44 protein-coding genes are annotated in these 49388 nt (G+C 57.1%); 26 read left to right on the forward strand and 18 right to left on the reverse strand.

Annotated elements, in window-relative coordinates:
* Window positions 1-143: 143 nt before the first annotated feature.
* From GM298_RS20750 to GM298_RS20760, 3 genes are all read right to left on the reverse strand, one after another.
* Window positions 144-1466 (reverse strand): MFS transporter, encoded by a 1323-nt coding sequence (locus GM298_RS20750; RefSeq protein ID WP_088244409.1) that lies wholly within the window; start codon window positions 1464-1466, stop codon window positions 144-146.
* A gap of 260 nt (window positions 1467-1726) precedes the next feature.
* Window positions 1727-2752 carry an inner membrane protein YhjD gene (yhjD, locus tag GM298_RS20755; protein WP_025759440.1) on the reverse strand — a complete coding sequence of 342 codons (1026 nt, stop codon included), beginning with the start codon at window positions 2750-2752 and terminating at the stop codon, window positions 1727-1729.
* A 50-nt stretch (window positions 2753-2802) separates the two neighbouring features.
* Entirely contained in the window at window positions 2803-3702 is a 900-nt protein-coding gene (locus tag GM298_RS20760) for a LysR family transcriptional regulator (RefSeq protein WP_025759438.1), read from the reverse strand.
* A gap of 119 nt (window positions 3703-3821) precedes the next feature.
* Between GM298_RS20760 and GM298_RS20765 the strand changes: the two genes are divergently transcribed.
* Window positions 3822-4580 carry an SDR family NAD(P)-dependent oxidoreductase gene (locus GM298_RS20765; RefSeq protein ID WP_025759437.1) on the forward strand — a complete coding sequence of 253 codons (759 nt, stop codon included), beginning with the start codon at window positions 3822-3824 and terminating at the stop codon, window positions 4578-4580.
* Window positions 4581-4752: 172 nt separating this feature from the next.
* Window positions 4753-5355 (forward strand): helix-turn-helix transcriptional regulator, encoded by a 603-nt coding sequence (locus GM298_RS20770; protein WP_025759436.1) that lies wholly within the window; start codon window positions 4753-4755, stop codon window positions 5353-5355.
* Here GM298_RS20770 and GM298_RS20775 read toward each other — a convergent pair.
* Window positions 5334-5672, reverse strand: a complete 339-nt coding sequence (locus GM298_RS20775) for a lysozyme (RefSeq protein ID WP_045286581.1) — start codon at window positions 5670-5672, stop codon at window positions 5334-5336. The two genes, GM298_RS20770 and GM298_RS20775, sit on opposite strands and share 22 nt — an antisense overlap.
* Window positions 5673-5744: 72 nt before the next feature.
* The gene (locus GM298_RS20780; RefSeq protein WP_266155191.1) at window positions 5745-6284 is read right to left on the reverse strand and encodes a GNAT family N-acetyltransferase; all 540 of its coding nucleotides are present in this window, start codon (window positions 6282-6284) and stop codon (window positions 5745-5747) included.
* Between the two features lie 146 nt (window positions 6285-6430).
* Here GM298_RS20780 and GM298_RS20785 point away from each other — a divergent pair, with 146 nt between their 5' ends.
* Complete coding sequence (locus tag GM298_RS20785) at window positions 6431-8020, forward strand: STY4199 family HEPN domain-containing protein (protein ID WP_025759434.1); 1590 nt, start codon at window positions 6431-6433, stop codon at window positions 8018-8020.
* Between the two features lie 65 nt (window positions 8021-8085).
* Here the strand turns inward: GM298_RS20785 and GM298_RS20790 are convergent, their stop codons facing one another.
* The 3 genes from GM298_RS20790 to GM298_RS20800 all read right to left on the reverse strand — a co-directional run bounded on the left by GM298_RS20790 (window position 8086) and on the right by GM298_RS20800 (window position 12184).
* Complete coding sequence (locus GM298_RS20790; RefSeq protein WP_045286584.1) at window positions 8086-9735, reverse strand: alpha,alpha-trehalase; 1650 nt, start codon at window positions 9733-9735, stop codon at window positions 8086-8088.
* Between the two features lie 182 nt (window positions 9736-9917).
* Entirely contained in the window at window positions 9918-11270 is a 1353-nt protein-coding gene (gene gorA, locus GM298_RS20795; protein ID WP_095452496.1) for a glutathione-disulfide reductase, read from the reverse strand.
* Window positions 11271-11341: 71 nt separating this feature from the next.
* Window positions 11342-12184 (reverse strand): 23S rRNA (adenine(2030)-N(6))-methyltransferase RlmJ, encoded by an 843-nt coding sequence (locus GM298_RS20800; protein WP_008503119.1) that lies wholly within the window; start codon window positions 12182-12184, stop codon window positions 11342-11344.
* Between the two features lie 177 nt (window positions 12185-12361).
* Here GM298_RS20800 and prlC point away from each other — a divergent pair, with 177 nt between their 5' ends.
* Both prlC and rsmJ read left to right on the forward strand, forming a co-directional pair.
* A complete protein-coding gene (gene prlC / locus GM298_RS20805) occupies window positions 12362-14404 on the forward strand; it encodes an oligopeptidase A (protein ID WP_095450256.1) in 2043 nt (680 codons plus the stop codon).
* A gap of 7 nt (window positions 14405-14411) precedes the next feature.
* Window positions 14412-15176 carry a 16S rRNA (guanine(1516)-N(2))-methyltransferase RsmJ gene (gene rsmJ, locus GM298_RS20810; RefSeq protein WP_266155194.1) on the forward strand — a complete coding sequence of 255 codons (765 nt, stop codon included), beginning with the start codon at window positions 14412-14414 and terminating at the stop codon, window positions 15174-15176.
* A gap of 68 nt (window positions 15177-15244) precedes the next feature.
* On the opposite strand, the gene uspA is transcribed toward rsmJ, so the two are convergent.
* Complete coding sequence (gene uspA / locus GM298_RS20815; protein WP_003861223.1) at window positions 15245-15682, reverse strand: universal stress protein UspA; 438 nt, start codon at window positions 15680-15682, stop codon at window positions 15245-15247.
* Between the two features lie 283 nt (window positions 15683-15965).
* On the opposite strand from uspA, the gene uspB reads away from it, so the two are divergent.
* Entirely contained in the window at window positions 15966-16301 is a 336-nt protein-coding gene (gene uspB / locus GM298_RS20820; protein ID WP_003861224.1) for a universal stress protein UspB, read from the forward strand.
* Window positions 16302-16362: 61 nt separating this feature from the next.
* Here uspB and pitA read toward each other — a convergent pair whose 3' ends face one another.
* Window positions 16363-17862 (reverse strand): inorganic phosphate transporter PitA, encoded by a 1500-nt coding sequence (gene pitA, locus GM298_RS20825; RefSeq protein ID WP_025760141.1) that lies wholly within the window; start codon window positions 17860-17862, stop codon window positions 16363-16365.
* Window positions 17863-18090: 228 nt separating this feature from the next.
* Here pitA and GM298_RS20830 point away from each other — a divergent pair, with 228 nt between their 5' ends.
* From GM298_RS20830 to GM298_RS20840, 3 genes are all read left to right on the forward strand, one after another.
* Window positions 18091-19284, forward strand: coding sequence for an NAD(P)/FAD-dependent oxidoreductase (locus tag GM298_RS20830; protein WP_094919424.1), 1194 nt, complete (start codon window positions 18091-18093; stop codon window positions 19282-19284).
* A 109-nt stretch (window positions 19285-19393) separates the two neighbouring features.
* Window positions 19394-19792, forward strand: a complete 399-nt coding sequence (locus GM298_RS20835; protein WP_025759666.1) for a potassium channel family protein — start codon at window positions 19394-19396, stop codon at window positions 19790-19792.
* A gap of 168 nt (window positions 19793-19960) precedes the next feature.
* The gene (locus tag GM298_RS20840) at window positions 19961-20986 is read left to right on the forward strand and encodes a TerC/Alx family metal homeostasis membrane protein (RefSeq protein ID WP_025759668.1); all 1026 of its coding nucleotides are present in this window, start codon (window positions 19961-19963) and stop codon (window positions 20984-20986) included.
* 484 nt (window positions 20987-21470) lie between these two features.
* Here the strand turns inward: GM298_RS20840 and GM298_RS20845 are convergent, their stop codons facing one another.
* Window positions 21471-22133 carry an HAD family hydrolase gene (locus tag GM298_RS20845; protein WP_128338797.1) on the reverse strand — a complete coding sequence of 221 codons (663 nt, stop codon included), beginning with the start codon at window positions 22131-22133 and terminating at the stop codon, window positions 21471-21473.
* Between the two features lie 236 nt (window positions 22134-22369).
* On the opposite strand from GM298_RS20845, the gene GM298_RS20850 reads away from it, so the two are divergent.
* Complete coding sequence (locus tag GM298_RS20850; protein ID WP_032672654.1) at window positions 22370-22897, forward strand: NlpC/P60 family protein; 528 nt, start codon at window positions 22370-22372, stop codon at window positions 22895-22897.
* A gap of 5 nt (window positions 22898-22902) precedes the next feature.
* On the opposite strand, the gene GM298_RS20855 is transcribed toward GM298_RS20850, so the two are convergent.
* Together GM298_RS20855 and GM298_RS20860 are read right to left on the reverse strand one after the other, a co-directional pair.
* Window positions 22903-23697 carry an SDR family NAD(P)-dependent oxidoreductase gene (locus GM298_RS20855; protein ID WP_025759627.1) on the reverse strand — a complete coding sequence of 265 codons (795 nt, stop codon included), beginning with the start codon at window positions 23695-23697 and terminating at the stop codon, window positions 22903-22905.
* Window positions 23698-23730: 33 nt separating this feature from the next.
* Window positions 23731-24612, reverse strand: coding sequence for a LysR family transcriptional regulator (locus GM298_RS20860; protein WP_045286772.1), 882 nt, complete (start codon window positions 24610-24612; stop codon window positions 23731-23733).
* Between the two features lie 99 nt (window positions 24613-24711).
* Between GM298_RS20860 and GM298_RS20865 the strand changes: the two genes are divergently transcribed.
* The 8 genes from GM298_RS20865 (at window position 24712) to arnF (ending at window position 32924) form a co-directional block, all read left to right on the forward strand.
* Complete coding sequence (locus GM298_RS20865) at window positions 24712-25218, forward strand: phenolic acid decarboxylase (protein WP_047959649.1); 507 nt, start codon at window positions 24712-24714, stop codon at window positions 25216-25218.
* Between the two features lie 324 nt (window positions 25219-25542).
* Window positions 25543-26682, forward strand: coding sequence for a UDP-4-amino-4-deoxy-L-arabinose aminotransferase (gene arnB, locus GM298_RS20870; RefSeq protein ID WP_045286770.1), 1140 nt, complete (start codon window positions 25543-25545; stop codon window positions 26680-26682).
* 1 nt (window position 26683) lies between these two features.
* The gene (arnC, locus tag GM298_RS20875) at window positions 26684-27667 is read left to right on the forward strand and encodes an undecaprenyl-phosphate 4-deoxy-4-formamido-L-arabinose transferase (protein WP_025759633.1); all 984 of its coding nucleotides are present in this window, start codon (window positions 26684-26686) and stop codon (window positions 27665-27667) included.
* Complete coding sequence (gene arnA, locus GM298_RS20880) at window positions 27664-29646, forward strand: bifunctional UDP-4-amino-4-deoxy-L-arabinose formyltransferase/UDP-glucuronic acid oxidase ArnA (RefSeq protein WP_128338798.1); 1983 nt, start codon at window positions 27664-27666, stop codon at window positions 29644-29646. The genes arnC and arnA overlap by 4 nt, the downstream gene beginning before the upstream one ends.
* A complete protein-coding gene (arnD, locus tag GM298_RS20885) occupies window positions 29643-30545 on the forward strand; it encodes a 4-deoxy-4-formamido-L-arabinose-phosphoundecaprenol deformylase (RefSeq protein ID WP_266155197.1) in 903 nt (300 codons plus the stop codon). Before arnA ends, arnD begins: the two co-directional genes overlap by 4 nt.
* Complete coding sequence (arnT, locus tag GM298_RS20890) at window positions 30542-32197, forward strand: lipid IV(A) 4-amino-4-deoxy-L-arabinosyltransferase (RefSeq protein WP_088244406.1); 1656 nt, start codon at window positions 30542-30544, stop codon at window positions 32195-32197. Before arnD ends, arnT begins: the two co-directional genes overlap by 4 nt.
* Window positions 32194-32532 (forward strand): 4-amino-4-deoxy-L-arabinose-phosphoundecaprenol flippase subunit ArnE, encoded by a 339-nt coding sequence (gene arnE, locus GM298_RS20895; protein WP_025759637.1) that lies wholly within the window; start codon window positions 32194-32196, stop codon window positions 32530-32532. Before arnT ends, arnE begins: the two co-directional genes overlap by 4 nt.
* Window positions 32529-32924: a 4-amino-4-deoxy-L-arabinose-phosphoundecaprenol flippase subunit ArnF gene (arnF, locus tag GM298_RS20900; protein WP_266155198.1), complete on the forward strand. Its 396-nt coding sequence runs from the start codon at window positions 32529-32531 to the stop codon at window positions 32922-32924. The genes arnE and arnF overlap by 4 nt, the downstream gene beginning before the upstream one ends.
* Here the strand turns inward: arnF and acpT are convergent.
* Together acpT and GM298_RS20910 are read right to left on the reverse strand one after the other, a co-directional pair.
* Window positions 32866-33477, reverse strand: coding sequence for a 4'-phosphopantetheinyl transferase AcpT (gene acpT / locus GM298_RS20905; RefSeq protein ID WP_225287584.1), 612 nt, complete (start codon window positions 33475-33477; stop codon window positions 32866-32868). The genes arnF and acpT overlap by 59 nt on opposite strands.
* 104 nt (window positions 33478-33581) lie before the next feature.
* Complete coding sequence (locus GM298_RS20910; RefSeq protein WP_045286765.1) at window positions 33582-34631, reverse strand: AI-2E family transporter; 1050 nt, start codon at window positions 34629-34631, stop codon at window positions 33582-33584.
* 145 nt (window positions 34632-34776) lie between these two features.
* Here GM298_RS20910 and GM298_RS20915 point away from each other — a divergent pair, with 145 nt between their 5' ends.
* Window positions 34777-35994, forward strand: coding sequence for an MFS transporter (locus tag GM298_RS20915; RefSeq protein WP_266155200.1), 1218 nt, complete (start codon window positions 34777-34779; stop codon window positions 35992-35994).
* A gap of 4 nt (window positions 35995-35998) precedes the next feature.
* On the opposite strand, the gene GM298_RS20920 is transcribed toward GM298_RS20915, so the two are convergent.
* On the reverse strand, window positions 35999-36556 hold the full coding sequence (locus tag GM298_RS20920; protein WP_025759642.1) for a DcrB family lipoprotein: 558 nt from the start codon (window positions 36554-36556) through the stop codon (window positions 35999-36001).
* Between the two features lie 72 nt (window positions 36557-36628).
* Entirely contained in the window at window positions 36629-37294 is a 666-nt protein-coding gene (locus GM298_RS20925; RefSeq protein ID WP_045286763.1) for a 7-cyano-7-deazaguanine/7-aminomethyl-7-deazaguanine transporter, read from the reverse strand.
* A 167-nt stretch (window positions 37295-37461) separates the two neighbouring features.
* Between GM298_RS20925 and tusA the strand changes: the two genes are divergently transcribed.
* Window positions 37462-37704, forward strand: a complete 243-nt coding sequence (tusA, locus tag GM298_RS20930; RefSeq protein ID WP_045286762.1) for a sulfurtransferase TusA — start codon at window positions 37462-37464, stop codon at window positions 37702-37704.
* A gap of 104 nt (window positions 37705-37808) precedes the next feature.
* Here tusA and yhgN read toward each other — a convergent pair whose 3' ends face one another.
* Window positions 37809-38402: an NAAT family transporter YhgN gene (yhgN, locus tag GM298_RS20935; protein WP_025759646.1), complete on the reverse strand. Its 594-nt coding sequence runs from the start codon at window positions 38400-38402 to the stop codon at window positions 37809-37811.
* Between the two features lie 177 nt (window positions 38403-38579).
* Here yhgN and asd point away from each other — a divergent pair, with 177 nt between their 5' ends.
* The 6 genes from asd (at window position 38580) to glgP (ending at window position 49282) form a co-directional block, all read left to right on the forward strand.
* Window positions 38580-39683 (forward strand): aspartate-semialdehyde dehydrogenase, encoded by a 1104-nt coding sequence (gene asd, locus GM298_RS20940; protein WP_025759648.1) that lies wholly within the window; start codon window positions 38580-38582, stop codon window positions 39681-39683.
* 230 nt (window positions 39684-39913) lie between these two features.
* Entirely contained in the window at window positions 39914-42100 is a 2187-nt protein-coding gene (gene glgB / locus GM298_RS20945; protein ID WP_045286853.1) for a 1,4-alpha-glucan branching enzyme, read from the forward strand.
* Complete coding sequence (gene glgX / locus GM298_RS20950) at window positions 42097-44070, forward strand: glycogen debranching protein GlgX (protein WP_266155204.1); 1974 nt, start codon at window positions 42097-42099, stop codon at window positions 44068-44070. Before glgB ends, glgX begins: the two co-directional genes overlap by 4 nt.
* Window positions 44071-44087: 17 nt before the next feature.
* Window positions 44088-45383 carry a glucose-1-phosphate adenylyltransferase gene (glgC, locus tag GM298_RS20955; protein ID WP_008503066.1) on the forward strand — a complete coding sequence of 432 codons (1296 nt, stop codon included), beginning with the start codon at window positions 44088-44090 and terminating at the stop codon, window positions 45381-45383.
* A complete protein-coding gene (glgA, locus tag GM298_RS20960; protein WP_025759652.1) occupies window positions 45383-46816 on the forward strand; it encodes a glycogen synthase GlgA in 1434 nt (477 codons plus the stop codon). Before glgC ends, glgA begins: the two co-directional genes overlap by 1 nt.
* 18 nt (window positions 46817-46834) lie before the next feature.
* On the forward strand, window positions 46835-49282 hold the full coding sequence (gene glgP / locus GM298_RS20965) for a glycogen phosphorylase (RefSeq protein ID WP_025759653.1): 2448 nt from the start codon (window positions 46835-46837) through the stop codon (window positions 49280-49282).
* Window positions 49283-49388 lie beyond the last annotated feature (106 nt).

A 49388-nucleotide genomic window follows, 5' to 3' on the forward strand; every position in this document is an offset into this window, starting at 1 on the left:
GCATCCCAGGGCATAAGCGACTCCATAAACGGGTTCTTATGCCTTAGTTGTAAGTGTCTACCATGTCCCCGAACAAGTGTTCACTATGTCCCCGGACCGTACAGTGGGAGAGGGCCGGGGTGAGGGCATCAGGCCGCAATGAGTTACAGCGCCTGATGCTTAGTCTCGTGCGTCAGCAGCAGCGCAATCAGCGTCAGCGCCGCCATGGCCGCCAGATAGACGCCCACATAGAACAGGCCATAATTCGCCTGCAGCCAGGTGGCGATATATGGCGCAACGGACGCGCCCAGAATAGACGAGACGTTATAGGAGAACGACGCGCCGGTATAACGCACTTCCGTCGGGAACAACTCCGGCAGCAGCGCGCCCATCGGACCGAAGGTCAGCCCCATCAGGCTCAGGCCAATCAGCAGGTAGGTCATCACCAGCGCCGGACTACCTGAGCCCAGCAGCGGCGGGAAGACAAACAGGGCAAACAGAATAATGAGCGTGGTGATCGTAATCATGCTCGCACGGCGACCAAACTTATCCGCCAGCAGACCCGCAATCGGTACCATCACGCCAAACCCAATAACCGCCATCATCAGCATCCACAGCACTTCGTTACGCGGCAGCCCCAGCCCAACCGGCGCGGCGGCGGTACTGAAGGTCATGGAGTAAACCGTCATGATGTAGAACAGCGTGTAGGTGGCCAGCATGATAAACGTTCCCAGCACGGTCACGCGGACGTGTTTAGTCAGCAGTGTACCCAGCGGCACTTTCACCTGTTTTTTCGCCGCGGCGACTTTCGCGAACACCGGCGTTTCGTGCAGAGAGACGCGGACATACAGGCCAATCAGCACCAGTACGGCGGAGAACACAAACGGGATACGCCAGCCCCAGCTCATGAACTGTTCATCCGTCAGCAGCCAGGAGAGCAGCAGGAACGTCCCGTTCGCAAAGAAGAAGCCAATCGGTGCGCCAAGCTGCGGGAAGGAGCCATACAGCGCGCGTTTACGCGCCGGGGCGTTCTCGGTCGCCAGCAGCGCCGCGCCACCCCATTCACCGCCCAGGCCCAGACCCTGACCAAAACGCGCCAGCGCCAGCAGGACCGGCGCCAGAATGCCGATGGTCTCATAGGTCGGCAGCAGGCCGATGGCGACAGTGGAGATCCCCATCGTCAGCAGCGAGGCCACCAGCGTCACTTTACGTCCAATGCGATCGCCAAAGTGTCCAAACAGCGCCGAGCCAATCGGACGCGCCACAAACGCGATGGCAAAGGTCGCCAGAGACTGTAGCGTAGCCGCCGTCGGGTCTCCCTGCGGGAAGAAAATATGCGGAAAGACGATAACCGCGGCGGTGGCGTAAATATAGAAGTCGAAGAACTCAATGGCGGTGCCAATCAGCGAGGCGACGACGACTTTATTGCGCGAGTTTACCGGAACGTTTTCCGTTCCTGAGTCGAGTGTGGTGGCTGTTGCTTGCATAATATTTTCTTATTTTTGTCGAACGAAAGGCCATATTACGCACAGCAAAAGCGACATTTCAATCTGTAACAAAACCGCGGGCTGGTGATAAAAGCAACAAAAAGCGGATAATTTTCAGACCAGCCAAATCACGTCTATGAAATGCTTCACAGATTTTAAATATCAGTCAATAACACTGGTTTTTGGTTAAATAAAAGTTACGGTCTGGATTTATATGCTGAAATGATGAATCGGGCTGAAATTTCAGCCCGGAAGGAGGGTTAACGGTGCGTTTTGCCCGGCATCCGCGGGTCATCTTTATACTCGGCGGTGGCAATCCACGCTGCGCAGAACAAGGTCAGACGGGCGAAGAAATAGAAGAACGCCATCAGGCCCAGCACCGAGCCAAACGCCGCGCCAGACGGGGATTTCACCAGCGATGGAAGGGTGTAAGTCATCACAATTTTGATGACTTCAAAGCCGATCGCCGCAATCAACGTGCCGCGGATCAGCGCCTTCTTACGCGGGCGATGGCGCGGCAAACGCCAGAAGATCCAGAAGAACAGCAGGTAGTTGGCGAAGATGGAGATGGCCAGCCCAATGCCACGCCAGGCGGGTTTCAGCCATTCGATATAATCAAGATAGAGCGCGGAGATAATCATCTGCTGCGCCGAGCCCGCCACCGAGGTAATGGAGAGCGTCACGATGAGGGCGACCAGCAGGCCAATCAGCGAAACAAAGTCGCGGAGATACTTCACCCAAATCTTCTCCTGATCCTGCGGCTTACGCTCCCAGACATCGCGCGACTGGGCGCGAATGGCCTCGCGCAGGTTGCCCATCCAGTTTACGCCGGAGTAAAGGGCGATCAGCAAACCGACGATGCCGACCGTAGTACGCTGCTGAACAGCGGTATTGATGGTGCTTTTAAGCGTGCTGGCCAGGGTCGGGTCACTGACGTTATTCAGGATCTTCGTGAAGATATCCTGCAGCAGCGTCGGGTGTGAGGCGAGCACAAACCCGGCTGCGGCAAACGACACCATCAGGATCGGAATCATCGACAGGAAGGAAAAATAGGTGATGGCGGCACCAAACTGGTTCCCCATGCGGTCATTAAAGCGCTCGGTTGCGCGTATCAGATGCGCCACCATGGGAAACTGCTGGATTCTTGCGGCGATGCCGGTGACGGTTCCCAGCGCCTTGCTGACGGTGCCAGGTGCTTTGGCCTCTTCTGGCCCGGTTTCCATCTTCCTGATGGGATCATACTCTAATTGTTGGGTGGGTCGTTGCGGGTTGTTTTCCGGCGTCACGCGTCTTTTCCTTTTCGTTTGGCTGGATGTTATTGAATTATAGCTTGCGACTAATCCACGTAAGCTTTTGTGAGTTCAGTAAGCCACTCCATAAACAGATGTACACGGCGGGAGAGGTTGCGGCGGTGGGGATAAATCAGGGAGACCGGCATCGGCTCTGCCCGGTACTGCGGGAGGATCTCGATAAGCTTCTTTGCCCGCAGAGAATCACGCACCCCGACGCGCGGCACCTGAATAATCCCCAGCCCGGCCAGACAGGCCGCCTGGTAGGTTTCTGTACTGTTAACGGTTAATACCCCGCCCGTTTTAATCCACTGGGTGGTACTGCCGTTATAAAACTCAAAGCCCTGCGGGCGGGTTCCCAGCATCGCAGCGTAGTGAATCACCGCATGGGAGCCTAAATCATCCAGCGTTTCCGGATAGCCGAAACGCGCCAGATAATCCGGGCTGGCGCAGTTAATCACCGACAGCTTGCCCAGCGGACGGGCGATCAGCCCCGAATCCTTCAGCGTGCCGACGCGTACCACGCAGTCAAACCCTTCACGGATCACATCCACCAGCCGATCGCTGCTGCTGAGCTCCAGTTCGATACCCGGGTACTGCTGCAGAAATGTCGGCAGTTTAGGGATGACTAAATTTCGTGCAACGCCGACGGGCATATCCACGCGCAGCCGTCCGCTGATGGTGGAGGGATCGTGCTGAAACATACCGTCCAGTTCATCGAGGTTCGCCAGCAGATCTTTTGCCCGTTCGTAATAGACCATGCCGTCCTGCGTCAGGCTGACGCGGCGCGTGGTGCGGTGTAAAAGCTGGGTGCCAAGCCGATTTTCCAGGGCCTGAATTTGTCGTGAAACGCTGCCTTTCGGCAGCGTTAACGTTTCTGCCGCGCGGGAAAAACTCTCCAGCTCCGCGACGCGAACAAACAACTGCATTGCGTGAATTTTATCCATAAATGCCGCTCATTGTTGTTGCAGATGAAACAGTGAAGCGCTCTTTGCTGTCTTTATTGATCTTCTATCACCTAATAAGCTCTTCCTCAATCTCCCTAACAGCCAAAACGAGGTTTATGATGACTGAACGTATCGCATTAGTGACCGGTGGTAGCCGCGGTCTGGGTAAAAACGCCGCCCTGAAGCTGGCGGCAGACGGAACAGGAATTATCCTGACTTACCATCATAATCAGCAGGACGCACTGGATGTTGTGCGCGAAATTCAGGAAAAAGGGGTCAACGCGGCGGCATTACAGCTCAACGTCGGGGATATCGCCAGTTTCGATGCTTTTGCCCTGCAGTTACAGGAAATCCTTAAGTCCGTCTGGCAGCGTGAACGGTTTGATTATTTATTGAACAATGCCGGAACGGGTTTATTCACGCCGTATGCCGAGACGACGGAGGCCCAGTTCGATGAGGCGTTGAGTATTCACTTTAAAGGACCGTTTTTCCTGACCCAGCGTCTCCTGCCCTTGCTGAACGATGGCGGGCGGATCCTCAACGTCTCCAGCGGGCTGGCTCGTTTTACTCAGCCAGGGGCCGGAACCTATGCGGCGATGAAAGGGGCGATGGAAGTGCTCACCCGCTATCAGGCGAAAGAGTTGGGGGCGCGGGGGATCTCCGTCAATATCATTGCGCCAGGGGCGATCGAGACGGATTTTGGTGGCGGAAGTGTGCGCGACAACGCCCAGCTGAATCAGACGCTGGCTTCGCAAACGGCGCTGGGCCGGGTTGGCCTGCCCGATGATATTGGCGATGCCATTGCGGCGCTGCTGAGCGATAAACTGGGCTGGATGAATGCACAACGTATTGAAGTGTCTGGCGGGATGTTCCTGTAATACGCCGCCTTAAGGGGACGGACCCCCTTAAGGAAATCCTTAAGTAAAGTGTGTCAGGATACGGCAGATATAAATACCCCTGGCGATTTTGTAACCGCTCCGTTCATTGAGTTTTTTCTCAAATCCCCCCTCTGTAGAATCCCCCTTCGCTATTCTCAGAGGGAGAAAAACGATGCGAGTAATCATGTTTGACAGGCAGTCACTATTTATTCATGGAGCGATACACAGTCTGCGGACGTTAATTCCGGAAATAAATATCACTGGAACCTGTCAGGCAGAAGATTTATGGGCGCAGATGTCCGCGTCGCCGTCTGCTATTGTCCTGATTGACGGTAATTTAATTCAGGATGAGGGATGTGGTGTGCTGGATGACATCCTGCATCGCTTGCCGACGATACGCGTGATCATGGTTCTGGCGAAAAAAGAGGCCAGATGGGTTGAACAATTGCGCCAGCGAAACATCATGGCCATTATTCCCCGCACTGCCAGCCCCGAGCGCTTTTCCGCCGTCCTGGACTCGGTGTCCAGAGGGATGGTCTGCTTTCCCGGAGAGTGGGTCAGAAAGCCGTCGTCGCCACAGGCGTTACTGGCATTAAGTGAACGCCAGCGCGAAGTGCTGAAACTGCTGGCGGCGGGGGAGTCAAACAAAGAGATTGGGCGCAACCTCAACATCAGTGCGGCCACGGTAAAAGCGCATCTGGAGGCGCTTTTCCGGCGGCTGGACGTTAAAAACAGAACTCAGGCTGCGATGTACTACACCCGGGCGACGGCCTGAAAAATCGCTTCCGGCAGCGAAGGTATCTCTCCGAAGCTGAACATCATCATCACCAGCGTGTCATGCTGCTGTTGGGTTAATGGACGTGTCACATTTTCCCGCAGCAGCGCCTCGCACAAGCGAATGTCCTCGTGAAGCAGCGCGTCGGCCTCCAGCGGAGTGACAGGACCGTGAAACTGCTCCCGATCGCGGATAACGTGGCCGTAGCCGATAACCCATAATCCGTGTTCGTCACGATATTTCTCCAGAGAAAGCCCCTGATGCTTTTTTATTAATTCAATGGCGGCAGAAGATATTTCCAGCGTAAGACCGTTCATATTCGTTTCCTCTCAAGAGGCGACACTGTAGAGGAAACGATTTACGATAAATATCCGCCAAATGGCTGTTGATCAGGAATTGTTGTTCAGATATTCCTGCCGTAATAAACCAAATAACCAGTCATTCTGCCAGCGCCCCGCCAGGTAATAGCTCTCGCGTAATTCGCCTTCGAGGCGAAACCGGGCTTTTTCCAGCAGACGTCTTGAGGCGACATTCCCGGCGGTAACGGTGGCGGTGAGTCGGCGTATGCCGCCTTCTTCAAAGGCATAGTGGCAGAGCGCCTGCAGGGATTCGAAGCCGTAGCCTTTTCCCTGCGCCTCGGGTGCGAAAAGAAAACCGACTTCTGCGCAATCCTCCTCCCGATGAATATAGCCGGTGACGCCCAGCGGAACCCGGCTGAGGGCATCACGGACGACGAGACACAGCCAGTGCGCGCTGCCCGGCATCCAGGGCGTCAGGCGCGCTTCAAACGCGGCGCGGATGTCCGCGACGGGGCGGTCTTCCGCCACAAAGCGCATAACGTCGGGATGTTGCTGTAACGCCAGAAAAAAGGACCAGTCCTGTTCCTGCAATGGCGAACAGTGAAGGCGAGGGGTAATTAAAACCGGCATTCAGATTCTCCTGACATTTTTAAATGATTTTAGGGTTGTCACTTTATTTAAACAGAAAGTCAGGTATGGTTAACCTCGAATAAATAAAAAGAAAAACGGCCTTCACGTGCCCATTCGGATGTCTTCGTTGTCACTTAAGGAAAATAATGACTCTCAGCACATCACATCATATTCGCGAACAGTTCGAACACTGTCTGGCAGTCATTCGCCATGCGTCGGTGGAAATTTTACTTCTTCTGAATGTACATGCTTCGGAGGGTAAAGATCCACGCTGGTTTCTGGAGCAGCTCGACAGCGCGCGCTTAGCCCAGGGCGGCTGGGGTGCCGTGGCGAAGAAGCTCAACCTGAATGATGCCGAGATGTCGGAATTTACCCTCCAGCTGCGCCTGTTACAGCAGCGGGTGCCGCAGTATGAAAGCGGACAGGATGTGAGTGAAAACCAGCTGATTGCGGCGATGCGGTTTGTGACCGCGCTGGAACATCTCCGCCTGCAGCAGCCGCTGTTGACCTACAGCACGGAGCTGGCACCGGGCAGCGAACTTCAGCAGCAGCAGGCGCAAAAACAGGTGCGTGCGATAGAGCTGATGTTAAAAGGGCTTATTCAGCAGGCCTGGCCCGATCCGGTGCGCCTCAACAACCATCTCAAGACGCTGTTTAACGCTGACCGCGTCAGACGCTGGCTGAAACTGGGTGAGATCAATGATGTCCTGAGCGGCATGATGTTCAGTGAACTGGCGCAGATGCTGGTGGATAAAAAAGAGTTCAGCCGCTACTACGCCTCACTGTTTAACGACCCCGCCATGCTTACGCTTCTGGTGGAGCCGCGAAAAACCCTACAAACTTTCCTCGACGACATTCGGCAAATCCGCAACCATCTCACCGTACAGAAAGCGTTAAGTTCGGCGCAAATTCAGCTGCTGGATAGCTACTACACGCAGATCTCGCGGCCGGTTCAGCGGGCGTTTGAGGAGGGGAGAACCCGCGTCAATCCGGCCGGATTCATGGCGGTGGATGCCAGCGAATTACATACGTTCTGGGAAAAGGCGCAGAAAATGGATCGGGTCACGGGCGGGGATCTGTTTGAAGTCCGAGACACCATTGAAAAGCCGACGCAGCGCGCGCCGCGTACCCCGGAACAACGCGAACAGCTCATTTCCGGTGTGTTATGGGGGGCGGTTGGCGTCATGGTGATTGCCATTGTGGCGGGGGGCTTCTGGCTGGTGACCAGCAGTAAACCGCAGCCTGCTGTCGCCAAAGCCGCAGAAGCGGCACCGCCACAGGAAATGCGCGAGACTCCTTCCTCGCGTGAAACACTCACGCGGATGGGCGTCACCTGGGACGAGAATAATTTCCGTTCGGCCATCAACCGCAACGATACCCGCGTGGCGCAGCTCTTTTTGCAGGGTGGAATGGACTGGAAGCTCTCCTGGACCGAAGAGGCGATGTCGGCAGGTTATGACGACGTGCTGGAGGTGATGTTGCGCTACCGGCAGAACATGGTGGAAGAGAAGCCGTGTCGTCGCTTTATTAACACGCTCAGCCACGCCATGGCGAACGGCGAATCGCTGACTTCCGTAAGGAAAGAGTACCTGAAAGCGTTCTGCACCGTGCCTGCGGTGGTGAAACGCCAGCAGCACGATCTCGACATGGCGACGCGCCGGGCCCAGTCGCAGCCGGATGCCAGCAACAAAAAATGGCAGTCCATCCAGACGGCCATTTATGAGGTGATTCGCTGATTTCTACTCCCTCTCCCTGTGGGAGAGGGCCAGGGTGAGGGCATCAGACCGCACCCTCACCCTCCTCAAGGCTCCCCATACAACCCAATCAGCCGGCGCACCACGCCATTAGTCCAGCCGAAGCCATCCTGCAGCGGATACTCACCCCCGCCCCCTTCACGCGGTGTACTGCTGGCGATGTGGTACTTCTCAATAAGCTTATGATGGGTCTTATAAAAATGGTTCACCGTATGCAGCCAGCTCCAGGCGATTTCATCCCCCAGGGAGTCGTTGCCATACTGCTTGAACCCCTGAATGGCCATCCACTGCAGCGGCGCCCAGCCGTTGGGTTTATCCCACTGTTCGCCGGTTTCGTACTCGGTCGCCAGAATCCCCCCCGGCGTGAGCAGACGCGCTTTAACCGCATCAGACAGGCGTTCAGCCTGCTCATGGGTTGCCATACCGACATACAGCGGCACAATGCTTGCGGCGGAAAACAGCGCCATCACTTCGCGTCGCCAGTCATAATCCCGGTAGCAGCCGTTCTCTTCATCCCACAGATAGCGGTTCACTGCGGCCCGGCGATCGCTGGCTTTCTGGCGGAACAGGTCGGCCGTCTCTTTATCCCCTTTCGATGCCGAGATATTGGCGATCGCGCTCTCCAGCTTGAACAGGAAGGCGTTCAAATCGATGGGGATAAACTGCGTTGTGCGGATACTGGCAAGCCGACCCGGCTCGCGCAGCCAGCGGGACGAGTAGTCCCAGCCGGAGGCCGCACCCGCACGCAGGTCGCGATACACTTCATTCGGTGGACGTCCGGAGTGACGGGCGGTTTCCACGTCCTCAATCCAGGATTCGTCGCGCGGGGTGTCACGGTCATCCCAGTAGCGGTTCAGCAACGAGCCATCCGGCATGCGCACGGCGCTGCGGTAAGCCTGGTTAAGCAGCAGCGACTCCGCCCCGTCCATCCAGAAGGCGTGCTCCATTTTCAGGTGTTCAAGGTAACGTTTCGCACCGCGCACGCCATCCTCCTCAAACAGCTCCACCATCAGGGCAAAGACCGGCGGCTGAGAACGGCTGAGGTAATAGGTACGGTTGCCGTTAGGGATATGGCCGTAGCGCTCAATCAGCCACGCGAAGTTATCCGCCATACACTTCAGCAGATCGTTGCGCCCACTCTCCGCCAGACCCAGCATCGAGAAGTAGGAATCCCAGTAGTAAGTCTCGCTGAATCGTCCGCCGGGCACGATATAGGCCTGCGGCAGGGCCAGCAGGGAGGACCAGGGAATATGGTCCTGCGGCTCGCGCGTCAACACCGGCCACAGATTATCAATGTGCTCTTTCAGGGACAGACCCGGGTCGGAAACATATTCTGAGTCGAACGTTTCCGGCATCCAGAAGTGGTTCTCCACGAACTGGCGCAGGTCAAAATCCCGGTGGCGTCTGACCTTGCGATAGCGGATCAGGATATCCAGCGGGTCCATCTTCGGCGCGCAGTCGGGGAAGGTTTTGCTGTCCGCAAACAGCCGTGACGACTGCACGTGTTCAAACAGTTCAAGATAGCGGTCTGCGGGCGTCAGCGCATCCGACGCGGGCAGCCCTTCAATCATTTCCGGTTCCGGCTCCGCCTCGATCATCTCATCCAGTTTTAACTCGCAGGGATCGGTCTCGTAGCGCAGCTCTTCTGCAATCTCGAACGCGATGTTTTCGGTAGCCTGTAGTTTCTGGTTGAACATGGTGATAAGGACCTCCGGTTGTATGTTCTGAAAGACAGGTTTTTCCGGGCGTCCTATAAGCGTAGACATTCGCTTCGGTAGAGGGGGAGGAATATGTGCGGTAGATCACTATTTTCGGAGCATTCGTTTTGCAACGATTTATGAATGTTAAAAAAATGCCCCTCCGGGGAGGGGCATCAGGATTAGCGCATGGTCACAAACTCTTCCGCCGCCGTAGGGTGGATCGCCACGGTGTTGTCGAAGTCTTTTTTGGTCGCACCCATCTTCAGTGCCACCGCGAAGCCCTGCAGGATCTCATCCATGCCGAAGCCAATGCCGTGGATACCGACAATCTTCTCTTCCGGGCCGACGCAGACCAGCTTCATGCGGCACGGCTGACGGTGAGAGGTGACGGCGGTATACATCGCAGTAAACGCGGATTTATACACTTTCACCTGATCGTCGCCATACTGCTCGCGCGCCTGCGGCTCAGTTAAGCCGACGGTGCCGATTGGCGGGTGGCTAAAGACCACGGTCGGGATGTTGCTGTAGTCCAGATGCTCGTCCGGCTTGTTGTTGAACAGACGCTCGGAAAGGCGACGCCCTGCCGCAACGGCCACCGGGGTCAGCTCAACCGCGCCGGTGTTATCGCCCACGGCGTAAATGCCCGGCACGCTAGTATTCTGGAATTTATCAACGACGATGTAGCCTTTTTCGTCGGTTTTCACCCCCGTCACGCCGAGGTTGAAGTTGTCGTTGGCGGGTTCACGGCCAATCGCCCAGATCAGGCAATCCACGGTCTGGCTGCGGCCATCTTCCAGCTCAAGCGTCAGGCTGCCGTCTGCATTTTTCACCACCGCTTTTGGCACGGCATTGGTGTGCAGGGTTGGGCCTTCGGTATTCATCACTTCGACCAGCGTCTCCACGATCAGCGGGTCAAAGCTGCGCAGCGGCGCGTGTTTACGCACGAACAGGTGCGCCTCAGCACCCAGACCGTTAATCACGCCGGCCAGCTCCACTGCGATGTAGCCCGCGCCCACGATGGCAACGCGTTTTGGCAGGGCAGGCAGTTCGAAGAAACCGTCAGAGTCGATGCCATATTCCGCGCCCGGGATATTCGGGTGGCTCGGGCGACCGCCGGTGGCGATCAGGATATGATCGGCGGTGATCGTTTCACCGTTCACTTCGATCGTCTTCGCGTCCACAAAACGGGCGAAACCGTGAATAACGTCGACGTTATTTTTACCCAGCACGTTGTCGTACGAGGTGTGAATACGGTCGATGTAGGCGGTACGGCTGGCGATCAGCTTATCCCAGTCGAAATGGTTGATGGTGGTGTCAAAGCCGTAATCCGGGCCATACATATGGATAGCTTCACGGATTTGCGCTGCATGCCACATCACTTTCTTCGGTACACAACCCACGTTCACGCAGGTGCCGCCCAGCGCTTTGGCTTCAATCAGCGCACATTTCTGGCCGTACATGGCCGCACGGTTGATGGAGGCGATGCCGCCGCTGCCGCCGCCGATTGCGATGTAGTCATAATGCTTAGTCATAGCTTTTGTCCTTAATCGTGAATTGCCGCGATTGTATACCTGAAATCAATAGTTTCCACCGATGGCTGCGATTACTCCGGCACGATCCAGCTGACGCTGGTGTGGCCTGTTCCCGCTGGCACCAGCGTTTTGTGCAGCCACGGCAGGACGTTGTTCATCTGCGCTTCGAGCTTCCATGGCGGGTTAATGACGATCATGCCGGAGGCGGTCATGCCGCGCTGGTCGCTGTCCGGGCGTACCGCCAGCTCAATCTGCAAAATTTTGCGGATGCCGGTCGCTTCCAGGTCTTTGATCATGCGCTTGATTTGCGCACGCAGAACCACCGGGTACCACAGGGCATACGTCCCGGTGGCAAAGCGTTTGTAGCCTTCGTGGATGCCGGTCACCACCGCCTGATAGTCGGTTTTGATTTCGTACGGCGGGTCGATCAGCACCAGGCCGCGACGGGAAACCGGCGGCAGTTTGGCTTTCAGCTGCTGGTAGCCATCGGCTTTTTCCACGCGGGCGCGGCTGTCTTTCTGGAATTCAGAACGCAGCAGCGGGAAGTCGCTCGGGTGCAGCTCGGTCAACTGGATGCTGTCCTGCTCGCGCAGCAGCTGGCGGGCAATCAATGGCGAGCCTGGGTAGTAGCGCAGCTGGCCGTTGCGGTTGAAGTGATTCACCACGCCAATGTACGGCTCCAGTTCGGCAGGCAGGTCGTCCTGCTGCCAGATGCGGGCAATCCCTTCCAGATATTCACCGGTACGCTCGGCGTGCTCGCCGCTCAGCTGGTAACGGCCCGCGCCCGCGTGCGTGTCCAGATAGAGAAACGGCTTCTCTTTCTCTTTGAGTGATTCAATAATCAGACTCTGAACGGTGTGTTTGAGGACGTCGGCGTGGTTGCCTGCGTGAAAGCTGTGGCGATAACTGAGCATGGGTAATGAAATTCCGATGAAATGACGATTTGCCACAGTTTACAGCAGAACGGCACAGATTACCCGTCGGCCCGCGAAGCGCAGGCATTGAAATCCTCTACACTTAACCCCATTACCTGACAATATGCACAGCGCCGGATGCGCGCTTCATTCATCTTATTCAACAGGACAGCGTTTATGACCAATCCATTACTGACGCCTTTTTCGTTGCCACCGTTTTCTAAAATCCTCCCTGAGCATGTGGTTCCAGCCGTGACGCAAGCGCTGGACAACTGCCGCGCGGCGGTAGAAAGCGTGGTCGCGCAGGGCGCGCCGTACACCTGGGAAAATCTGTGTCAGCCGCTGGCCGAAGTGGATGACGTGCTGGGGCGTATCTTCTCCCCGGTGAGCCACCTGAATTCGGTAAAAAACAGCCCGGAACTGCGCGAAGCCTACGAACAGACCCTGCCGCTGCTCTCGGAGTACAGCACCTGGGTCGGCCAGCACGAAGGGCTCTACAAAGCGTATCGCGATCTGCGCGACGGCGACCACTATGCCGAACTGAACACGGCGCAGAAAAAATCGGTCGATAACGCCCTGCGTGATTTCGAGCTTTCCGGGATTGGTCTGCCAAAAGAGAAGCAGACCCGCTACGGTGAAATTGCCGCGCGTCTCTCCGAACTGGGCAACCAGTACAGCAACAACGTGCTCGACGCCACCATGGGCTGGACGAAGCTGATTACCGACGAAGCGGAACTCGCCGGGATGCCGGAAAGCGCGCTGGCGGCCGCTAAAGCGCAGGCCGAAGCGAAAGAACAGGAAGGCTACCTGTTGACCCTGGATATTCCCAGCTATCTGCCGGTGATGACCTACTGCGACAATCAGGTGTTGCGTGAAGAGATGTACCGCGCCTACAGCACCCGCGCCTCCGATCAGGGGCCGAACGCCGGTAAGTGGGACAACAGCCCGGTGATGGCGGAAATCCTCGCCCTGCGTCACGAGCTGGCCCAACTGCTGGGCTTTGACAGCTACGCGGATAAATCCCTCGCCACCAAAATGGCCGAAAACCCGCAGCAGGTGCTCGATTTCCTGACGGATCTGGCTAAACGTGCCCGTCCACAGGGTGAAAAAGAGCTGGCCCAGCTGCGCGCCTTCGCCAAAGCGGAGTTCGGCGTGGACGAGCTGCAGCCGTGGGACATCGCTTATTACAGCGAAAAACAGAAACAGCATCTCTACAGCATCAGCGACGAGCAGCTGCGCCCGTACTTCCCGGAAAACAAAGCCGTCAATGGGCTGTTCGAAGTGGTGAAACGGATTTACGGCATCACCGCCAAAGAGCGCACCGACATCGACGTCTGGCACCCGGACGTGCGTTTCTTCGAGCTGTATGACGAGAAAAACGAGCTGCGCGGCAGCTTCTACCTCGATCTCTACGCCCGTGAGAACAAGCGCGGTGGGGCGTGGATGGATGACTGCGTGGGCCAGATGCGTAAAGCCGATGGTTCTCTGCAAAAGCCGGTCGCGTACCTGACCTGTAACTTCAACCGCCCGGTAAACGGCAAGCCGGCGCTGTTCACCCACGACGAAGTGATCACCCTGTTCCACGAGTTCGGGCATGGCCTGCATCACATGCTGACCCGCATTGAAACCGCAGGCGTGGCCGGGATCAGCGGGGTGCCATGGGATGCAGTCGAGCTGCCAAGCCAGTTTATGGAAAACTGGTGCTGGGAGCCGGACGCGCTGGCGTTTATCTCCGGCCACTACGAGACTGGCGAACCGCTGCCGAAAGAGCTGCTGGATAAAATGCTGGCGGCGAAGAACTACCAGGCGGCGATGTTCATCCTGCGTCAGCTGGAGTTCGGCCTGTTCGACTTCCGTCTGCACGCCGAGTTCAGCCCGGAACAAGGGGCGAAAATCCTCGAAACCCTGGCCGAGATTAAAAAGCAGGTTGCCGTTATTCCAGGGCCAACATGGGGCCGCTTCCCGCATGCGTTCAGCCACATCTTCGCGGGCGGCTATGCGGCAGGCTATTACAGCTACCTGTGGGCCGACGTGCTGGCGGCGGATGCCTTCTCTCGCTTCGAAGAAGAGGGGATCTTCAACCGCGAAACCGGCCAGTCGTTCCTCGATAACATCCTGACGCGCGGCGGTTCTGAAGAGCCGATGGTGCTGTTCAAACGCTTCCGTGGCCGCGAGCCGCAGCTGGATGCGATGCTTGAGCATTACGGGATCAAAGGCTGATTGTTACGTGAAGATCTGCTTAGTGGATGAAACAGGCGCCGGAGACGGCGCCTTATCTGTTCTGGCCGCCCGCTGGGGGCTGGAGCACGATGAAGAGAACCTGATGGCGCTGGTGATGACGTCAGCGCATCTTGAACTCCGTAAACGCGACGAGCCGAAACTTGGCGGGATTTTTGTCGATTTTGTGGGGGGCGCGATGGCGCACCGGCGCAAGTTCGGCGGCGGCCGCGGTGAGGCGGTGGCCAAAGCGGTCGGCATCAAGGGAAGCTATCTTCCGGACGTGGTGGATGCCACGGCGGGGTTAGGGCGCGATGCGTTTGTGCTGGCGTCGGTCGGCTGTCGCGTGCGGATGCTGGAGCGCAATCCGGTGGTGGCAGCACTGCTCGATGACGGTCTGGCGCGGGGTTATGCTGATCCGGAAATCGGCCCGTGGTTGCAGGAACGACTGCAGCTGATCCACGCCTCCAGCCTGACGGCGCTGACGGATATCACCCCGCGCCCGCAGGTGGTCTATCTTGACCCGATGTTCCCGCATAAGCAGAAAAGCGCGCTGGTGAAGAAAGAGATGCGGGTGTTTCAGTCGCTGGTGGGGCCGGATCTGGACGCCGATGGGCTGCTGGAGCCCGCTCGCCAGTTAGCGACGAAGCGAGTGGTGGTGAAGCGTCCTGACTATGCGCCGCCGCTGGCGGACGTTGCCACGACCAACGCGGTGACCACCAAAGGGCACCGGTTTGATATTTATATCCCCTCACCCCAACCCCTCTCCCCATAGGGGCGAGGGGCTCGATCATTCCCTCTCCCCTATGGGGAGAGGGTTAGGGTGAGGGGAATATAGAGCACTTACTCGTCTTCTTCGTCACGCAGCGGAACAATCAGCATATCCACGTGAACGGTGTTAATCAGCTGGCGCGCGGAAGACATCAGCTTGCTCCAGAAGTCCTGATGGTGACCGCACACCACCAGGTCCATGTCATATTTCTTGATCGCATCCACCAGAACCTGGCCCAGATCGCCGCTGCCGCTTAAGGTTTCGGTAATCGGGTAGCCAGCGTTAGTGGAGAGCTCGCTCAGGGCGTGGTGCGTCTCTTCAGAGATGCGCTTTTGCATGTCGCCGAGATTGACGTCGATCAGACCGGTGTAAAGGTCGGAGTAATTCACATCAACGTGAATCAGGGAAACTTTCGCGTTGTAGGGACGTGCCATGGATACCGCTTTATCAACCAGCACTTTGCTCTCCGGAGAGAGGTCTACCGCGATGAGAATGTGTTTGTAAGCCATAGTGTTACTCCTTCCTTAAGTTATCGATGACTAAATGTGAAAGCCGTCGTCTGATACTTTCATTACGGCCCAGTAAAACATATTTTTCAAGCTTTGGTGTTGATAACGATTAACCTTGTGGCAAAAAAATTAACGGATCTCCTACACTATTTAATGAGCCGTTCGGATATGAAAACGCGAACCGGATCGACTTTTGGTCATTCTTTCACTGAACTGTCTGTCAGGGCATTGGGGTGCGGTAGCTCAGAAGCCTTGCTTCGTGGGCGGACGCCGGGGAGGATGTATGATTAGCACCGTCGCATTGTTTTGGGCGTTATGCGTAGTTTGCATAGTGAATATGGCGCGCTACTTCTCATCGTTACGTGCGCTGTTAGTGGTACTTCGTGGTTGCGATCCGTTGCTTTATCAGTATGTGGACGGTGGAGGTTTCTTCACCTCGCATGGACAGCCCAGCAAGCAGATGCGTCTGGTGGGATATATCTACTACCAGCGCTACCGCGATCATCACGATGAAGAGTTTATTCGTCGCTGCGAGCGTCTGCGTCGTCAGTTCATTTTAACCAGCGCCCTGTGCGGGCTGGTCGTGGTCAGTATGATTGCATTGATGATTTGGCACTGAGCAGAAAACATAAAAAAAGCGGGTCAGTTTCCTGACCCGCTTTTTTGTCGCCCTCAGCCGATTAAATCAGCTTCAGCGAAATCCAGTACAACCCGCCAGAGAGCAGGATAGATGCCGGAAGGGTGAACACCCAGGCCATCAGAATGTTGGTCACGGTTTTGCGCTGCAGACCGCCACCGTCAACAATCATGGTACCTGCCACGGACGAGGAGAGGACGTGGGTCGTGGAGACTGGCATACCGGTATAGCTTGCCAGACCGATAGACACCGCCGCCGTCATCTGCGCGGACATCCCCTGCGCATAGGTCATGCCTTTCTTACCGATCTTCTCGCCGATGGTGGTCGCCACACGACGCCAGCCAATCATTGTGCCGATACCCAGTGCCAGCGCGACGGCCATGATGATCCAGATTGGCGCGTACTCAATGGTGTTGAGCATGTCGCTTTTCAGTTTCTTCAGCAGACGTTTGTCGTCACCGTTCACCTCTGGCAGCTTCGCGACTTTATCGGTCACGTCAGAGATGCAGAGCATGATGCGACGCAGCTGACCACGCTGTTCAACGGCCAGTTTGTCGTAGCTTTCGATGTTGCCCAGCATGCCTTTCGCACGTTCCAGCGCGTTAATCGCGTTTGCCGGATGGCAGTGGAACTCGCCTGGTGCCGTGGTGGCGCCCGCTTCCGGAGAAGGGATTAACTGGTCAACGCCGGTCGCCTTTTTCAGCAGGTCAGGATGCTGCTGGAAATAGGTTTCAACGTTGTTGACCGCATCACGGGTACGCGTGATTTCGTAACCAGAGGCGTTCATGTTGACCACGAAGCCTGCCGGCGCAACACCAATCAGCACCAGCATCACCAGACCAATGCCTTTCTGCCCGTCGTTCGCGCCATGAGAGAAGGCCACGCCGATAGCGGAAATGATCAGGGCGATACGCGTCCAGAATGGCGGCTTTTTCTTGCCGTCTTTCTTCTCACGCTCTGCTGGCGTCAGGTGGATACGCGCACGTTTCTTCGTGTTGCTCCAGTAGCGACGCAGGATGAAGATCAATCCACCCGCAACCACCAGACCCACGATAGGGGAGATGATCAGAGAGCCGAAAATCCCGAGTACTTTTGGAAGGTTCAGCGCATCAACAACCGATGTACCGGTCATCAGGGCATTGGTTAACCCGATACCGATAATCGCGCCGATGAGAGTGTGAGAACTGGATGCAGGCAGGCCGAAATACCAGGTACCGAGGTTCCAGATAATTGCAGCAAGCAGCATTGAGAACACCATAGCGAGGCCATGGCCAGAACTAACGTTAAGCAGCAGATCCGTTGGCAGCATATGCACAATGGCATACGCAACGCTCAGTCCGCCCAGGAGGACACCAAAAAAGTTAAATACCGCCGCCATAACAACCGCAAGCTGCGATCGCATTGCGCGAGTGTAGATAACCGTTGCTACTGCGTTTGCAGTGTCGTGGAAGCCGTTGATCGCTTCGTAAAACAGTACAAAAACCAGAGCAAGCAAAAGTAAAAGCCCGGTATGTAAATCCAGGCCGGCAAACAAATGTAGCATAGGACGTTACGCCATTTTGAGGACATGAACGCGGCGCATTATCCAGGACAAATGCGCAACGGGCAAAGTGAAATATAGACTTTTTTTGACATACCACCTGAAATGGGAAAAGCGCCAGAAAGGATATTCTTTAAATTTCAATGGAATGGCTTTGTAATATCTTTTTACGCTGGTGTGACCACAGAGGAAACTTTACAATCCGCGGCAGTGAATAATGAGGATTTTGACGTGGAAAGGTTTGATGCCGTGGTAATTGGCGCCGGTGCGGCGGGTATGTTTTGTGCGGCGATGGCCGGACAGGCGGGTCGTCGCGTGCTGCTGCTGGATAACGGTAAAAAGCCAGGCCGTAAAATCCTGATGTCCGGCGGCGGGCGCTGCAACTTTACCAACCTCTATGTTGAACCTGCGGCGTATCTGAGCCAGAACCGGCATTTTTGTAAATCTGCGCTGGCGCGTTACACCCAGTGGGACTTTATCGATCTGGTGGGTAAGCACGGCATCGCCTGGCATGAGAAGACGCTGGGCCAGCTGTTCTGCGACGACTCCGCGCAACAGATTGTCGATATGCTGGTGGCCGAGTGCGAAAAGGGCGGCGTGGTCATGCGCCTGCGCACGGAGGTGCTGGCGGTCACGCGTGACGAACAGGGCTATACGCTTCAGCTCAACGGTGACACCGTCAGTGCCGATAACCTGGTGATTGCCAGCGGCGGTCTGTCGATGCCGGGGCTGGGTGCCTCGCCGTTCGGCTACAAAATTGCCGAGCAGTTTGGCCTGAAGGTGCTGCCGACCCGCGCCGGTCTGGTGCCGTTTACGCTGCATAAACCGCTGCTGGAACAGCTCCAGACGCTCTCCGGGGTCTCCGTTCCGTCCGTTATTACCGCTGAAGACGGGACGGTGTTCCGCGAAAATCTGCTCTTTACCCATCGCGGCCTCTCCGGCCCGGCGGTATTGCAAATCTCCAGCTACTGGCAGCCGGGGGAGTTTGTCACGGTTAACCTGCTTCCCGATTGCGATCTGGACGCGTTCCTCAACGCGCAGCGTGCCGCGCACCCGAATCAGAGCCTGAAAAATACCCTGGCCATGCAGCTGCCGAAACGTCTGGTGGAGTGTTTACAGGTTTTAGGCCAGATCCCGGATGTGTCGCTCCGCCAGCTTAACAGCCGCGAGCAGGAGACGCTGGTCGAGACCCTGACGAACTGGCGGGTGCAGCCAAACGGCACCGAAGGCTACCGCACGGCGGAAGTGACGCTGGGTGGCGTGGATACGCATGAACTCTCTTCCCGCACCATGGAAGCGCGCAACGTGCCGGGGCTCTATTTTATTGGTGAAGTGATGGATGTGACCGGCTGGCTCGGCGGATATAACTTCCAGTGGGCATGGGCCAGTGCCTGGGCCTGCGCGCAGGCGCTGGCAGAGAAATAATCACGCAACGCAATTATTGCACCAACTTTTCCCGCTCTTTCTACTAAGCTTCGACCAGGTGCCCCGCTGCGTTCGCGGGGCCATATTCCTTTTGGTCAGAGCATTCGTCATGCAGCTACTCAGTATTATCATTTTGCTTACCCTTACCGTGGTGATCCATTCGCTGTGGATGTTTGGCGTTTTAAAATTCATAAAACTTGAAGTGGATTCAGCGGTACGCATTGTCTTACGCAATGTTGGCATCGTTATCTCCATGATCTTCGCGCATCTCCTCGAAGCCGGGCTGTTTGCTGCGTTTTATTTTGTCATTGACGCATTTAAGGACTGGAATACCAGCTTCTATTTTTCGCTGGTCAGTTACGCCACCGTGGGGTACGGCGATGTCACGTTACCCCAGCACTGGCGGCTCATCGGCGGCGTAGAGGGGCTTATCGGCGCCCTGATGGTTGGCTGGTCTGTGGCGGTGCTGGTGGCGGTGCTGCAGCGTTTGCGTGGCATGACCGCCTAAACGACAGATGCGCACGCCCCGCCTGGTAAGGTAAAGTACCCCCTTCTTGCGTAGCCGACAGTGCTACGGCTTTGAGGGTGAAGAGGCTGAGTAACAGCCCACGCCTTTCTGTTCCTGGTTTACGCCAGTTTGCATGGTGTTGTGTTTTGTCTGCCAAAAGGGTTTTGTATGTCTGCTGCTCATCTCGGTTTCCCGACGGAAACCGTTGTTGTCTTTGTGGTGATGGCCGTTGGGGCGATGTTTATCGACCTCTTTATGCACCGTCACGATAAACCGATCTCGCTGAAAAGTGCCGCCATGTGGTCCCTCTTCTGGGTCATGATGGCGATGGCGTTCGCCGGGTTCCTGTATGTTCACCATGGTGCCGAAATGGCGAGCCTGTTCCTTACCGGTTACGCGCTGGAAGAGGTGCTCTCTGTCGATAACCTGTTTGTGATGATGGCGATCTTCGCCTGGTTCGGCGTGCCGGATAAGTATCGTCACCGCGTCCTTTACTGGGGCGTGCTGGGGGCGATTATCTTCCGCGGTATTTTCGTGGCGATCGGCACCAGCCTGCTGAGCCTGGGGCCGTACGTGGAGGTGATTTTCGCGCTGGTCGTCGGCTGGACGGCAGTGATGATGCTCAAGCGCAATGAAGAGAGCGACGAGGTGGAGGATTACTCCGGGCATCTCGCGTATCGCCTGGTGAAACGCTTCTATCCTGTCTGGCCGAAAATCAGCAGCAATGCCTTTATTCTGACCCAGAAAGAGGTGGATGCGGAGCTTGAAAAACCGGAAAACCAGGACGTAATGGTGGGCCGCGTTAAGAAGGCGAAGCGCTATGCGACGCCGCTGCTGCTTTGCGTGGCGGTTGTCGAACTCTCTGATGTGATGTTCGCCTTTGACTCCGTGCCGGCCATTATTGCCGTGAGCCGCGAACCGCTGATTATTTACAGCGCCATGATGTTCGCCATTCTCGGCCTGCGTACGCTCTACTTCGTGCTGGAAGCGCTGAAGCAGTATCTGGTGCACCTCGAAAAAGCCGTCGTGCTGCTGCTGTTCTTCGTGGCGTTCAAGCTGGGATTAAATGCCACCGATCACTTCTGGCATCACGGTTACAACATTGGCGCCACGGCAAGCCTGTTTGTCGTGCTCGGCGTGCTGGCGCTGGGGATTATTGCGAGCGTGATGTTCCCTGGAAAACGCGAGGCCTGATACCTCGCTTTTCTCCCTCTCCCTGTGGGGTGAGGAAAATAATGTCTGCTCCGACGACCCCCTCTCTCTTGAGGGAGAGGGCTGGGGTGAGGGGGAACATACGGCTGTAGAGGTTATTCCGTTCACTTTATGTTCCTTGCTACTCTGTAACGGCATGACCAGTGAACGTGCCAGGGCGGCTCAATCGCCACCGCCCTGGCGACCCGGGCTCCCGGCGGTAAATCGCCGCTTCGCGGTACCCTCAGCTTATTCCTCCAGGCTATCGGGTCGGGCATGAGCCTGCATCCCTGCAGGCCACGCCCTCTCGGCGCATCCCTGCGCCTCGCCCCGGCCTTACGGAAACGCTTCGGCGATTTACAGCCGGACCAGGGTATCGCTGTAAGTCATTAATTTTACTGAAGCAACGTCCATCGCTTCAGATAAAAAATTACTGAGGATTCCCCAGCCCTGTGGGAGAAGGCCGGGTGAGGGCACCAGAGCGCACCTAACCCTTGATCGGTGAATTCCGGCGCTTGCGTGGGGGATGGAAATGCCGCCAGTGCGGATCCTGCGCGGCTGCCAGCAGTTCGTGGTCGCCGCGGGTGTCTCCCCAGGCACGCAGGTGATAGGCGTTCAAATCGCCGTACACTTTTTCCAGCCTGGCCACTTTCTGAGCGCAGCGGCAGTTATGGCCGGTAATGCGCCCCGTCAGCTTACCGTCTTTCACTTCCAGTTGGGTACCAATCAGCTTAATGCCCAGTTTGTCGGCCCAGGGCTGGAGCACCAGCGCCGGCGACGCGGAACAGATGGTCACCTCCGCACCAGAATTTACCTCAGCCGCAACCGCCAGAACCCCTTCGGGGCGCATCAGCTTGTCCCAGTATTTTTCGCAAAACGCTTCCGCCTGCTGGCGTAACCAGTGTTCATCCACGTCCGTCAGGAACGTTTTAATCAGCACTTCTTTTAGCTCATCGCGCGTCAGCTTACGGCGCACGCAGTGGAGCGTGGGCAGCGCCATACGCACCAGGCGGCCTGCGAAGTAACGTTTCCCGAAGGCAAACCGCAGGAAAGGGATAAAGCTGTCGTGGTGCGTTAATGTCCCGTCAAAGTCAAAGACAGAGAGCACGCTGGATTTCGCCACCGTCTCGTCGGCAATCATATTGGTCATAAATACGTCTTAGCTGAAATACACATTCTTCGGATCAGTTTACCTGCTTTACCCTGGGAGTCCTTAGATCACCACCATTTTTTTCTCGATCTTGCGAACTGAAAGTGAGTCCAATTTTGGTCTCGATAAGCGTTGGTGAAAAAGTGAGCTGCCTATATTATCGCCACATCACGATTTTTAGGGGGACCCTTGGCCTCTGCAGGTAAGGAAAAATTCACTCACATACGCTCTCTGATATGACCTTAAGATCGCTTATTTCAATACTCTCGTTAAGTTTTGCCTCGTTTTCCGCCTTCAGTTTTCAACTGCCGGCATCAATGCTATCGATGAACAACGAGCTTGCGGCAGCGCCTGCGAAATCGGCGCTGCTTCACCCGGAAACGGGTCCGCTGCGCTCACGTATTCTCGATCAATACCAGAAGTGGAAAGGCACGCAGTATCAGTGGGGCGGCACCACGCATCGCGGGGTGGATTGCTCCGCGCTGATGCAGCATCTGTTCAGCGATGCCGTACATCTCGACCTGCCGCGCACCACAGGTGAGCAGATCCATCGCGGCGTGCAGGTGGCGCAATACCGCCTTCAGGTCGGGGATCTGGTGTTCTTCCAGACCGGCCCGAACCGTAAGCACGTCGGCGTATACATTGGCGACAGCCAGTTTATTCATGCCTCAAGCAGCCAGGGCGTGACGGTGTCCACCCTGAACGATAGCTACTGGCAAGCGCACTATATTACTGCCCGCCGGGTTGCAGGCAGTGCGGCCTGACCGGCTCAGATAATGTCATCCACGACGCCACCGTCGACGCGCAACGCCGCGCCCGAGGTGGCGGAGGCCTGAGGCGAACAGACATAAATCACCATGTTGGCGACCTCTTCAACCGTGGCTGCGCGCTGGATCACCGAGCTGGGGCGGTTGGCCATCACAAACTCTTTTGCCAGCTGCTCCAGCGATTTTCCGGTTTTCTCGATCTCGTCTTTCATCATCTCCGCGAAACCGTCCGACATCGTCGGGCCCGGCAAGACGCTGTTGACCGTCACACCGCTGCCAGCCACGAACTTCGCCAGTCCGCGCGCCAGCGAGAGTTGCGCCGTTTTGGTCACACCGTAGTGGATCATGTCCGCCGGAATATTGCAGGCCGACTCGGAGGAGATAAACACCACCCGTCCCCAGCCTTTCTGCACCATACCGGGAAGCAGAGCGCGGGAGAGGCGCACGCCGGACATCACGTTGGTCTGCCAGTAACGCTCCCAGGTGTCATCGTCGGTGGCATAGAAATCCTGCGGGCCGTAAATCCCGGCGTTATTGACCAGAATGTCGACATTGCTCGCCACCTTCAGCAGCGACTCAACCCCTTCATGTGAACCGAGATCGGCGATCGCGGCACGCACCTGTACGCCAGGAACCACCTGCTGTAGCTGTTGAATACCCTTGTTCACCGAGTCGGTGCTGCGCCCATTGACGATCACTTCCGCGCCGCTTTCAGCCAGCCCTCTGGCAATGGCGAAACCAATTCCGCCCGTTGAGGCGGTCACCAGCGCCACTTTTCCCGTCAGGTCGATCTTCATCATCAGGCTCCTTATCGTTTTAACGTTCGGACCTTAAAGCGTAGCAGGTGATGATGACGGCTCCTGGCTAAAAAGGCGCAACAGCGTCTCGACCTGCTCATCAAGCGGGGCGAGGGAGCGCTTAACGATCAGGTGCAGCGGCGTGGCCCGGCGCACGCCGTGACTGAGCGGCAGCAGCTTCAGCACCCCTTGCTCGAGTTGAGCCTGTATGCGCTCCTCCGGCAGCCAGCCGTAACCCACCTGCGACATCACCGCCTCAATGGCGGCGTCAATGGTGGAGAAGGTCCAGGAGCCTCCGGCCGTGCGTGCCGAAGACTGGTTATCCGCAATCTGGATGAGCGGCCACGGGCGGAGCATCTCATCGCTAAGCGGTGCGTCGAGCGTAAAGAGGGGGTGCTGGTGATGTGCCACGGCAACAAAGTCGATGTTCATCAGCCATTCGCCCAGCCCGGTAATATCCTGGCGACGGGTGAGCACCATCACATCGGCTTCATCGTTAATGGCCTCGGCGCGGGTGTTTTCCAGCACTTCGGTGAGGCGCACCTGCGTTTGCGGGTACTGTTGCTGGAACTGACGCAGGATGGCGAACAGACGACGGCGGGGGAAGATATTATCCACCACCAGATCCAGCCGCGTGCGCATGCCGTTGCGCAGGGTTGCCGCGCGGGTTTCAACATACGCGAAGGCTTTTAATAGCGGTTTGACCTGGCTGAGAAGCAGTTCCCCGGCGGGGGTCAACACCGCCCGGCGGCCTTCCTGAACCAGAAGCGCCACTCCCAGCCGTTCCTGCAAAAGCGACAGGTTATAGCTGACGGAAGATTGGCTGCGGTGAGTCTCTTCTGCGGCTCTGGCAAAGCTGCCCGCCTCAACCACTTTCGCCAGTAAAGACCATTGCTCAAGGGTCGTCTTGTGCATAATCAATCTAAAATTTGGATGAATTTGATTCAAACATAGCGTTATTTATTCATTTTTTGAAGGGGTACGATCGTCTCATCAAAACAAAGGAGACATCTTATGAACACCTTCGACAAACATGATTTAAGCGGCTTCGTCGGCAAACATCTGGTTTATACCTACGATAATGGCTGGAACTACGAGATTTATATCAAAAATGACACGACCATCGACTACCGTATTCACAGCGGTCTGGTGGGGAATCGTTGGGTTAAAGATCAGCGGGTGTATATCGCTCGCGTGGGTGAGAGCATCTGCAAAATCTCATGGACCGAGCCAACCGGCACCGACGTCAGCCTGATCGTGAACCTGGGCGATAAACTGTTCCATGGCACTATCTTCTTCCCGCGCTGGGTCATGAACAACCCGGAAAAAACCGTCTGCTTCCAGAACGATCACATTCCGCTGATGAACAGCTATCGCGATGCTGGCCCTGCGTATCCAACGGAAGTGATTGATGAATTTGCCACTATTACCTTTGTGCGCGACTGCGGTGCTAACGATGACAGCGTTATTGCGTGTGCGGCCAGCGAGTTACCAGAAAACTTTCCAGATAACTTAAAATAAGCGCGACAATTAACTAAAAAGAAAAGTTCCCGGTTATTCCCTATTATTTTGGAAGAACCGGGATTTTTTTTGTTTGTTGAGGTTTGGTTTAAACGTTACATTTTGAAAAGGTTGAATACGATCACAAAATAAATAATTCATAAAAGTGCAATCTGTTGATTGTAAACTGATTTTCATGTTGTTTATTTCGGTTTAAATACTCGTCTTAATTTTTCCCTAAGAAATGAGCGCTACCTTGATATGAGTTTATGGTTCGTTGAAATATACGAACTGGCAAATGGTTAATATCAAAAGCATGCCATTCTTATTGCAAGGAATTTAATGATGAGTGATTTTTTGCCTTTTTCCCGCCCGTCTATGGGCAATGAGGAATTAGCGGCGTTGCAGGAGGTATTAGCCTCCGGCTGGATCACGACCGGGCCGAAAAATCAGGCGCTGGAAGAGGCATTTTGCCAGCTTACCGGCAATCAGCACGCGATTGCGGTCTGTTCAGCCACTGCGGGCATGCACGTTACGCTGATGGCGCTGGATATTGGCCCGGGTGATGAAGTCATTACCCCCTCCCAGACCTGGGTCTCCACGCTGAATATGATCGTTTTGCTGGGCGCCACGCCGGTGATGATTGACGTGGATAAAGAGACGTTGATGGTGACGCCCGACGCCGTTGAAGCGGCTATTACCCCGCGTACTAAAGCCATTATTCCCGTGCATTATGCCGGCGCGCCCTGTGATATCGACGCTATTCACGCCATCGGTGAACGTCACGGTATTCCGGTGATTGAAGACGCGGCCCATGCCGCCGGAACGTACTACAAAAACCGTCATGTCGGCTGGAAAGGAACGGCGATTTTCTCCTTCCACGCCATTAAAAATATGACCTGTGCAGAAGGCGGCTTAGTCGTTACGGATAATGCCGGGCTTGCGGCGCGGATCCGCAGCCTGAAATTCCATGGCCTGGGGGTGGATGCTTATGACCGCCAGACGCATGGCCGTGCGCCGCAGGCGGAGGTGATCGCGCCGGGCTACAAATACAACCTCGCGGATATCAATGCCGCGCTGGCCCTGGTGCAGCTGGGCAAGCTGAAAGAGGCCAACCAACGCCGCCAGGCGATCGCTGAACGCTACCTGCGCGAGCTCGCCGATACGCCGTTCCAGCCGTTGACTATTCCGTCATGGCCGCACGTTCACGCCTGGCACCTGTTTATTATTCGCGTGGATGAAGCGCGCTGCGGGATCTCCCGCGACAGCCTGATGACCGCGCTGAAAGAGAAGGGCATCGGCACCGGCCTCCATTTCCGCGCGGCACACACGCAAAAATACTACCGCGAGCGTTTTCCTGATGTATCGCTCCCGAATTCTGAATGGAATAGCGCGCGTATTTGTTCTCTCCCACTTTTCCCGGACATGACTCATGACGACACAACCCGCGTCATTACCGCGCTCCATCAGCTTGCAGGACATTGATATGTTCAGTGCACCGCCCGTACAAAAAGTTTCCGTGGTTATCCCGGTTTATAACGAGCAGGAGAGCCTGCCTGAACTGATTCGCCGCACCACGGCTGCCTGCGACACGATGGGCAAAGCCTACGAAATTCTGCTGGTGGATGATGGCAGTAGCGACAATTCCGCGCTGATGATGACCGAAGCCGCGCAGGCTGAAGGCAGCCATATTGTTGCGGTGTTGCTCAACCGTAACTACGGCCAGCACTCGGCGATTATGGCGGGGTTTAGCCACGTCACGGGCGATCTGGTCATCACCCTGGATGCGGACCTGCAAAATCCGCCGGAAGAGATCCCGCGTCTGGTGGCCAAAGCCGATGAAGGCTTTGATGTGGTCGGCACGGTACGGCAAAACCGTCAGGATAGCCTGTTCCGCAAGCTGGCTTCACGCACCATTAACCGTCTTATCCAGCGCACCACCGGTAAAGCGATGGGCGATTACGGCTGTATGCTGCGCGCTTACCGCCGCCATATCGTCGACGCCATGCTGCACTGCCATGAACGCAGCACCTTTATTCCGATCCTCGCCAACACCTTTGCCCGTAAGGCGACGGAGATCCCGGTTCTGCACGCCGAGCGCGAGCACGGGGAGTCGAAGTACAGCTTTATGCGTCTCATCAACCTGATGTACGACCTCATCACCTGCCTGACCACCACGCCGCTGCGCCTGCTGAGCGTTTTCGGCAGCATTATCGCCGTCGCCGGATTTGCGCTGTCCGTTCTGCTGGTTGTCCTGCGTCTGGTCTTTGGTCCGCAGTGGGCGGCGGAAGGGGTCTTCATGCTCTTTGCCGTGCTGTTTATGTTCATCGGCGCCCAGTTTGTCGGGATGGGGCTGCTCGGTGAGTACATTGGCCGTATCTATAACGATGTTCGCGCGCGTCCGCGCTACTTTATCCAACGTGTTGTCCGTCAGGAACACAAAGCATCTCAAGAGGAAAACCACCCATGAAAGCTGTTGTCTTTGCCTATCACGATATGGGGTGCACGGGCACGCAGGCCCTGCTGGACGCGGGCTATGATATTGCTGCAATTTTTACCCATCCGGACACCGCCGGAGAGAATACCTTTTTCGGCTCTGTGGCGCGTATCGCCGCCGAGCATGGGATCCCGGTTTATGCGCCGGACGACGTTAACCACCCGCTGTGGGTGGAGCGCATCCGCGCGCTCGCCCCGGATATGATCTTCTCGTTCTACTACCGCAACCTGCTCTGCGATGAGATCTTAGGCCTGGCCGCAAAAGGGGCCTTTAATCTTCACGGATCTCTGCTGCCTGCCTACCGTGGCCGCGCCCCGCTGAACTGGGTGCTGGTGAACGGTGAGACGGAAACCGGCGTGACGCTGCACCGCATGGTGCGCCGTGCGGATGCGGGCGCCATCGTGGCACAGCAGAAAGTCGCTATCGACGCTGACGACACCGCGCTGCAGCTGCATCACAAGCTGAATTCGACGGCGCAGACGCTGCTGCGCGATGTGCTGCCGACCATCCTGAACGGCACCTTCAGCGAGACCGCGCAGGATGAGAGCAAGGCAAGCTGCTTTGGCCGCCGTACGCCGGAAGATGGCCGTCTGGACTGGAGCAAGCCGGCCCGCCAGCTGCACAACCTGGTGCGCGCCGTGACCGACCCGTGGCCGGGCGCATACAGCTTTGCGGGCGTCAGCAAATTTATCGTCTGGAAATCTCGCGTGCGTGACGACATTCCGGCCGCCAGACCGGGCACCGTTGTCTCCGTCTCCCCGCTGATTGTGAGCTGCGGTGAGCAGGCGCTGGAGATCGTCACCGGGCAAACCGACAACGGCCTGTACGTGCAGGGCACCCAGCTGGCGCAGTCTCTGGGGCTGGTGGCCGGGGCGCTGATCACCAGCGCACCGGTGGTGGCTCTCAAACGCCGCACCCGCGTGCTGATCCTCGGCGTGAACGGCTTTATCGGTAACCACCTGACCGAACGCCTGCTCAAAGATGATAACTATGAAATATATGGCCTGGATATTGGCGCGGATGCCATCAGCCGGTTCCTCAATAACCCGCGTTTCCACTTTGTGGAAGGGGACATCAGCATCCACTCTGAGTGGATCGAGTACCACATTAAAAAATGTGACGTGGTGCTGCCGCTGGTCGCCATTGCCACGCCAATCGAGTACACCCGTAACCCGCTGCGCGTGTTCGAGCTGGATTTCGAAGAGAACCTGAAGATCATCCGCGACTGCGTGAAATACGACAAGCGCATCATCTTCCCGTCCACTTCTGAAGTGTACGGCATGTGCACCGATAAGAACTTCGATGAAGACACCTCTAACCTGGTGGTCGGGCCGATCAACAAACAGCGCTGGATCTACTCTGTCTCTAAACAGCTGCTGGACCGCGTGATTTGGGCCTACGGCGAGAAAGAAGGGCTGCGCTTTACCCTGTTCCGTCCGTTTAACTGGATGGGACCCCGTCTGGATAACCTGAACGCGGCGCGTATCGGTAGCTCCCGCGCGATCACCCAGCTGATCCTGAACCTGGTGGAAGGCTCACCTATTAAGCTTATCGAAGGCGGTAAACAGAAACGCTGCTTTACGGATATCAGCGACGGGATCGAAGCCCTGTTCCGCATCATCGAAAACAAAGATAACCGCTGCAATGGTGAAATCATCAACATCGGCAACCCGGATAACGAAGCGAGCATTCGCGAGCTGGCCGAAATGCTGCTGGCCAGCTTTGAGCGCCATCCGCTGCGCGATAAATTCCCGCCGTTTGCCGGTTTCCGCGAAGTGGAAAGCAGCAGCTACTATGGCAAAGGCTACCAGGATGTCGAGCACCGTAAGCCCAGCATTCGCAATGCGAAGCGCTGCCTGAACTGGACGCCGACGGTGAAGATGGAGCAGACCATTGATGAAACGCTCGATTTCTTCCTGCGCACCGTGGAGCTCTCGGAACAGGCCTCATGAAAAAAGTCGGTTTACGCATTGATGTCGACACCTTCAGGGGGACGCGTGACGGCGTACCCAAACTGCTGGAACTGCTGGGCAGGCACGGTGTGCGTTCCAGCATTTTCTTCAGCGTGGGGCCTGACAACATGGGACGCCATTTATGGCGTCTGGTTAAACCGGCGTTTCTGTTCAAAATGGTGCGCTCGCGCGCCGCATCCCTCTACGGCTGGGATATTTTGCTGGCCGGCACCGCCTGGCCCGGCAGGCGCATCGGCGCGGGTAATGAAGCGGTTATCCGGGAGGCGGCGCTGCATCATGAGGTGGGCCTGCACGCCTGGGATCACCATGCCTGGCAAGCCTGGGCGGGCGTCTGGGACATCCCGCGCCTGACCCGCGAAGTCGAGCGCGGGATGCTGGAACTGGAGGCGATTACCGGTCAGCCGGTGCACTGCTCCGCTGTGGCAGGCTGGCGCGCGGATCAGCGTGTGGTGAAAGCCAAAGAGCCCTTCGCGTTTCGCTACAACAGCGACTGCCGCGGAACCGGACCCTTTTTGCCACTGTTGGGCGAAAATCGCTACGGTACGGTGCAAATTCCCGTCACGCTTCCCACCTGGGATGAAGTGGTGGGGCGCGAGGTGACCGCCGACGGGTTCAACCGCTATATTCTGGACTGCATCCATCGCGACGCCGGTACGCCGGTGTATACCATCCATGCCGAAGTGGAAGGGATTGCCTTCCAGCAGGATTTCGATGCGCTGCTGACCCTGGCCGCGCAGGAGGGGATCACCTTCTGCCCGTTAAGCGAGTTGCTGCCTGACGATCTCAGCACCCTGCCCGTGGGCAAAGTGGTCCGTAATGAACTGGCTGGCCGGGAAGGCTGGCTTGGCTTTCAACAAACCGTGAGTTCGGTCCCATGAAAACAGCCCGTTATGGCTTAGCGCTTCTCGCACTGTTTATCGTTTACTACCTGATCCCGGTCGATATCCGCCTGCTGTGGCAGCCTGATGAAACGCGCTATGCGGAAATCAGCCGCGAAATGCTGGCCTCCGGTGACTGGGTGGTCCCCCATTTTCTGGGGCTGCGTTACTTTGAAAAACCGATTGCTGGCTACTGGATCAACAGTCTCGGGCAAGTATTGTTCGGGCACTCGAACCTTGCCGTGCGCGCCGGGGCGATCTTCTCCACTGGACTGACGGCGCTGCTGGTTATCTGGATGGCCTGGCGTCTCTGGCGGGATAAGCGAACAGCCCTTTTCTCCGGCCTTATTTTCCTGACCCTGTTTCTTGTCTATGGCATTGGTACGTATGCGGTTCTGGATCCCATTATCACCCTGTGGCTGGTGGCGGCGATGTGCAGCTTCTGGCTGGCCTCACAGGCCCAAACCGTGGCCGGAAAAGCCGGTGGCTATGTGCTGCTTGGGCTGGCGTGCGGGATGGGGGTGATGACCAAAGGCTTCCTGGCGCTGGCGGTACCGGTGATTGGCGTGCTGCCGTGGGTGATAGCGCAGAAGCGCTGGAAAGAGGTGCTGATATTTGGCTGGCTCGCGATCCTGAGCTGCGTGCTGATTGTTCTGCCGTGGGCGCTGGCCATTGCGCAGCGAGAGCCTGATTTCTGGCGTTACTTCTTCTGGGTGGAGCATATTCAGCGTTTTGCTCAGAGCGACGCGCAGCACAAAGCGCCGTTCTGGTATTACCTGCCGTTCCTGATTGCGGGCAGCCTGCCGTGGCTGGCGCTGCTGCCCGGCGCGTTTCGTTTCGGCTGGCACGACAGACAAAACGCGGGCGGCGGGTTCTATCTGCTGGGTTGGGTGGTGATGCCGCTGCTGTTCTTCAGCATTGCCAAAGGCAAGCTGCCGACCTATATCCTGCCCTGTTTTGCCCCGCTGGCGATCCTGATGGCGCGCTATGCCTGCCTTGCGGCGGAAAAAGGTGCCAGAGCGCTGCGCATTAACGGCGGGATTAACCTGGCGTTTGGCGTCATCGGCGTGGCGGCGGCGCTGGTGGTCTCGCCGTGGGGGCTGGCTAAGCATCCTGTCTGGACATCCGTTGAGCTGTATAAAGTCTTCTGTGCGGTGGTGGCGTTCCTCTTCTGGGCCGCGGTAGGCTGGTTTACCTTCCGACAGAGCCCGCAGCGCTGGTGGCTGGCTGCCTTGTGTCCTGCGGGACTGGCGTTGCTGATTGGTTTTGCCATTCCTAACCTGGTGGTGGATTCCAAACAGCCGCAGTCGCTGGTTGATACCGTGCGCGAGCCGCTGCAGAACAGCCGGTTTGTGCTGGCCAACAATGTTGGCGTGGCCGCCGGCCTGGCGTGGGAGCTGAAACGTAATGACATCACCCTGTTTGGTCAGAGTGGCGAGCTGCGCTATGGGCTGGATTATCCCGATGTGAACGATCGTTTTGTCGGCAAAGATGACTTCGCGCAGTGGCTGGCGGCGCATCGTCAGCAGGGACGCGTATCGCTGGTTATCCTGCTGTCAAAACGCGATGACCTTGCCCGGGCGAATCTGCCCGAGCCTGACAGCCTCTATATCCAGGGCCGTCTGGCCTACCTGCAGTATCTGCCGAAATGATGATCTGGATCTGGCTGATACTGGCAAGCGTGCTCAGCTGTGCGGGGCAATTGTGTCAGAAGCAAGCCACCCGTCCGGCGAAAGCCGGGCGGCGCGGGGCGCATATCGCGCTGTGGCTTGGTCTGGCAATGCTGATGCTGGGCTGCGGGATGCTGGTCTGGCTGGTGGTGCTGCAACGCCTGCCCGTCGGCATTGCCTACCCGATGCTGAGCCTCAATTTTGTCTGGGTGACGCTGGCGGCGAAGGTCGTCTGGCGTGAGCACGTCGCGTCACACCACTGGCTGGGGGTGGGGTTCATCATCATGGGGATTATTATCCTGGGAGGGAGCCTGTGAAAGGGGCGTTGTGGGCGTTATGCAGCGTGCTGTTAGTCAGCGCCGCGCAGCTGCTCCTGCGAAGCGCCATGCAGGCGCTACCCTCTGTAGGCGAGGCGTTCGCATTTCTCCAGGCCCTCTGGCATTTCTCGTCCGGTACCGGTGCGCTGCTGCTGGGGTTAACGGGGTATGTCGCCTCTATGGGCTGCTGGTATCTGGCGCTGCACCGTATGGCGCTCAGCAAAGCGTATGCCTTGCTGAGCCTCAGCTATATCCTGGTGTGGGGCGCGGCGATCCTGTTGCCCGGCTGGGACGAACATTTTTCCTGGCGTGGGCTGGCGGGTGTCGGGTTGATTATACTGGGCGTGCTGGTGATATTTCGGCCAACGCATCGTGGATCAAACCGGCCCTGAGCTCAAAGGGCGTTGCGGTGCAGACCGCGAGACTGAGCGAGTCTACCCGGCAGTGGCTCACCGAGTGGAACGCGCTGGCGGTACTGTCAATGCTGACCATTTGCCAGGCATGACCGCCGCGCTGTTTAACAATCGCTTCTTTTCGCGTCCAGATGCGCCAGAATGCCGTAAGCTGGCTCGCTGGCGTCTCCTTTTCCAGTTCATCGTGCTCGGCGTTACTGAAGAGGGCATTGGCGAGCGTGCGCCAGTTGTCCTGCGGGCGAATATGTTCCAGCGAACATCCCACACTGCCTTCATCGCTGATAATTAACGCAATATCGTCCTGAGAGTGGCTAAAGCTGAACCACAGCGGGTAGTCGTCCGCAAAAAGGGGCTTCCCCTGTTCGTTGTGGATAATCTCCGGGAGCGGCTTCGGAGCCAGCAGACGCGAAAGCAGCCCGCGACCCGCCAGCCAGCGCGCGCGCCGGGCGCCTTCGGGCGCGTGTTCACAGAGTGCTTCAGCCCAGCGATCGGTGCTCAGCGAAGAGATCTTTCCCAGAAAAACCTGGTACATATAACGTCTGGCCTTCAGTCAAAACAGAGAGAGCCGCAAAGTTGCGCGGCGAAACCATTACTATAATCCATTGACCCCAGGAATGGCTAACCAGACGAGAGCGCTTACCCGGGCAACCGGCTTTTCGGTCGTCCCGGCCCAAGCAGAATGGCCAGCTTGCTGCCGCCTTTGGTGGTCTCCATCCAGATCTTACACACGCTGGTGAGCGGGACTGACAGCAGCATCCCGACCGGACCCAGCAGCCATCCCCAAATCAGTAAAGATAAGAACACCACCAGCGTCGACATTCCCAGCCGGTGGCCCATCATGCGCGGCTCAAGAATATTCCCCAGCACCATGTGCACCACGAGGAACAGCGCCCCCACCAGCATGCACTCGTAGAAGCCATTAAACAGAAACGCCTGAATCATCGGCGGTACGGCGGAGAGCACCGCGCCAATATTGGGCACGTAGTTCAGCAGAAAGGCCAGCACGCCCCACATCAGCGCGAACTGCACGTCCATCAGCATCAGCCCCAGCCAGACAATGATCCCGGTCCATACGCTCAGCAGCGTTTTCAGCGCCAGATATTTGGAGACGCCCTTTAGCGCCCGGTGTAAGCCGGCAATGTGGATCTGGGGATTATTCAGCGCAAAACGCAGCTTATAGGGGACGTGGCGCACTTCGAACAGCATAAACACCACCGTCATGACCAGCAGCAGAATGCTGGCCATCGCCCCGGAGAGGCCCGTCATCAACGTGGTGGCGTAGGTCATGACTTTCTCTGAATCCATCCTGCGCAGCATCCGTTCGGGTGAGATATGCAGATTCAGAAAGGGGACCATCTCCTGCAGCGCCACGATCTTCCGCGTTAGCTCTTTGTTGTACTGCGGCAGCATCGTGGAGAACTCGCTCAGGGAGGCCGCCAGCACGCCGAAAAGCGCCGTCAGGGCAATCAGCATCACGATAACCACGATGGTAATGGCCACCGGGCGGCTGACGCCCCGGCGTAAAAACCAGGTCACCAGCGGGTTAAGCACGATGGCAAAAAAGAGCGCCAGCAGGAGCTGGACAATAATGTCGGCGGCGGCATGGATACCCGCAAGGATAACCACCAGACAGGCGAGTTTTAATAAGATATGGAGTCCAGCTTTGTCGGACGGATTAGGGGTCATGCGTGTTCCTTTATGTGGTTGCCCGTTAAGTGTAGTGCGCGGCATCCGCCTCGTCTGGCACCGTTAATCTGAAAAGTCGCTGCTGATTTTCTGTTGGCGTCGTGGTAATAGTGAAACACTGTTGCAAAATTCCAGGTAAAACCCCATGCCCGAACCTGCCGCTGAACCGGCGCAGAGCGGACTGCGCCTCAATCTGCGCATCGTGTCCGTCGTGATTTTCAACTTTGCCAGCTATTTGACCATCGGCCTGCCGCTGGCGGTCTTGCCGGGCTATGTCCATGACGTTATGGGCTTCAGCGCATTCTGGGCGGGGCTGGTGATTAGCCTGCAGTATTTCGCCACGCTCCTGAGCCGCCCGCATGCCGGGCGCTACGCGGACCTGTTCGGTCCAAAAAGCATCGTGGTTGTCGGGTTGTGCGGCTGTTTCCTGAGTGGGCTGAGCTACCTGCTGGCTGCCACAACCAGCCACTGGCCGCTGGTCAGTCTGGTGTTGCTCTGCCTGGGCCGCGTCATCCTCGGCATTGGGCAAAGCCTGGCGGGCACCGGGTCAACGCTGTGGGGCGTGGGGGTGGTCGGTGCGCCGCACATTGGACGGGTGATCTCGTGGAACGGCATTGTCACCTACGGCGCAATGGCGCTGGGCGCCCCGCTTGGGGTGATGTGTTATGCGTATGGCGGTCTCTACGGGCTGGCGGGCACCATCATGCTGGTCGCGCTGGTGGCGATCCTCTTTGCCCTGCCGCGCCCGAAAGTCAAAGCCAGCAAAGGTAAACCACTGCCGTTCCGGGCGGTGCTCGGGCGGGTCTGGCCATACGGGATGGCGCTGGCGCTGGCGACCACCGGCTTCGGGGTCATCGCCACCTTCATTACCCTGTTTTACGATGCCAAAGGCTGGGACGGCGCCGCCTTTGCGTTAACCCTGTTCAGCTGTGCGTTTGTGGGCGCGCGGTTACTTTTCCCTAACGGTATCAACCGTCTGGGCGGGCTGAACGTGGCGATGATCTGCTTTGCGGTGGAGATGGTTGGCCTGCTGTTGACCGGCATAGCCATGGCACCATGGGTCGCGAAAGTGGGCGTCTTCCTTGCGGGGGCGGGCTTTTCACTGGTCTTCCCGGCACTGGGTGTGGTGGCAGTTAAAGCCGTGCCGCCGCAGAATCAGGGGGCGGCGCTGGCGACCTATACGGTATTTATGGATATGTCATTAGGCATTACCGGCCCGCTGGCGGGTCTGGTGATGGCCTGGGCAGGCGTACCGGTTATCTATCTGGCCGCGGCGGGTCTGGTGGTGATTGCCTTGATGCTGACATGGCGGCTAAAAAAATGGCCCCCGGTGCAGGCACCGGAGGCCACGTCATCATCGTGAAGCGTTACTGGATCACGATGGTGTTAATGATGTTTTCCGCAGCCGTTTGCGCTTTCTGCTGATCTTCCGCTGGCAGGGTGATCTGCAGGGTCAGCAGTTTGTTATCGACCTTGCCCAGCACAACAGAAGAGTATGCGGTCTGGCCTTTTGCAGAGATGATGCTGTCCAGCTGTTGCAGCGTGTGGCCTTTCAGTTCGATGGACTTGTTGGTGACCACCTGCAGCTGCGGATCGCGGCTGCGCTGCTGATCTTCCAGGCGTTTGGACAGGACGGCCAGGTCTTCGCTGGTGTCGTCGCCCACAATCACAATGACCGCTTTCTGACCGGTTGCGTCGGAGTAAACGTGCATATTGTTCGCTTGCGTACCCAGCTTGCCGCTCTGGTCAGTCATATCGGCTGGCAGAGAGAAACTGAGTTTGCCATCCATCAGATTCACCGGCTGACCGGTTGCGTTGCTCTCAGCGGATGCACCCTGAGCAGGCGTTTTCGTGTCGCTGTTATCACAGGCTGCAAGACCCACAACCAGCAGGCCAATCCCGACATATTTAACCAGATTGCGCATTGACTTCTTCCTTTCGATAAACGGCCATAACGGCTCATTCGCTCATCTTATCACAACTGATAAAGCGAACCTTTAACCAGCCTGTAATGCTGTGATTTCAGATTTATCTGCCAGCCTTTTCAGCAGCATATTCAACAGGACGCCGTACATGGGCAGGAAGAAGACAATGCTGATGAGCACCTTGAAGCAGTAGTCCACCAGGGCGATCTCCATCCAGTGTTCGGCCATAAACGCATCCGGACTGTGCCAGAAGGCGATGAAGAAGAACGCCAGCGTATCGCTGACGTTGCCGAACAGCGTCGAGGCGGTGGGGGCCATCCACCAGCGATGATTCTGACGCAGGCGATTAAACACATGCACGTCGAGGATCTGCCCCAGCGCATAAGCCATAAAGCTTGCGGTGGCGATACGGGCGACAAACAGGTTGAAGTGGGTCAACGCCTCAAAGCCCTGCCAGCTTCCCATATAGAACAGGGAGGAAATCACGTACGAGATGAACAGCGCCGGAAGCATGACGGCAAAAATAATGCGTCGGGCCAGCGGTGCGCCAAAGATACGTACGGTTAAATCCGTGGCGAGGAAAATAAACGGAAAACTGAACGCGCCCCAGGTGGTGTGAAAACCAAAAATGGCGATCGGGAGCTGCACCAGATAGTTGCTGGAGGTGATCACCAGCAAATGGAAAAGCGAAAGCCAGAACAACGCTTTTACGCGCTGTGATTCAGAAAACTGCGTCATATTGTGACCTTTTTATACGTTGGGGTGAGGGAACCCAATAAAAACCGCAGAATGATACTGCTTTGGCGGGACATTGCAATGGTTAGTTTTTACGCAATCGTTAACCTGGTTTGCATTGACTGCCACGGGGCGTAAACTACAGCCGTTTTTACCTGACCGAGAAGATCATGACCGACCTGTTTTCCAGCCCAGACCACACCCTTGACGCCCAGGGCCTTCGCTGCCCGGAACCGGTAATGATGGTACGTAAAACCGTGCGCAACATGCAGACCGGGGAAACGCTGCTGATCATCGCCGACGATCCGGCAACGACCCGCGATATCCCCGGGTTTTGTACCTTTATGGAGCATGAGCTGGTGGCACAGCAGACCGACGCGCTGCCGTATCGGTATTTGATTCGTAAGGGTTAAGTGGGCTGCCCTCTGCGGCCTGATGCCCTCACCCCGGCCCTCTCCCACGGGGAGAGGGAGCAAACACTAAAAACGGCAATCTTTGATTGCCGTTTTGCGTTTACCTAGCCTTTCATCCACGTCCGGATCCCGTCCAGGAACATCTGCGTTGCCATCATCACCAGAATCAGCCCCATCAGACGCTCCAGCGCATTCACCCCTTTCTCGCCCAGCAGGCGCAGGAACAGCGACGACTGCAGCAGGATAATAAATGTCCCGCCCCAGGCGATCAGTAAGGCAATCACCAGATGGCTCATCTGATTGGGATACTGATGCGACAGCAGCATCAGCGTGGCCAGAATGGTCGGTCCGGCAACGAGGGGGATCGCCAGCGGCACAATAAACGGCTCTTCACCGGCGGGCAGGCCGCTGCTGCTGCCTTCCGCGCTCGGGAAAATCATCTTAATGGCAATCAGGAACAGAATAATCCCGCCGGAAATCGAAACGGTTTCGGCGCGCAGGTTCAGGAACGCGAGGATCTTTTCACCGGCAAACAGGAAGATAAACATCACCAGCAGGGCGATAAGCAGCTCGCGGATCATGATCGCGCGGCGGCGCTTTGGCTCGGTATGCTTTAGCACCGACATGAAGATCGGCAGGTTTCCCAGCGGATCCATTATCAGGATCAATAAAACCGCGGCGGAAATGATTTCACTCATGTAAATTATCCCTGAAACTCTCTATGGTTATTATGATGATTAGCTCTTTTTCTGATAGCCGGGCAATCATCGATTAATTTCGCTTGCGACTTTGGCAGCATTTTGTAATGTGAAGCATATCCCAGTTCAATACTGGCTTGCACAATCAGCACACACCCCTTGCAGGAAAAAAATGCTATGAAAAACGTTGGTTTTATCGGCTGGCGCGGTATGGTCGGCTCTGTACTCATGCAACGCATGGTTGAAGAGCGCGATTTCGACGCCATCCGCCCGGTCTTCTTCTCCACTTCCCAGCTTGGCCAGGCTGCGCCGTCCTTTGGTGGTTCCACCGGTACGTTGCAGGATGCTTACGATCTGGAAGCGCTGAAGGCACTCGATATTATTGTGACGTGCCAGGGCGGCGATTATACCAACGAAATTTATCCGAAGCTGCGTGAAAGCGGCTGGCAGGGCTACTGGATTGACGCGGCCTCGTCGCTTCGCATGAAAGACGATGCCATTATCATTCTCGACCCGGTTAACCAGGGCGTGATCACCGAGGGCCTGAACAAGGGCGTGAAAACCTTTGTCGGCGGTAACTGTACCGTCAGCCTGATGCTGATGTCCCTCGGCGGCCTGTTCGCGCAGGACCTGGTGGAGTGGGTCTCCGTGGCGACCTACCAGGCGGCGTCCGGCGGCGGTGCGCGTCATATGCGTGAGCTGCTGACCCAGATGGGCCAGCTGCATAACAGCGTCGCGACCGAGCTGGCCAACCCGGCGTCCGCGATCCTTGATATCGAGCGTAAAGTCACCCAGCTGACCCGCAGCGGCGAGCTGCCGGTGGATAACTTTGGCGTACCGCTGGCCGGTGGCCTGATCCCGTGGATCGACAAACAGCTGGATAACGGCCAGACCCGCGAAGAGTGGAAGGGCCAGGCCGAGACCAACAAAATCCTCAATACCGCGAACACCATTCCGGTTGACGGTCTGTGCGTGCGTATCGGCGCGCTGCGCTGCCACAGCCAGGCCTTCACCATTAAACTGAAAAAAGATGTGTCTATTCCGACCGTGGAAGAGCTGCTGGCCGCGCACAACCCGTGGGCGAAAGTGGTGCCAAACGATCGCGATATCACCATGCGTGAACTGACCCCAGCAGCCGTAACCGGCACGCTAACCACGCCGGTTGGCCGTCTGCGCAAGCTGAACATGGGGCCAGAGTATCTTTCCGCATTCACCGTGGGTGACCAGCTGCTGTGGGGTGCCGCCGAGCCGCTGCGCCGTATGCTGCGCCAGCTGGCGTAATAATTTGTTAACTACCGGGGGTGATTTTCACCCCCTTTTTTTGCGTACTACAGGGAGTAAAACGCAGATGTCTTATTTTTTATCAGGAGTCATGTAGAGCGTTGGCTATGCTTTAAGGAAGAGTCATTTCTTACCTGAGGTTAGGACGGGCTGACAGGATGCTCGTTCAGGTCACATTAAAGTCGTCCCGGGCGCTAAAAAGGACGACATAAAAAAACAGGATGAATACCATGTCCGATCGTATTTCGAGAGACGTGATTAATGCGCTTATTGCGGGTCATTTTGCCGACCCCTTTTCTGTGCTAGGGATGCACCGTACTGAGGCCGGGCTCGAAGTCCGTGCGTTGTTACCGGATGCGACGGAAGTCTGGGTGATTGAACCCAAAACCGGCCGCAAGGTGGGTAATCTGGAATGCCTCGATTCGCGTGGCTTCTTCTCAGGCGTCATGCCTCGTCGTAAAAACCCCTTTCGTTACCAGCTCGCCGTCATCTGGCACGGCCAGCAAAACCTGATTGACGACCCCTATAGCTTTGGCCCGCTCTTAAAAGAGATGGACGCCTGGCTGCTGTCCGAAGGGACCCATCTGCGTCCTTATGAAACGCTGGGTGCCCATGCGGATACGATGGATGGGATCACCGGCACGCGGTTTGCCGTGTGGGCGCCCAATGCCCAGCGGGTCTCCGTGGTGGGGCAGTTCAACTACTGGGACGGGCGTCGTCACCCGATGCGCCTGCGCCGGGAAACCGGCATCTGGGAGCTGTTTATCCCCGGGGCGCACAACGGGCAGCTCTATAAGTTCGAGATGATCGATGCCAACGGTAAGCTGCGCATTAAATCCGACCCTTACGCCTTTGAAGCGCAGATGCGCCCGGACACCGCCTCGCTGATCTGCGGCCTGCCGGAGAAAGTTGTGCAGACCGAGGAGCGCAAACAGGCCAACCGCTTCGATGCGCCGATCTCCGTCTATGAGGTGCATCTTGGCTCCTGGCGTCGCCACACGGATAACAACTTCTGGCTGAGTTACCGCGAGCTGGCGGACCAGCTGGTGCCGTACGCCAAATGGATGGGCTTTACCCACCTTGAGCTGCTGCCAGTTAACGAACACCCGTTCGACGGCAGCTGGGGCTATCAGCCTACCGGGCTGTATGCGCCAACGCGCCGCTTCGGCACGCGTGATGATTTCCGCTATTTCATCGATGCCGCGCACGCCGCCGGGCTGAACGTCATCCTCGACTGGGTGCCGGGCCATTTCCCGGCGGACGATTTCGCGCTGGCCGAGTTTGACGGCACAAAGCTGTACGAGCACAGCGATCCGCGCGAAGGCTATCACCAGGACTGGAATACGCTGATCTACAACTACGGTCGCCGTGAAGTCGCGAACTATCTTGTCGGGAACGCGCTGTACTGGATCGAGCGCTTCGGCATTGACGCCCTGCGCGTGGATGCGGTGGCGTCGATGATTTACCGCGACTACAGCCGCAAAGAGGGCGAGTGGATCCCGAACGAATTTGGCGGCCGCGAAAACCTGGAAGCGATTGAGTTCCTGCGTAACACCAACCGCATTATTGGCGAGCAGGTTGAGGGCGCGGTGACAATGGCGGAAGAGTCGACCGACTTTGCTGGCGTCTCCCGTCCACCGTCAATGGGCGGTCTGGGCTTCTGGTACAAGTGGAACCTCGGCTGGATGCACGACACGCTCGACTACATGAAACTCGATCCGGTTTATCGTCAGTATCATCACGATAAATTGACGTTCGGGATGCTCTACAACTACACCGAAAACTTCATGCTGCCGCTGTCGCACGATGAGGTGGTGCACGGTAAGAAATCCATTCTCGACCGCATGCCGGGCGACGCGTGGCAGAAGTTTGCCAACCTGCGCGCCTACTACGGCTGGATGTTTGCCTTCCCGGGTAAAAAACTGCTGTTTATGGGCAATGAGTTTGCCCAGGGACGCGAGTGGAACCACGATTCCAGCCTCGACTGGCATCTGCTGGAAGGGGGCGATAACTGGCATCACGGCGTGCAGCGTCTGGTCCGTGACCTGAACCTGACCTACCGCCATCACAAAGCGCTGCACGAGCTGGACTTCGATCCTTACGGCTTTGAGTGGCTGGTGGTGGATGACCATGCGCGCTCGGTGTTTGTCTTTGTGCGTCGTGACAAGGCGGGTAACGAGATTATCGTCGCCAGCAACTTCACGCCCGTTCCGCGCCACCATTACCGCTTCGGCATTAATCAGGCGGGTAAATGGCGCGAAATCCTCAACACCGACTCGATGCATTACCACGGCAGCAACGCCGGTAACGGCGGGCTGGTACAGAGCGATGCCATCGAAAGCCACGGGCGGCCAAACTCCCTGAGCCTGACGCTGCCGCCGCTTAGCACTGTCTGGCTGGTGCGGGAGGGCGAATGACGCAGCTTACGGCAGGTAAACCCGAACCGCTCGGGGCGAGTTTTGACGGAAAGGGGGTCAATTTCACCCTCTTTTCCGCCCATGCTGAGCGGGTAGAACTGTGCGTGTTTGACGGTGAAGGTAACGAGCACCGTTATGATTTACCTGCCCGCACCGGGGATACCTGGCACGGTTACCTGGCCGGAGGTCGGCCAGGGTTGCACTATGGCTTTCGCGTGCACGGTCCGTGGGAACCCGCGCAGGGACACTGGTTTAACCCTGCGAAGCTGTTGATTGACCCGTGCGCGCACCGCGTGGACGGTGAATTTAAAGACGACCCGCTGTTCCACGTGGGCTACGGCGAGCCCGACCACCGCGACAGCGCGCCCGTCGCGCCAAAAAGCGTGGTGGTGAACGATCTCTATGACTGGGAAGACGATGCCCCGCCGCACACGCCGTGGGGCAATACCGTCATTTATGAAGCCCACGTCAAAGGGCTGACCTACCTGCACCCGTCGATCCCCAAAGAGATGCGCGGCACCTATAAGGCGCTTGGGCATCCGACGATGGTCGCCTACCTGAAACATCTTGGCATTACCACCCTGGAACTGCTGCCCGTCGCCCATTTCGCCAGCGAGCCTCGCCTGCAGCGGCTGGGGCTGAGCAACTACTGGGGCTATAACCCGCTGGCGATGTTCGCGCTTGAGCCGCGTTATGCCGTCCATCCTGACAAGGCGCGGGACGAGTTTCGCGACGCGGTGAAGGCGCTCCATGCGGCGGGTATTGAGGTCATTCTGGACGTGGTGCTGAACCACAGTGCGGAAAGCGATCTCGACGGCCCGACGCTCTCCATGCGCGGAATTGATAACCGTAGCTATTATTGGATCAGGCAGGATGGCGATTATGAGAACTGGACCGGTTGCGGTAACACCCTCAATCTCAGCCATCCGGCGGTCACGCATTTTGCGTATGAATGCCTGAAATACTGGGTAGACACGTTCCACGTCGACGGTTTTCGTTTCGACCTCGCGCCCGTCATGGGGCGCACGCCGGCATTCAGCCAGCAGGCGCCGCTGTTTGAGGCGATAAAAAACTGTCCGGTGCTCTCGCAGGTCAAGCTCATCGCGGAGCCGTGGGACATCGGTGAAGGCGGCTATCAGGTCGGGAATTTCCCGCCGCTGTTTGCCGAGTGGAACGATCATTATCGCGATGCCGTGCGCCGCTTCTGGCTGGAGCGGAATCTGTCGCTGGGGGAATTTGCCGGACGCTTTGCCGCATCCAGCGATCTCTTTAAGCGTGACGGTAAACGCCCGTCAGCCACCATCAATCTGTTAACGGCGCATGACGGTTTTACCCTCAGGGACTGCGTTTGTTTCAATCAGAAACACAATGAGGCAAACGGCGAAGAGAATCGCGATGGCACTAACAATAACCATAGCTTTAATCATGGTATAGAAGGATTAGGCGGAAGTCTGGATGTTATCGAGCGGCGACGCGCCAGCGTACATGCGCTGCTGACAACGCTTTTATTGTCGCAGGGCACGCCGATGTTGCTGGCCGGCGATGAGCATGGCCACAGCCAGCACGGTAACAACAATGCGTATTGCCAGGACAACACCTTAACCTGGCTCGACTGGGGAGAAGCGAACAGCGGTTTGATCCACTTCACCGCGGCGCTGATCCATCTTCGCCAGCACATTCCCGCACTGACTGCTGACCGCTGGTGGGAAGAGGGTGACGGAAACGTTCGCTGGCTGAATAAAGACGCGCAACCGTTAAGCGCGCAAGAGTGGCAACACGGTGTACCCCGCCTGCAGATCCTGTTGTCGGATCGCTGGCTGGTCACGCTGAACGCGACGGATGACGTCGCAGAGATTGTTTTACCTGACGGGGAATGGCGCGCCGTTCCCCCCTTTGCCGGAGCGGATAATCCGGTAGTAATGGCTGTCTGGCACGGGCCTGCGCACGGAGTGTGCGTATTCCAAAGATGATAAAAAAGGAGTTAGTCATGGTTAGATTAGAGAAGAACGATCCCTTAATGTTGGCACGCCAGCTACCATTAAAAACGGTTGCCCTGATCCTTGCGGGTGGGCGTGGTACCCGTCTGAAAGATTTGACCATCAAGCGCGCCAAACCGGCTGTTCACTTTGGTGGTAAGTTCCGCATTATCGACTTTGCGCTCTCCAACTGCCTGAACTCAGGCATTCGCCGCATTGGCGTCATTACGCAGTATCAGTCGCACACGCTGGTTCAGCATATCCAGCGCGGCTGGTCATTCTTCAGCGAAGAGATGAACGAGTTTGTCGATCTGCTTCCTGCTCAGCAGCGCGTTCACGGGGAGAACTGGTACCGCGGCACGGCGGATGCAGTGACGCAGAACCTCGACATCATTCGCCGCTATAACGCGGAATACATCGTGATCCTCGCCGGGGACCATATTTACAAGCAAGATTACTCCCACATGCTCATCGACCACGTCGAAAAAGGGGCGCGCTGCACCGTGGCGTGTCTGCCGGTGCCCGTTGCTGAAGCGACGGCGTTTGGCGTGATGCACGTGGACGCGGACGACAAAATCATCGACTTCGTTGAAAAACCGGCGAACCCGCCAACCATGCCGGGAGATGACACCAAATCCCTCGCCAGCATGGGGATCTATGTCTTTGATGCCGATTATCTTTATGAGCTGCTGGAAGAAGACGACAAAGACGAAAATTCTAGCCACGACTTCGGTAAAGACATCATTCCGAAAATCACCAAAGCTGGCATGGCGTATGCACATCCATTCCCGTTGTCCTGCGTGCAGTCAGACCCGAATGCGGAACCTTACTGGCGCGATGTGGGAACGCTGGAAGCGTACTGGAAAGCGAACCTTGATTTAGCCTCCGTCACGCCTGAGCTGGATATGTACGATCAAAACTGGCCGATTCGTACGCATATGGAATCGCTGCCGCCGGCCAAATTCGTTCAGGACCGCTCCGGTAGCCACGGTATGACGCTGAACTCGCTGGTGTCCGGCGGGTGCATCATTTCAGGCTCGGTGGTGGTGCAGTCGGTACTGTTCCCCCGCGTGCGGATAAATTCATTCTGTAATATCGATTCGGCAGTCTTGCTGCCGGATGTCTGGGTAGGGCGTTCGTGTCGTCTGCGTCGTTGCGTGATCGACCGTGCCTGCGTCATCCCTGAAGGGATGGTCATTGGGGAGAATGCGGAAGAAGACGCGCGTCGTTTCTACCGTTCGGAAGAGGGGATCGTGTTAGTCACACGGGAAATGTTGCGGAAGCTGCAAATCAAACAGGAGCGATGATGCAGGTTTTACACGTATGTTCTGAGATGTTCCCGTTATTAAAAACGGGCGGTCTGGCAGATGTACTTGGTGCATTACCGGCGGCGCAAATCGCCGGAGGCGTGGATACCCGAGTCCTGCTGCCCGCCTTCCCGGATATCCGGCGCGGTATACCTGATGCGAAAGTGGTGACCCGCCGTGACACGTTTGCCGGACGCATTACCCTGCTGTTTGGGCATTACAACGGTGTAGGGATCTACCTGATCGACGCGCCACACTTATACGACCGACCGGGCAGCCCGTATCACGATACGAACCTGTTCGCCTATACCGACAACGTGTTGCGCTTTGCGCTGCTTGGCTGGGTCGGTGCAGAAATGGCGACGGGGCTGGATCCGTTCTGGCGCCCGGATGTCGTGCATGCGCACGACTGGCACGCCGGGCTGGCCCCGGCATACCTGGCCGCTCGCGGTCACCCGGCGAAATCGGTCTTCACCGTGCATAACCTGGCCTATCAGGGGATGTACTATGCCCATCACATGAGTGAAATCGATCTGCCATTATCGTTCTATAACATGCATGGGCTGGAATTTAACGGGCAGATTTCGTTCCTGAAAGCTGGGCTCTATTACGCCGATCATATTACCGCCGTGAGCCCAACCTACGCCCGCGAAATTACCCAGCCTGAGTTTGGCTACGGTCTGGAGGGGCTGTTGCGCCAGCGCCATCGTGAAGGGCGCCTGTCGGGCATTCTGAACGGCGTCGACGAACAGATCTGGAGCCCGGAAACCGATCTCCTGCTGGCGTCGCGCTATGGCCGTGATTCGGTGGAAGACAAAGCGGAAAACAAACGCCAGCTGCAGATTGCGATGGGCCTGAAGGTTAACGACAAAGTGCCGCTGTTCGCGGTAGTGAGCCGCCTGACCAGCCAGAAAGGGCTGGATCTGGTGCTGGAGGCGCTGCCTGGTTTACTGGAGCAGGGGGGACAACTGGCCCTGCTCGGGGCGGGCGACCCGGTGCTGCAGGAAGGTTTCCTGGCCGCCGCCGCGGAACATCCGGGGCAGGTGGGCGTGCAGATTGGTTATCACGAGGCGTTTTCGCACCGCATTATGGGCGGCGCGGACGTCATTCTGGTGCCGAGCCGTTTCGAACCCTGCGGCCTGACGCAGCTCTACGGTCTGAAATACGGCACCCTGCCGCTGGTACGCCGCACGGGCGGGCTGGCGGATACGGTATCCGATAGCTCTCTGGAAAACCTGGCGGACGGTATCGCCAGCGGGTTTGTCTTTGAGGACAGTAATGCCTGGTCGCTGCTACGGGCGATTCGGCGTGCTTTCGTCTTGTGGTCCCGTCCATCGCTGTGGCGTTACGTCCAACGTCAGGCGATGTCCATGGACTTTAGCTGGCATGTCGCGGCGCAGTCGTACCGCGATCTTTATCAACGCTTGATGTAACGAGGCGAAGTTACTGATATGAACGCTCCCTTTAGCTACTCTTCACCCACGCTCAGCGTTGAGGCGTTAAAGCACTCCATCGCCTACAAGCTGATGTTCACCATCGGGAAAGATCCGGTTATCGCCAACAAGCACGAGTGGCTGAACGCCACCCTGTTTGCGGTGCGCGACCGCTTAGTGGAACGCTGGCTGCGCTCAAACCGCGCCCAGCTCTCGCAGGAAACGCGACAGGTTTACTACCTGTCGATGGAATTTTTGATTGGCCGCACCCTGTCCAATGCGCTGTTGTCGCTCGGTATTTATGACGACGTCAAAACCGCGCTGGAAGAGATGGGGTTAGATCTGGAAGAACTGATCGACGAAGAGAACGACCCGGGCCTCGGTAACGGCGGTCTGGGGCGTCTTGCCGCCTGCTTCCTCGACTCGCTGGCGACGCTGGCGCTGCCGGGCCGCGGCTACGGTATTCGCTACGACTACGGCATGTTCAAACAGAATATCGTCGACGGGCGCCAGAAAGAGTCACCGGACTACTGGCTGGAGTACGGTAACCCGTGGGAGTTTAAACGCCACAATACGCGTTACAAGGTGCGTTTTGGCGGGCGTATTCAGCAGGAAGGGAAAAAATCCCGCTGGGTGGAAACCGAAGAGATCCTGGCCGTGGCCTACGACCAGATTATCCCCGGCTACGACACCGATGCCACCAACACGCTGCGCCTGTGGAGCGCGCAGGCCAGTAGCGAAATCAACCTCGGTAAATTTAACCAGGGTGACTACTTCGCGGCGGTGGAGGATAAAAACCACTCCGAGAATGTGTCCCGCGTGCTGTACCCGGACGACTCGACCTATTCCGGTCGCGAGCTGCGCCTGCGTCAGGAATATTTCCTCGTCTCCGCGACGATTCAGGATATCCTCAGCCGCCACCATCAGCTGCACAGAACCTACGCCAATCTGGCGGAGAAAACCGCGATTCACCTCAACGACACCCACCCGGTGCTCTCCATTCCGGAACTGATGCGCCTGCTCATTGACGAGCATAAGTTCAGCTGGGACGACGCCTTTGAGGTGACCTGCCAGGTGTTCTCGTACACCAACCACACGCTGATGAGCGAAGCGCTGGAGACCTGGCCGGTGGATATGCTGGGCAAGATCCTGCCGCGCCATCTGCAGATCATCTTTGAGATTAACGACTACTTCCTCAAGACCCTGCAGGAGCAGTACCCGAACGATACTGGCCTGCTGAGCCGGGCATCCATCATTGATGAATCCAACGGCCGCCGCGTGCGCATGGCATGGCTGGCGGTGGTGATCAGCCACAAGGTGAATGGGGTATCTGAGCTGCACTCAAACCTGATGGTGCAGTCGCTGTTTGCGGACTTCGCGAAGATTTTCCCGACGCGCTTCTGCAACGTTACCAACGGCGTTACGCCGCGCCGCTGGCTGGCGCTGGCTAACCAGCCGCTTTCTGAGGTGCTGGACGAGAATATCGGCCGCACCTGGCGTACCGATTTGAGCCAGCTGAGCGAGCTTGAACAGCATATTGATTTCCCGACGGTGAATAAGGCCGTGCGCGAAGCCAAGCTGCTGAACAAAAAACGGCTGGCGGTCTGGCTGGCGCTCCACCTCAACGTGGTGGCCAACCCGAAAGCGCTGTTCGACGTGCAGATCAAACGCATCCACGAATACAAGCGTCAACTGATGAACGTGCTGCACGTGATCACCCATTACAACCGCATCAAGGCCGATCCAACGGCGGAATGGGTACCGCGCGTGAAGATCTTTGCCGGTAAGGCGGCCTCCGCCTATTACATGGCGAAGCACATCATTCATCTCATCAACGATGTGGCGAAGGTGGTAAACCAGGATCCGGATATTGGTGACAAGCTGAAGGTGGTGTTTATCCCGAACTACAGCGTCAGCCTGGCGCAGCTGATCATCCCGGCGGCGGATCTCTCTGAGCAGATCTCCACCGCGGGGACGGAAGCCTCCGGCACCAGTAACATGAAGTTTGCCCTCAACGGCGCGCTGACTATCGGTACCCTGGACGGGGCGAACGTCGAGATGCTGGAGCATGTGGGGGAAGAGAATATCTTTATCTTCGGTAATACGACGGAAGAGGTGGAGGCGCTGCGCCGGAAAGGCTACTCGCCGCGTGAATATTACGAAGAGGATGAAGAGCTGCGTCAGGTGCTGACGCAGATTGCGACCGGCGTGTTTAGCCCTGAGGAGCCGGGCCGTTACCGCGACCTGGTGGATTCGCTGATTAACTTTGGTGACCACTACCAGGTACTGGCGGATTATCGCAGCTATGTGGACTGTCAGGACAGGGTGGACGAGCTGTACCGTCAGCAGGAGAAGTGGACCAGTGCCGCGATGCATAACATCGCCAATATGGGGTATTTCTCGTCTGACAGGACCATCAAGGAGTATGCCGAGACGATCTGGCATATTGATCCGGTGCGGTTGTAAAAACAACCCCTCACCCTGACCCTCTCCCCTGTACGGTCCGGGGACATAGTGAACGCTTGTTCGGGGACATGGTAGACACTTACAACTAAGGCATAAGAACCCGTTT

The organism is Enterobacter sp. HSTU-ASh6 (assembly GCF_026319105.1).
Taxonomy (GTDB): Bacteria; Pseudomonadota; Gammaproteobacteria; order Enterobacterales; family Enterobacteriaceae; genus Enterobacter; species Enterobacter sichuanensis.

Bases quoted from the DNA above. Each gene is read 5' to 3' on its own strand.
- gorA (WP_095452496.1), bottom strand. From the start codon at position 11,270: ATGACTAAGCATTATGACTACATCGCAATCGGCGGCGGCAGCGGCGGC.
- glgA (WP_025759652.1), top strand. From the start codon at position 45,383: ATGCAGGTTTTACACGTATGTTCTGAGATGTTCCCGTTATTAAAAACG.
- arnB (WP_045286770.1), top strand. From the start codon at position 25,543: ATGAGTGATTTTTTGCCTTTTTCCCGCCCGTCTATGGGCAATGAGGAA.
- GM298_RS20835 (WP_025759666.1), top strand. From the start codon at position 19,394: ATGCAGCTACTCAGTATTATCATTTTGCTTACCCTTACCGTGGTGATC.
- GM298_RS20780 (WP_266155191.1), bottom strand. From the start codon at position 6,284: ATGCCGGTTTTAATTACCCCTCGCCTTCACTGTTCGCCATTGCAGGAA.
- tusA (WP_045286762.1), top strand. From the start codon at position 37,462: ATGACCGACCTGTTTTCCAGCCCAGACCACACCCTTGACGCCCAGGGC.
- GM298_RS20865 (WP_047959649.1), top strand. From the start codon at position 24,712: ATGAACACCTTCGACAAACATGATTTAAGCGGCTTCGTCGGCAAACAT.
- arnA (WP_128338798.1), top strand. From the start codon at position 27,664: ATGAAAGCTGTTGTCTTTGCCTATCACGATATGGGGTGCACGGGCACG.
- pitA (WP_025760141.1), bottom strand. From the start codon at position 17,862: ATGCTACATTTGTTTGCCGGCCTGGATTTACATACCGGGCTTTTACTT.
- GM298_RS20860 (WP_045286772.1), bottom strand. From the start codon at position 24,612: ATGCACAAGACGACCCTTGAGCAATGGTCTTTACTGGCGAAAGTGGTT.
- GM298_RS20920 (WP_025759642.1), bottom strand. From the start codon at position 36,556: ATGCGCAATCTGGTTAAATATGTCGGGATTGGCCTGCTGGTTGTGGGT.
- prlC (WP_095450256.1), top strand. From the start codon at position 12,362: ATGACCAATCCATTACTGACGCCTTTTTCGTTGCCACCGTTTTCTAAA.
- uspB (WP_003861224.1), top strand. From the start codon at position 15,966: ATGATTAGCACCGTCGCATTGTTTTGGGCGTTATGCGTAGTTTGCATA.
- arnD (WP_266155197.1), top strand. From the start codon at position 29,643: ATGAAAAAAGTCGGTTTACGCATTGATGTCGACACCTTCAGGGGGACG.
- GM298_RS20790 (WP_045286584.1), bottom strand. From the start codon at position 9,735: ATGTTCAACCAGAAACTACAGGCTACCGAAAACATCGCGTTCGAGATT.
- GM298_RS20785 (WP_025759434.1), top strand. From the start codon at position 6,431: ATGACTCTCAGCACATCACATCATATTCGCGAACAGTTCGAACACTGT.
- glgB (WP_045286853.1), top strand. From the start codon at position 39,914: ATGTCCGATCGTATTTCGAGAGACGTGATTAATGCGCTTATTGCGGGT.
- GM298_RS20750 (WP_088244409.1), bottom strand. From the start codon at position 1,466: ATGCAAGCAACAGCCACCACACTCGACTCAGGAACGGAAAACGTTCCG.
- yhgN (WP_025759646.1), bottom strand. From the start codon at position 38,402: ATGAGTGAAATCATTTCCGCCGCGGTTTTATTGATCCTGATAATGGAT.
- glgX (WP_266155204.1), top strand. From the start codon at position 42,097: ATGACGCAGCTTACGGCAGGTAAACCCGAACCGCTCGGGGCGAGTTTT.
- uspA (WP_003861223.1), bottom strand. From the start codon at position 15,682: ATGGCTTACAAACACATTCTCATCGCGGTAGACCTCTCTCCGGAGAGC.
- GM298_RS20855 (WP_025759627.1), bottom strand. From the start codon at position 23,697: ATGAAGATCGACCTGACGGGAAAAGTGGCGCTGGTGACCGCCTCAACG.
- GM298_RS20850 (WP_032672654.1), top strand. From the start codon at position 22,370: ATGACCTTAAGATCGCTTATTTCAATACTCTCGTTAAGTTTTGCCTCG.
- arnC (WP_025759633.1), top strand. From the start codon at position 26,684: ATGTTCAGTGCACCGCCCGTACAAAAAGTTTCCGTGGTTATCCCGGTT.
- glgP (WP_025759653.1), top strand. From the start codon at position 46,835: ATGAACGCTCCCTTTAGCTACTCTTCACCCACGCTCAGCGTTGAGGCG.
- GM298_RS20910 (WP_045286765.1), bottom strand. From the start codon at position 34,631: ATGACCCCTAATCCGTCCGACAAAGCTGGACTCCATATCTTATTAAAA.
- glgC (WP_008503066.1), top strand. From the start codon at position 44,088: ATGGTTAGATTAGAGAAGAACGATCCCTTAATGTTGGCACGCCAGCTA.
- GM298_RS20845 (WP_128338797.1), bottom strand. From the start codon at position 22,133: ATGACCAATATGATTGCCGACGAGACGGTGGCGAAATCCAGCGTGCTC.
- GM298_RS20840 (WP_025759668.1), top strand. From the start codon at position 19,961: ATGTCTGCTGCTCATCTCGGTTTCCCGACGGAAACCGTTGTTGTCTTT.
- GM298_RS20925 (WP_045286763.1), bottom strand. From the start codon at position 37,294: ATGACGCAGTTTTCTGAATCACAGCGCGTAAAAGCGTTGTTCTGGCTT.
- GM298_RS20800 (WP_008503119.1), bottom strand. From the start codon at position 12,184: ATGCTCAGTTATCGCCACAGCTTTCACGCAGGCAACCACGCCGACGTC.
- GM298_RS20760 (WP_025759438.1), bottom strand. From the start codon at position 3,702: ATGGATAAAATTCACGCAATGCAGTTGTTTGTTCGCGTCGCGGAGCTG.
- GM298_RS20915 (WP_266155200.1), top strand. From the start codon at position 34,777: ATGCCCGAACCTGCCGCTGAACCGGCGCAGAGCGGACTGCGCCTCAAT.
- GM298_RS20775 (WP_045286581.1), bottom strand. From the start codon at position 5,672: ATGAACGGTCTTACGCTGGAAATATCTTCTGCCGCCATTGAATTAATA.
- GM298_RS20770 (WP_025759436.1), top strand. From the start codon at position 4,753: ATGCGAGTAATCATGTTTGACAGGCAGTCACTATTTATTCATGGAGCG.
- arnT (WP_088244406.1), top strand. From the start codon at position 30,542: ATGAAAACAGCCCGTTATGGCTTAGCGCTTCTCGCACTGTTTATCGTT.
- GM298_RS20765 (WP_025759437.1), top strand. From the start codon at position 3,822: ATGACTGAACGTATCGCATTAGTGACCGGTGGTAGCCGCGGTCTGGGT.
- asd (WP_025759648.1), top strand. From the start codon at position 38,580: ATGAAAAACGTTGGTTTTATCGGCTGGCGCGGTATGGTCGGCTCTGTA.
- arnE (WP_025759637.1), top strand. From the start codon at position 32,194: ATGATGATCTGGATCTGGCTGATACTGGCAAGCGTGCTCAGCTGTGCG.
- acpT (WP_225287584.1), bottom strand. From the start codon at position 33,477: ATGTACCAGGTTTTTCTGGGAAAGATCTCTTCGCTGAGCACCGATCGC.